This is a genomic window from Streptomyces sp. NPDC096105, assembly GCF_044763335.1.
In the GTDB taxonomy this organism is placed as follows: Bacteria; Actinomycetota; Actinomycetes; order Streptomycetales; family Streptomycetaceae; genus Streptomyces.
On sequence record NZ_JBIWGC010000008.1, the window covers coordinates 56,703 to 114,373 of the forward strand.

Sequence of the window (57,671 nt, forward strand, 5' to 3'; positions counted from 1 at the left end):
CCCGTGCCAGTTCCGCCGGAGCCCCTCGGCGAGGCCGATCGCGCACACGTCCGCCCACGCGCGTATAGCCCTTGCCTGTACACCCGGAGCGCGTGGCCACCGTGGACGGTGACGTCACCTCCCGTGAGAAGGCGGTCCTCGCGGAGCTTCGGGAACGGTGCCGCCGGGGGTGATCCCGCCGTGCGGCAGCGCTTTCGCGCCACTCCCCCCTCCTCCCCCGCCCCGATCCGGCGGCCGTGCACAGCGCGCGGCCGTACAGGCGTCGCTCCTGATGACACGCCCGGCCCGGCCGCCACGCCGGCCGCATGCACACACCGCTTTCCCCTCCGCCGGCCCCACGGGGGCCAGTGAGTTCGCGATGTCGTTCGCCTCGACCCCACGGGGCGGCCGGCTGGCGCGGCTGTTCGTCGCGCACTGCCTGAGCGCCTGGGGCCACCCCTACGACAGCGAGGTCAACGAGACGCTGACGCTGATCACCGCCGAGCCAGCGCGAACGCCGTGCGGCACGGACGTGTCCCCGGCCGGGACCTCCACGTCCGGCCGACCACCGAGGCGGACGGCGAACGGCTGCGCGTGGAGGTCTCGGGCACCCGCGCCGAACGCCGGCCCGCCGTCACCGCGCCCCCGGACCCCGACGCCGAGTCCGGCCGCGGCCTCCTCCTCGCCGCCGCACGTCGCGGCCGACCGGACCGGCCCGGACGGACCGGCCGGTCGGCCGCCGTCAGCGGTTACCTGACGTGGAAACCGTAGACGTGGTAGGTGTCGGCACCGGTGAAGGGGGCCGGCGTGTGGGGCGGGAGCACCGCGACGTCCCACCCGTAGTCCGTCCTCCAGAAGACGACCACCTCGTGGGCGCCCGAGGAGAAGGACGTGACACCGCCCTGTCCGAGCGGGACGTCACCGGGGCCGGTCCAGCACCGGCTGTGCTCCGTGCCGTTCTCCAGGTACGTCACCCGCACGGCGTCCGTGCCGGCGGCGCAGTCGATCTCCTCGGTGGCTGAAGCGGGGGTCGCCGGGAGCGCGAGACTCACCGCGACGGCCGCCACGGCGCCCAGCGCCAGTCTCTTGGATCGGCTCTTCATGGTCGTGGTTCCTTCCGGTCAGTGCTCTGTCGGAATGGAGTTTCAGGTGAACCATCAACCATCAACCGGCTTTATTTCAACGGTGCAGTGGGACGTCCTCGCGAGTTGTCCGGATGCGGTGTCCGCGGACGCCCCTTCCCCGAGCACCGTGGCGAACCCGGGGGTGGCCGCCCGGGCGCGCCAGGGATGTCTCCATGTCGCTGCCCCCTCTGGTGCTCACGGACTCACGCGGAACGGCAGCACGAAGTCACCCGTACTGGTCCCCACCCACGGTCCCGGCGAGGACACGATCACTGACGCCCGCGCACGGACCTCGGGCTCACCGCCTCCATGGTGAGGGGCCCATGGCGGGTCGTCAGCGGTCCGGGATTTCTACCGGCGGCGCATGTGATCGGCAAGGGGAGCGCCCTCGCGGCGACGCGTCCCCGCGCGCACCACAGCTCGCGTCCAGCGGGTGGAACCGGATCATCCGCCGTCAGGGACGCGCCGGAGGAGTTCGGCGAACTGCACGCCCGGTCCCGGACGGCCTGGCCGTACGCGGCGCTTCCCGCGGCGGATCGTGGAGGCGGGGCCGTCCGTGAGGGCCGTACGTCACATCAGGCTGCCACCGGGTGCCCGGGACCGGGAGAGACGGCCGGCCACTTCCGACACCGCGGGACGACGACAGGCGGCTCACGCCGGAGCGGCTCCCGGTTCGACACCACTTCCTCCTCCCCTCCGCCCCGGCGCCGGGCAGAGCTGTGCGCCAACGCCGTGCGGCACGGACGCGTCCCCGGCCGGGACCTCCACGCCCGGTCGGCCGCCGAGGCGGACGGCGGGCGGGGGCGCGGTGAGGCGCCGGGTCACCGTCTCGGCGGGCCCCCTGCCGCGGAAGGGAGGGTGGCCGGTGAGCATGTGGTGCGGCAGGCGGCCCACCGCGTACAGGTCGCTGCGACCGTCCAGCGGTTCCTCCCAGGCGAGGAGTTCGGGCGAGGCGATAGCTGCCCCGCACGCGAAACCGCAGCTCAGCACGTTTTGTCAGTGCCGCTCCCTAAGGTGAAGCCATCATCTGGACGGACCAGCATCCATCCCGGCGTTCGCGCCTCGGGTGGACACGTCTGCCTGCGGAGAAGGACGTCGGGGAGCTTCCCCGACGGCTGAGGGGGAAGGGGATGGACGCGATGAGCGCCACGGTGAGGGACCGGCTCAAGAAGCACTTCGTGAACCACGTCGCTCTCGTCATCGACAAGTCCGGCTCGATGCGAGGCCACTCGGAGCAACTCGTGCGCGTGGTCGACGAGTTCGTGAAAGGACTGGCGGAGGAGTCCGACCGGCTCGGGCACGAGACCCGGATCAGCCTCTACGCCTTCGACCACCTCGTCGAGAACCTGGTGTGGGACATGGACGTCAAGCACCTGCCGTCCATGCGGGGGCTGTACACCGTCGAGAACGGCGCGACGGCGCTGATCCAGGCCTCGGTGAAGGCGCTCGACGACCTCGGTCACATATGGGAGGAGTACGGCGAGCACAGCTTCCTCCAGGTCGTCGTCACCGACGGCGAGGAGAACGCCTCCGGCGCCGACACGACCGGCTCGCGACACGACCTCATGCCCGACGGCCGCGCCGTCCTGGACGAGTGGCGCGGCAGGATCGCCGGCAAGCTGAGCAGCCTGCCGGACCACTGGACCTCGGCCATCATGGTGCCGAACTCCCTGGCCAAGCGCACCGCCCAGCAGTACGGCTTCCCGACGGGCAACATCTCGATCTGGGACGCCGACTCGGACCAGGGCGTCGAGGAGGCGATCGGTGCCGTCAAGACGGCCGCCACGAAGTTCCTGCGCGACCGCGAGCAGGGCGTACGCGGCACCAGGAACCTCTTCGCGATGGGCCAGGACCTGAGCGCGGCGGACGTGAAGTCGAACCTCCGGGCCCTGGACGCCGGCAAGTACGTGCTGATCCCGGTGGACCAGCGGACGTCGATCCGCGACTTCGTCACCAGCGCCGGGCATCCGTACAGGACGGGCTGCGCCTTCTACGAACTGTCCAAGCGCGAGAAGATCCAGGCCGGCAAGCAGATCGCCGTGGCGGAGAAGGACCCGGCCACCGGCCGGACGACCGGGAAGGTGTTCACCGGTCCCGCCGCCCGTCAGCTCCTGGGCCTGCCGGCGACGGAGGTCACGGTGACGCCGGGGAGCAACGAGGCCTACACCGTGTTCGTCCAGTCGACCTCCGTCAACAGGAAGCTGGTCCCCGGGACCAAGCTGCTCGTCCTGCTCTGACCGTGACCGTCGATCACACCTTCGGAGAGATCTTCCCTTGTCCTCGCTCCATGACTTCGCCACCTGGCGGCCCCTGCTGCGCCTCGTCCACGCCGAGCACGCGGACACACTCGCCGCGCCCGGCGGGCACGTGGCCGGGCGGATCAGTCCCGGCGGCTGGAGTGTTCCGCTGTCGCGCCGGCCTCGGCAGCGGGGGCGTGCCTCACTCGTCTCCGACAACCAGGAGCAGTACGACGCCGTGGGCCTGATCGTCGAAGCGCTCCGGGAGGAAGGGGGCAGCGGCGTCTCCTTCGTCGTCGAGGCGTCCTCCGCCGCCGGTGGTGTGCGGCTGCACCTCATCGGAACGGGCTCCTCGACGGAGCCGGGTATCGCCACTGCGCATCCGGGGACGCTCCTCCTCGCGGACGGAGCCCTGCCCGAGCCGGTACGCCGCCTGCCCGATCCCGTGCCGGACGCGGCGCCGGCCCCGTCCGCGGACGTGACACTGCTGCGCCGCACCCTCCGCGAACGGCTCCCGGACGCGGTGGGCGCCTCGGAGGAGGAGATCGCGGCGGCCGAGGCGCGTCTGGGCCTGCCGCTGCCGCCCGAGCTGAGGGCCTTGTACCAGGTCGTGCGGGGACGGTACGAGGACTGGGCCGACCACCAGGAGCCGTACGACGCCATCGGCTGCGAGCTGCTTCCCCTCGGCGAGGTGTACGTCGCCGACGCGGCGTCCCGGCAGGTGCCGTGGCGGTACGCCGCCACGAAGGCCGTCGGGACGTGGCCGGAGGACGCCGTGCAGGGGCTGGTCGGCTCGCCGGGCTGGATCGTCTTCGGCGACAACGGCGGCGGGGACCGCATCGCCGTCGACCTCACCCCGGGCCCGGACGGGCACCTCGGGCAGGTGATCATCATCAGCCACGAGGAGACCGTCGGCGCCGAGCTGGTCGCCGACTCCCTCACCGACATGGTCGTCCACCGTCACCTCGACGGCCGGCCGGTCCGAAGGACCGAACGGCCACCCCTCGTCGCCCACGTCAACCGCTCCTCCCTCCCCGGCATCGAGGCCGCCGCCCATCCCGGCCTGGAGGTGCTCAACCTCGGGGTGTGGGAGAAGGAGCCCCTCGGTCTCGCCCCTGTCTTCGGTCTGCCGCGCCTGAGGAGCCTCACCGCCTGTCCCGGCACTCTCGCCGACCCCCGTGAGATCGCCCGGCTCACCCACCTCGAGTACCTGGAGCTCCCGCCCGCGGAGTGGCGGGCACTCCTCGATGCCGGGGCCGTGCCCGCCGGGCTCCTCGCCGCGGACATCGCGTCCCACCGGCAGCGGGACAACCCGTTGCGGACCGTCGCCCTCGCCAACGAGATCCTCGCCCGGTACGGCCGGCCGCGGATCACCGACATCACGGTGCTGGAGGGCACGGCCTCGTGAGCCGCCTCGCCGGCCGGGGCCCGGGACGTCACGAGGGCCCCGACCGTGTGGTCGAGGCCCTCGATGGAACGAAGTGTCCGAGGGGGGACTTGAACCCCCACGCCCGATAAAGGGCACTAGCACCTCAAGCTAGCGCGTCTGCCATTCCGCCACCCGGACAAGGTGTCTGTCGCGTGCGGGGGTGTTCCCCCGCGGCGACATGGACAACCATACCAAGGTTTCGGAGCGCCTTTCACCTGCGTTTCCGTCGTCCCGGAGCGGTCGGGGGCACGTCCCGCGCGACGGGGCCGCGACCGGCTGGGGGGCGTCGGCCGGTCGTCCGGGAACCCTCCCGGCGGCCGCTCAGCCGCCGGGTCCCGGGCACCGCGCGGACCAGGAGCCCGCCCGCCGACGACGACGGGTTCCGCGTCAGGGCGCGCCGAAGCCCCCGGGCAGTTCCTCCCGGTCGCCGCGCGCGTGCGGCGACCGGGACGATCGCGCCGGCCGGGCCGGACGGCTCCGCGCGGTGCGGCGGTGACGAGCGGGGCGGGGCGCGGCGGCCTCCTCGCGGCGGTGCAAGGGGACACGCCCGGCCGCGACCGCCCCGTCCGTCGTCACGCGGTCAGCGGCGGCGCCTGCGCAGGGCCGCCATGTTGTCGTAGCTGATCTTGGCCTCGCGCAGTGACTGCGCGGGGTCGGTCCCGCTCGGGGCGTTGTCGTCCTCCACCATCGGGTTGCGGTAGTCGCTCAGCCCGACGCGGGAGAAGAACGTCGTGTAGTCGATGTCGCCGGTGCCGAACGGCACCATGTCCCAGCCCATGCCGTTGCCGGTGTCGACGACGCCGTCCTTGGCGTGGAACAGCGGGTAGCGCTTGTTGTACCGGACGACCAGGCCCGCCGGGTCGAAGACGCTCCTGCGGGTGGAGCCGTCGGGGGCGGTGTAGGTGTGGAACTTGTACTGGGCGACGTGCGCCCAGAAGATGTCCATCTCCAGCCAGACCAGCTTCGGGTCGGTGACCTTCAGGAAGTACTCCAGCTTCCGGACGCCCGAGCTGCGGGTCGGCCGGCCCTGGTCGTCCAGCGGGCCCCGGTCGAGCAGGAAGCCGTACGCGCTGTCGTGGTTGTGGGTGTAGAGCTTGATGCCCTCGCGGCGGGCGATCTCGCCGAGCGCGTTCCACTTGTCGGCGGCCACGTCCCAGTCGGCGCGGTAGGAGCTGCCGGTGGGGTCGCCGCCGGTGCCCATGTGGTCCATGCCGAGGATGTTGGCGATCTCCAGGTGCTTCTTGAAGGTGTCCTTGTCGGCGGCGGTCAGCGGCCAGGACGACGGTATGAAGCCGTGGTTGCCCTGGGCGCGCAGTCCGTAGTCGTCGAGCCAGCGGCGCAGGAGCTTCGCGCCCTGCACCGTTTCGAGGTTGTCGCCGCCGGGCGCGTTCGGGTGCTGGCGGTAGCCGGCGAACTCGACCTGGCGGTAGCCGTGCCGGGCGAGCTGCTTGAACACCTCGCGGAAGCCCGAGGGCAGGTCACTGGCGAGCGGGTCGCGGGCGGTCGCGTCACGGACGGTGTAGAGGATGATGCCGCGCTTGTGCGGCGGGACGAGCACCCGGCCACGGCCGTGGTCGTGGTCGTGCCCATGACCGTGGCCGTGGCCGTGGCCGTGGTCTCCGCCGTGGGCCAGGGCCGGGGCGGCGCCGAGGACGGGGGCGGCGACGGCGCCGGCCGCCACGGCGGTGCAGGTGCTCAGGAAGCGGCGCCGGGCCACGCCGAGGCTGCGGCGCAGCGCCTCGTCCGGGGTGTCGGTGAGCGGGGCGGCGTCGGTGCCGGAGGGGCGGGAGGGGTCGGAGTACGAGGTCACGGGTGCCTGCCTTCTCGGTCGTGGCCGGTCCCGGCGGCTGCGGGACCGGCCGTTGTCAGTGCCGTGTGTTTCACTCTCGGTAGTCGGAAGTCGGCGGCCGTGCGTGGTGCGGTGTCAGCCGAGTCCGGCGAGCCGGAGCAGGAGGTGCTTGACGTCGGTGGCCGCCACGCGGTCGCCGACAGCGCGGGGGGTGGAGCAGATGAGGAGCGGACCGTCGTCGTCGCTCGCGGGGAGGCGGCCGTGGCTGCCGCGAACAGGTGAGCCGTCGAGGGGCACGACCGCCATGCGGTAGCGCATGCCGAGTTTCTTGCGGGCCAGCGCGGCGGCCGCCTTGACCTTGACGTAGGGGTCGTGGGGGTCCATGAACAGCTCGACGGGGTCGTAGCCGGGTTTGCGGTGGATCTCGACGAGCTGCGCGAAGTCGGGCGCGCGGTCGTCGTCGAGCCAGTAGTAGTACGTGAACCAGGCGTCGGGTTCGGCGACGGCGACGAGTTCGCCGGCCCGCGGGTGGTCGAGGTGGTGGGCCTTCTTGCCCTCGTCGTCGAGGAGCTGCTCGATGCCGGGCAGGCCGTCGAGGGCCTCCCGGGCGGCGTCGAGGTCCTCGGGGCGGCGCACGTAGACATGGGCGATCTGGTGGTCGGCGACCGCGAAGGCGCGGGAGGCCATCGGGTCGAGGTACTCCATGCCGTCCTGGGTGTGGACCTCGAGCAGGCCCGCGCGGCGCAGGGCGCGGTTGACGTCCACCGGCCGGTTCACGCGGGTGATGCCGTACTCGGACAGGGCGACGACGGTGCGTCCCTCGGCGCGGGCGTCGTCCAGCAGCGGGGCGAGGGCCGCGTCGAGGTCGGCGGCGGCCTTCAGGGAGCGCGGGTCGTCGGGGCCGAAGCGCTGCAGGTCGTAGTCGAGGTGAGGGAGGTAGCAGAGGGTCAGGTCGGGGCGCCGGGTGCGCAGGACGTGGCGGGTGGCGTCGATGATCCACTGGCTGGAGACCAGGTCGGCGCCGGGTCCCCAGAAGTGGAAGAGGGGGAAGGTGCCGAACTTCTCGGTGAGTTCGTCGTGCAGCGCGGGCGGCCGGGTGTAGCAGTCGGGTTCCTTGCGGCCGTCGGCGTAGTAGACGGGGCGGGGGGTGACGGTGATGTCGGTGTCCGCGCCCATGGCGTACCACCAGCAGATGTTGGCGACGGTGTAGCCGGGATGGACGCGTCGGGCGGCGTCCCAGAGCTTGTCGCCGGAGACGAGGCCGTTGTGCTGCCGCCACAGCAGGACGTCGCCGAGTTCCCGGAAGTACCAGCCGTTGCCGACGATGCCGTGTTCGGAGGGCATGACGCCGGTGAGGAAGGTGGACTGGGCGGCGCAGGTGACGGCGGGCAGCACGGTGCCGAGCGGGGCGCGGGACCCGGTCTGTCCGAGGGTCTTGAGGTGGGGCATGTGGTCGAGCAGACGGGGGGTGAGGCCCACGACGTCGAGGACGAGCAGGGGGGTGGGGCCGGTCATGGGAGTTCCTTCAGGCCGAGGTCCGTCAGCAGGTCGCGGGCCAGGGTGAGTTCGGCGGCGATGCCGTCGGCGAGCTGGGCGCGGCCGCGGGGGCGCAGCTCGGGCGGGAGCGCCTGCCAGGTGTAGGTCTCCACCTCGAGGTGGCGGGTGAGCGGGTGCGGGCCGCCGACGAGCCGGGTCAGCACGGAGGTGAGGACGGGGAGCGTGGAGGTGAGGGGCGCGGCGGGGGCCGCGTGCAGCGGGACGTGGAAGTGGGAGCGCCAGGGGCCGGTGTCGGGCAGGGCGTCGCCGGTCAGGGCCTCGTCGAGGTCGTCGGCGCCGCGCAGTCCCGCGCTCGTGGGGGTGCGGGTCTGGTGCAGGAAGCGGGGTTCGGCGAAGGCGGACAGGGCCTCGCGGACCTCGGGGAGGTGCGGCTGTTCGGCGTGCAGGGCGGCGGACAGCTGGGCCTTGACGACGGGGACGCCGGCCCCGGCGAGGTCGTCCAGGGCGGTGTCGGGATCCTCGAAGGAGGTGGCGAGGTGGCAGGTGTCGACGCAGATGCCGACGCGGTCGTGGCCGACGGCGGTGAGGGGCGCGATGGCGTCGCGGGTGGTCTCGACGACGCAGCCCGGTTCGGGTTCGAGGGCGACGCGGACGGAGCGTCCGGTGAGGTCCTCCAGCGCGTCGAGGCGTTCGGCGAGGGTGCGCAGGGCGGTGCGGGCGGTGGCCGCGCGTTCGTCGTCGTAGGCGGTGCGCCAGGCGAGCGGGAGGGTGGAGATGCTGCCCTCGGTGACGTCGTCGGGGAGCAGTGCGGCCAGCACGCGGGCGAGGGCGGCGGTGTGCTCCAGGCGTTCGGGGTCGGCCCAGTCCGGCTTGTAGACGCGGTACTTGACCTCCTCGGCGCCGAAGCCCTCGTAGGGGAAGCCGTTGAGGGTGACGACCTCCAGGCCGCGCCGTTCGAGTGCGCAGCGCAGGCCGCGCAGGGCGGCGGGGTCGGTCACCAGGGCGCGGGCGGCGTCCTTGGCCAGCCACAGGCCGATGCCGAGCCGGTCCCGGCCGAGGCGCCGGCGGACGGGTTCGCAGTGGTCGCGGAGCTGGGCGAGGACGCCGTCGAGGGTCTCGGCGGGGTGGACGTTGGTGCAGTAGGCGAGGTGGACGGTGGAGCCGTCGGGGTGGCGGAAGCGCATGGCTCACGCCCCCGTGGCGTCGGCGGTGTCCGGCCGCGGCTCGTCCCTGGGCGCCCCGCGCAGGATGGAGTTGCCCTCGTGGGTGGCCTCGGTGGCGGTGACGTCCAGGTCGAGGCGGCCGCTGAGGCCGTAGAAGGCGACCGGGTTGCGCCACAGCACGCGGTCGACGTCGTCCTCGGTGAAGCCCTCGGCGAGCATCCGGTCCGCGACCTTGCGGGTCTTGAGCGGATCGCTTCTCCCCCAGTCGGCGGCGGAGTTCACCAGCACCTGCTCCGGGCCGTAGGCGCGCAGAACGGCGACCATCCGCTCCTCGTCCATCTTGGTGTCGGGATAGACGGAGAAGCCGAGCCAGGCGCCGCTGTCCTTGGCCTCCTTGACCGTGGTCTCGTTGAGGTGGTCGATCAGCACCCGCTCCACCGGCAGCGCGGACTCGCGGACCACGTCGAGCGTGCGGCGCAGTCCGGCGAGCTTGTCGCGGTGCGGGGTGTGCACCAGCGCGGGCAGCCCGTGGTCGGCGGCCATCTGGAGCTGGGCGGCGAGGGCGGTGTCCTCGGCGGGCGTCATGGAGTCGTAGCCGATCTCGCCGACGGCGACGACGTTGTCCTTGACCAGATAGCGGGGCAGCGCGTCGAGGACGGGGGTGCAGCGCGGGTCGCCCGCCTCCTTGGGGTTGAGGGCGAGGGTGCAGTGGTGGGCGATGCCGTACTGGGCGGCGCGGAAGGGTTCCCAGCCGAGGAGGGAGTCGAAGTAGTCGAAGAAGGAGGCCGGGGAGGTGCGGGGCTGGCCGAGCCAGAAGGAGGGTTCGACGACGGCGCGGACGCCCGCGGCGTACATGGCCTCGTAGTCGTCGGTGGTGCGCGACGTCATGTGGATGTGGGGGTCGAAGATGCGCATCAGGACTCCTTGCCGTGGGGGGTGTCCGGGCCGTCCGTGCCGTGCGTCGGGGCGGCGGACCCGGTCAGGGCCAGGACGCGGTGCAGGTCCTCCGGGACGGTGCGGCCCGCGGCGGTGCGTTCGGCGGCGTAGTCGCCGAGCATGCGGGCGAGTTCGGCGTCGCCGCGGGCGCGCCGGGCGAGGTCCGCGACCAGGTCGACGGCGACGCCGGTGAACAGGCACTTCAGTACGGCGTGCCGCCAGGCGTGGGCGTCGAGGTGGCGGGCGCCGTAAGGGCCGAGGGCGGCGGCGACCAGCCGGGTGTCGTTGGTGCGCAGGGCGTCCTCGACGAGCGGGAGCGCCTCGGGTCCGGGCACCAGGTGGGGCAGGGCGTGCAGGACGGCGCGTCGTTCGTCGGCGGTGCCCTGGTGGTAGACGCGGGTCAGGGCGTCGGCGTCGGCGCGGGCCGCGTGCAGGATGAGGACGCGGACGGCGTCGGCGTGTTCGGGTCCGCAGCGGCGGCCCGCCTCGGCGAGGCGCAGCTCCCACACCGAGATCGGTCCGTGGGCGCCGGGGTGGGCGGTGGCCTCGTCCAGGGCCTGGTCGAACCAGGCGCGGGCGGCGCCGCCGAGCCGGGCCGCGAGCCGGCGGCGCAGGTCGGCGGGCGGGGTGACGGCGGGGGTGGTGCCGTCGCCGGGGGCGGCCGGTCTGCCGGTGGTGTCGGCGTCCGGGCCGGCCGGTGCTGCGTGCGGGCGGTTCATGGGGTGCTGCTCCCTTCGGGGGTGGCGGAGGGATCGCCGTGAGAGGGGACGGTGGACGGACCGGTGGTGCGCTCCGCCGCGAGCCGGGCGGCGCGGCGCAGGTAGGGCAGCGAGTGGGCGGCGTAGCGGGGGCCGGCATGGGAGTGCCGGGGCAGTTCGACGACGGTCAGGCCCCGGTATCCGGTGGCGGCGAGCGCCGCGAGGACGGGCGGGAAGTCGATCTCCCCCTCGCCCAGCGGCAGGTGCTCGTGGACCGCGCGGCGCATGTCCTCGATCTGCACGTGGCGCAGCCAGGGCGCGGCCTCGCGGACGCAGTCGGCGGGCGAGAGGGGTTCCAGGCACTGGCAGTGGCCGATGTCCAGGGTGAGGCCGAGCGGCTCGGGGTCGCCGAGGGCGCGGCGCAGGTGGTGGAAGTCGGCGAGGGTGGCGAGGAGGTGACCGGGTTCCGGTTCGACGGCGAGCGGGACGCCGGCGGCGGACGCCGCGTCCAGCACCGGGGTGAGGGCCTCGGTGAGGCGCTTCCACGCGGTGTCCTCGTCGGTGCCGTCGGGGAGGGTGCCGCTGAAGCAGTGCACGGCGTGCGCCCCGAGGTCGGCCGCGACCCGCACGGCCCGCACCAGCAGGTCCGCACGGCGCGCGCGGTCGTCGGGGTCGGCATCGAGCAGGGACGGGCCGTGCTTGCGCCGGGGGTCCAGCACGTAGCGGGCGCCGGTCTCCACGGTGACGCCGAGCCCCAGTGCGTCCAGGCGGCGCGCGACGTGCCGGGTGCGGGCCGCGAGGTCGGGGGCGAGCGGGTCGAGGTGCATGTGGTCGAGGGTCAGACCCACGCCGTCGTAGCCGAGGTCGGCCAGCAGGCCGAGGGCGTCGTCGAGGCGGAGGTCGGCGAGGCCGTTGGTGCCGTAGCCGAAGCGCAGCGGCAGCGTGGCGGGTGCGTGCGCGGTCATGTGATGCTCACTCCCCTCATGGCGCGCCGGCGGGCGAACAACCGGCCGGCCGGGGCCAGGGCCGCGATCAGCAGGGACGTGGCGGTCGCCCCGGACCGGGCGGTGAGCGCCGCCTGCAGGGGGACCGTGGCGCGGATGCCGCCGCCGACCGCGCGCTGGGTGAGCGGGGGTGAGGGGTTGAGCGCGGCGTGGAAGTACGGCCGCGCGGCCGTGGCGGCGTAGGCGGCGGCCAGCGCGGCGGTGACGGCGCCGGCGGGCGTGGGCCGGATGCCGCCCGGGGCGGGACCCGGCAGGCCGGGGGCGGCTGCTGCCCGTCGGCCTGCCGGGAGTCGGATGCGGCGGTGGGTGACCAGCCGGGTCAGCGCGCCCGTCGCCGCGAGGGCGGCGAGCGGGGCCGTCGCCGAGCCGCCGGTGGTCTCGCGCCGGGAGACGGCGGTGACGGCGAGGGTGTGGCAGCCGAGGAGGGCGGCGGAGGGCGCCGCCGCCCGGGCGGAGCCGGCGGCGGCGCCGCCCATCAGCAGGTCCAGCCCACGGGCGGCGGCCATCGCGGCGGGACCCGCGGGCGTGTGCTTCAGCGCCAGGTCGTACACCCAGACGGTCGCCGCCAGCGGGGTGGCCACCGCGAGGGCGGGGCGTCCGGCGCGGGCGGCGAGCAGCAGTCCGGCGCCGGTGAGGCCGCAGGCGGCGGTGAACGCGGCGGCGGGGCGGACCCGTCCGGACGGGAGGGGACGGTGGGGGCGTTCCACGGCGTCCTCGGCGCGGTCGGCCCAGTCGTTCAGCACCATGCCGGCCGCGTACAGGCACAGGGAGGAGCCGATGGGGAGCAGGGCGCGGGGTCCGGGCCGCCGGCCGGCCGCGGCGACACCGGCGAGGGTGTCGCCGGGGACGGTGAACAGGGCGGGCAGCCGCACCAGTTCCGCCCAGGCGGCGGCGCGGCCGGGACGCGGGGCGCCGGAGGGCGGGGGGTCCCCGGCGGCAGGGGTCGCGGGGGCGGTGCCCCGGTCCACGGGGGTGAGGCGCGGGGTCGCGGTGTGGGTCATCGCTCCGCCCCGCTGTCCCCCGCGTCGTCGCACAGGCGTGCGGCGAAGCGTTTCAGCTCCGTGTACTGCTCCCCCAGGGAGGACGGGCCGTCACCGACCGGGTCCTTGAAGTAGAAGCCGAGTTCGCCCAGCGGGCCGGTGAGGCCCTTCTGCCGGGCGCGGAGCAGCAGCCGGGCCAGGTCGAGCACGAGCGGCGCGGCGAGGGCGGAGTCGCAGCCCTGCCAGATGGTCTGGAGGATCATGCGGGACCCGAGGAAGCCGTCGAAGGCGATGTGGTCCCAGGCCGTCTTCCAGTCGCCCAGCGCGGGCACGTCGTCGATGTGCACCTCGCCCTCCGGCGCCGCGCCGAGGGTGTCGGCGAGGACGCGTTCCTTGCCGGCGTTCTTCGCGGCGGCCGCGGCGGGGTCGGCGAGGGCGGCGCCGTCGCCGCCGCCCAGGAGGTTGGTGCCGGACCAGGCACGCACGGCGAGGGCGCGCTGCTGGAACATCGGCCCCAGCACGGAGCGCAGCAGGGTCTGCCCGGTCTTGCCGTCACGGCCCGCGTACGGCACGCCCGCCTCGGCGGCGAGCTCGGCCAGCGCGGGGTGGTGGAGGCCGGTGGAGGGGGTGAAGTTGACGTAGCCGCAGCCGGCGCGGAGGGCTGCGGCCGCGTAGAGGGAGCTGGGCGGGAGCGCGCCGTCCGCGGGGGCGGGCTCGGTGGAGGCGACGTTCACGACGACGGTGCCGGCGAGGTCGTTGCGGTCGGTGAAGTCGCGGATGTCGGCGGCGAAGACGTCGATCCAGTCGTCGTCGGTGCGGGCGGGAACGGTGTCCGCGTCACCGGGGGTGGGGCCACCGGGCCTGATCTCCCGGTCGGCGGTGACGAGTTCGGCGTGCACGGCGGCGGGGAGGCCGTGCGGGAGGACGCCGCCGTCGGCGAGGTGCTCGGCGCGTTTGGGCAGCGGGCAGTCGACGGTGTCGTGCCCGCCGAAGACGAGGGACGACAGCGGGGGCAGGCCGCTCGCGGCGAAGTCGGTGGTCTCGGTGACCATGCCGGTCGGCGGATGGAGCCCGGCGGCGACGGCCGCGCACCCCACGACGGCGGTGGTCGCGACGGACCCACGGGCCCCGACGAGCCAGACGCCGAAGCGGGGAGCGGAGGAGGAGGTGGGGACGGAGGACGGTTCGGCGGACATGGGCAGCCTCCTTGTCGAACGCGAACCGGGTGTGGCGGTGCGCCGGCCCGGCGGCCCGGCCCACCGCCGGCGCTACGACCGGCGGTGTGGCGAACCCCGGGCGGGGTGGTGTGTCCGGTCCGGGGACCGGGCGGTGTGCTCGGCCCTCGGGCCGCGGCGTTGCCGGACGCAGGAGCCGTGCGTGGCACCGGGTACGGACCCGGCGCGGTGCCCGGTCCGTGGACCAGGCGCGTGCCGGTCCCGGGACCGGGCCGTGGCCCGTACCCGGGAGCCGGGTGGTGCGTCGTGCACGTGTGCGGGCGCGGTGCCGCACGGCAGCCGGGCCACCGGACCTGCCACCGGCGCCGGCCCGGGGACGGGTCCCGTATCGGGCTCGGGGCCTGGTACGGGTCCCTGCCCCGGGCCGGTGCCCGGACCCACGGGCCGGTCAGGTCACCGGCCCGGAGGGACCGGCCGGAGCCCGGCGTAGGCCGAGGCCGGGAGCGGGACACCGTGCGGGCCGCGGGCCCGGCGCGGTGTCGGCTCAGGTCCGCAGGCCACGCTCGGTCCTGCGGACCGGACGGTGGGCCGGCCCTCGAGCCGGGCGCTGCGCCCGGCTCACGGGCCGACCGGTGTGCCGGTCCGTGGGCCGGACGGGGCGCCCGCCCCGCGGACCGGCCGGAGGACCAGGCTCCGGGCGGGCCCGAGGGGGCGAGCCGGGCGCCGGCCCCGTGGCCCGGGTGAGGTGCCGGGACCAGGGCCAGCGTGTGCCGGGCCCGGCGGCCCGGGGCGAGGCGGCGGGCGGAGGTCCGGCGTCCGTCCGCCCGCCGCCGTTCCCGGTGCCCTAGGAGGGCAGTTCCTTCAGCTGGATGTTGCGGAAGGACACATGGTCGTCGGCCCCGTGGTTCTGCAGGCCGATGTAGCCGTCGGTCAGGCTCCGCTCCGGGTCCTTGTTGGTGAAGTCGTTGATCTTGACTCCGTTGAGGAACACCTGCAGCCGCTCGCCCTTGACCCTGATCTCGTAGGAGTTCCACTGCCCGGGCGGGCGCAGCACCTGGTCACGGGCCTTGATGTCGGCCGACTTGAAGGAGTAGACCGCGCCGGTGGTGCGGTCCGCCGCGTCCGTGGCGTCGATCTGGATCTCGTAGCCCTTGTCGACCGCCGACCACGGGTCGTCGGAGGCCGGGAAGCCCACGAAGACACCGGAGTTGTCGTCGCCGCGCATCTTCCAGTCGAGCTTCAGCGAGTACGACTCCAGTTCCTTGGCCTGGTACCAGAGGAGGCCCATGCCGCCCTCGGACTCCATGACCCCGCCGTCCTTGACGACGAACCTGCCGGGGCCGGCCTGCTTCCAGCCGTCCAGGGTCTGGCCGTTGAAGATCTTCCGGTAGCCCTTGTCCGGCTTGCAGTCCGCCTTCACCTGGCCGGTGGCGTACTGCAGGCCGCCGAGCAGGTGGGCGCGGAAGGCCTCGTCGGCGTACGACTCCTTGGTGTGGCCGCCGCCGGTGTAGAAGGAGCGGCCGCCGCCGTAGGTCTGGCACCAGGCGATCGGGTGGTCGCCCTTCATGTTCCCGCCCTGGTAGGTGGTCTCGTCCAGGGTGGCGAGGACCTTGGCCTGCTCACGCGGGTTGGCGCGGTAGTTGTACCACTCGTCGGTGCGCTCCCAGGTGTCCCCCAGGTGCGCGGTGGCCGGGTGGTCGTGGTCCTCGACGCGCACGGTGGCCTTCTGGACGGCCGGGTGCGAGTCGAAGTACGCGCCGACGAGGCCGCCGTAGAACTCCCAGTCGTACTCGGTGTCGGCGGCGGCGTGGATGCCCATGTAGCCGCCGCCGTTCTTGACGTAGTTCTCGAACGCCTTCTGCTGGTCGGCGTCGAGCACGTCACCGGTGGTGGACAGGAAGGCGACCGCGTCGTACTTGGCGAGGTTGGCGGTGGTGAACTGTCCGGCCTCCTCGGTCGCGGTGACCGAGATGCCGGCCGGGCCGCCGAGGTCCTTCAGGGCCTTGACGCCGTCCTCGATGGAGTCGTGCCGGAAGCCGGCCGTCTTCGAGAAGACGAGGACCTTCTTGCCCTGCTTGAACGGCTGCGTGGAGAACTCGAAGTCGTCCACGTCGTACAGCGCGCCCTCGCCGCCCCTGAAGACCAGGTAGATCTCGGTGGTCTTCTTCGGCAGCGCCCGCAGCGGGACGTCGACGTCCTGGAACGTCTCCCAGCCGCCGGTCGGCGGGATGTACGCCGAGCCGTGCAGCGGGCCCTCGGGCGAGCCGGTGCGCAGCTCGATGTAACCGCCGGAGCCGCCGGAGGAGGCCCGTACGGTCAGCTTCTTCTGCCCGTCGAAGCGGTAGGGGCTGAAGGAGATCCAGTCGCCGTCGTGGATGTCGCCGACCGTCTTGCCGCCGTTGGCCTGCGTCTTGTCGATGACGCTGACGCCGGACTGCTCGGTGAAGTGCTCGGCCTGGCGGTGCAGCGGCTGGAGCACGGTGCGCGCGGTGCCGGTCAGGGCCTCCTGGCCGTTGGCGCCGCCGTCGGTGTAACTGGCGCCGACGACACCGTAGATGTTGGCGTTGGGGTCGTGACCGCCGTCGCCGGGCGGCGGGTTGAGGGTGCCCTCACAGCCCGTCTCGCTGGTGAGCTCGTGGGCGTGGTTGTCGTGGCCGAGGCTGTAGGTGACCTTGACCTTGGAGCAGTCGACCTGCTCCTCGGGGTCGGTGACGGTCACCTTGAACGGCACGGGCTCGCCGAAGGCGGCCAGGCTGCCGTTGCCCGGGATCTCGATCTTCACGGTGGGCTCGGTGTTGCCGACGACGATGCGGACGCTGGCGTTGCCGGTGTTGCCCTCGGGGTCGGTGGCGGTGAAGGTCGCGGTGTAGGTGCCGACCTTCTTGTACTTGTGGGTGGGGTTCAGTCCCTCGCCCTTGGTGCCGTCACCGAAGTCCCAGGCGTAGGTGAGGTCCGGGGAGTCGGCGTCCTCCGCGGTGGCGGTGAACCTGACCTTCAGGCCGGCCGCGCCGGACGTGCGGTCGGCGCTCACCCCGACGATCGGGGAGAAGCCGTCCTCGGCGTTCTCGATCCGGTACAGCGCGGAGTGCTCGTCGCCCTGGAACCAGGACAGGCCGTAGTCGAGGACGTAGAGCGCGCCGTCCGGGCCGAAGTCCATGTCCATGATCTGCGTGCCGGTCCACGGGAAGTCGTTGATCTTCGCGACCGAGCCGCCGGGGCCGTCCTCGGTCTGCTCGATGCGCTTGATCCAGCGGCGCCCGAACTCGCCGGCGAAGAAGTCGCCGTCGAACTCCTCCGGGAACTTCACCGAGGACTCGAGGTCCGGGTCGTAGCGGTAGACCGGGCCCGCCATCGGGGACTCGGAGCCGCTGCCGAACTCGGGGACGGAGCCGCCGTCGTAGGGGATCCAGGCGGGCTGGGCGGGCGGCAGGTCGACCAGGCCGGTGTTGTGCCGGGAGGTGTTCTTCGGCGCGGAGCAGTCGAACTTCTCACCGGAGGCGCCGGTGGCGAAGTCGTAGTCGACATAGGCGTCGTTGTCGCCGGTGCAGAACGGCCAGCCGAAGTTGGCGGCCTTCGTCACCTTGGCGAACTCGACCTGCCCGGCCGGGCCGCGGGTGGGGCTGGCCGCGCCGGCGTCGGGGCCGTAGTCGCCGACGTAGACGATGCCGGTCTTCTCGTCGACGCTCATCCGGAACGGGTTGCGGAAGCCCATCGCGTAGATCTCGGGACGGGTCTTCTCGGTGCCCGGCGGGAAGAGGTTGCCCTCCGGGATGCTGTACGAGCCGTCCTCGGCGACCTTGATCCGCAGGATCTTGCCGCGCAGGTCGTTGGTGTTGCCGGAGCTGCGGCGCGCGTCGAAGGCGGGGTTGCGGCCGGGGCGCTCGTCGATCGGCGTGTAGCCGTCGGAGGCGAAGGGGTTGGTGTCGTCGCCGGTGGACAGGTAGAGGTTGCCCTCGGCGTCGAAGTCGATGTCGCCGCCGACGTGGCAGCAGGTGCCGCGGGAGGCGGCGACGTCCAGAATCTTCTTCTCGCTGGACAGGTTCAGGGTGCCGTTGGCGTTCAGGGTGAACCGGGAGAGGCGGTTGACGCCGTCGAACTTGGCGAAGTCCTCGGCGGTGCCGTTCTCCGGGGCGTCCCCGGCGGGGGTGTCGAGCGGCGGGGCGTAGTAGAGGTAGATCGCCCGGTTGTTCTCGAAGTCGGGGTCCACCCCGACGCCCTGGAGGCCCTCCTCGTCGTGGCTGTAGACGTCGAGGCGGCCGGCCACCTTGGTGGTGCCGCCGGCGTCGGTGAGGCGCAGGGTGCCGTCCCGGGAGGTGTGCAGGACGCTGCGGTCCGGGAGGACGGCGAGCGACATGGGCTCGCCCATCTCGGGTTCACCCTTGGCGAGCGGTACCTGCTGGAACTGCCCCTCGGCCGCCGCCGGTGCGTCGTGCTCCGGGTGGCCGGGGTGGGCGCCGGCGACGGTGGCCGGGGTGCCCACGGCCAGCAGCAGGCCGGTGAACAGGGCGAGCGTGGTGCGGAAGGCGGGGCGTCGGGCGGTGCGGGTCGATGTGAGTCTTCTTCTGTGCACGAAGTCCCTCCGGGAACGGGATGGGGCCGTACGGAACAGGTGCTGATCGTGCGGTGCGTGCGTGGGCCGGGGTGCGCCGTCACCCCGGAGGCGTGGGCGCCCTGAACACTCCAGGGACGGTAACCGCCTTCTTCCGGGGACAACACCCCTTGGACCGCGCCTGGTTGAACTTTTGTCCAGGAGAGGACAAAGCGGATTCCGGGCAGGCCGGACCGGGGACCGGCGGACGCGCGGCCCCCGTCCCCGGCCCGGCGCCGGGACCGGCCCTCAGCTGCTGAACGCCGCGTCGAAGGACGCGCTGGGCGGGTCGTAGTCGAAGGTCCTGAGCCGCTTCAGCGCCTCCGGGGCGCCCTGGAGGCGGTCCATGCCGGCGTCCTCCCACTCCACGGAGACCGGTCCCCGGTAGTCGATGGAGCGCAGCATGCGGAAGACGTCCTCCCAGGGCACGTCGCCGTGGCCCGCGGAGACGAAGTCCCAGCCGCGCCGGGGGTCGCCCCACGGCAGGTGGGAGCCGAGGCGGCCGTTGCGGCCGTCGAGGCGCTTGCGGGCCTCCTTGCAGTCGACGTGGTAGATCCGGTCGCGGAAGTCCCACAGGAAGCCGACCGGGTCGAGGTCCTGCCAGACGAAGTGGGACGGGTCGAAGTTCAGCCCGAACGCCGGACGGCGGTCCACCGCGTCGAGGGCGCGCACGGTGGTCCAGTAGTCGTAGGCGATCTCGCTGGGGTGGACCTCGTGGGCGAAGCGCACGCCCTCGGCGTCGAAGACGTCGAGGATCGGGTTCCAGCGCTCGGCGAAGTCCTCGTACCCGCGCTCGATCATCGACTCGGGGGCGGGCGGAAACATGGCCACCAGGTGCCAGATGGCGGAGCCGGTGAACCCGATGACGGTGTCGACGCCGAGGAGGGCCGCCGCGCGCGCGGTGTCCTTGATCTCGGCGGCGGCCCGCTGCCGTACGCCTTCGGGATCGCCGTCGCCCCAGATGCGGGCGGGCAGGATGCCCTGGTGGCGTTCGTCGATGATGGCGTCGCAGACGGCCTGGCCGACCAGGTGGTTGGAGACCGCCCAGCACTTCAGGCCGTACTTCTCCAGGAGCTGGTGGCGGCCGGCCACGTAGGAGGGGTCGGCGAGGGCCTTGTCCACCTCGAAGTGATCGCCCCAGCAGGCGAGTTCGAGGCCGTCGTAACCGAAGTCACGGGCGAGACGGCAGACCTCCTCCAGCGGAAGGTCGGCCCACTGGCCGGTGAACAGGGTGAAGTTGCGCGGCATCCGTATCCGTCCTCCTCAGGCAGCGATCGGGGTGTAGACGGCGTTCTTCTCGGCGCTCTCCTCCACCGCCGCGAGGACGCGCTGCACCTGGAGTCCGTCCGCGAAGGACGGTTCCGGGACGCGGCCCTCGGCGATGGCGTGCACCAGGTCGCGGGCCTGGTGGGCGAAGGTGTGCTCGTAGCCGAGTCCGTGGCCGGGCGGCCACCAGGCGTCCAGGTAGGGGTGGTCGGGCTCGGTGACGAGGATGCGGCGGAAGCCGCCGTGCGTGGCGTTTCCGGTGCCGTCGTGGTACTCGAGCTCGTTGAGCCGTTCCAGGTCGAAGGCGAGCGAGCCGCGTTCGCCGTTGAGTTCGATGCGCAGGGCGTTCTTGCGTCCCGTGGCGTACCGGGTGGCTTCGAAGGACGCGAGGGCGCCGGAGGCGAACCGGCCGGTGAACACGGCGGCGTCGTCGACGGTGACCGGCCCGGTGCCGGCCGCGGAGACTGTGGCCAGGCCGCTGCTCGACGCGGTGGGCAGCGGCCGCTCGCGGACGAACGTCTCGGTGAGCGCGGAGACGCCCGCGAGCCGCTCGCCGGCCAGGTACTGGGCGAGGTCGACGATGTGCGCGCCGAGGTCGCCGAGCGAGCCGGATCCCGCCTGCTCGCGGCGGAGCCGCCAGGTGAGCGGGAACTGCGGGTCCACCAGCCAGTCCTGGAGGTACGCCACCCGCACGTGCCGCAGGGTGCCGACGCGGCCCTCCTCCACCATCCGCCGGGCCAGCGCGGTGGCGGGCACCCGGCGGTAGTTGAAGCCGACCATGGCCGCCTGGCCGCGGGCCCGCGCCTCCTGGGCCGCGCGGGCCATCGCCTCGGCCTCCGCGACGGTGTTGGCGAGGGGCTTCTCGCACAGCACGTGCTTGCCCGCGGCCAGCGCGGCCAGCGCGATCTCGGCGTGGCTGTCGCCGGGGGTGCAGATGTCGACGAGGTCGACGTCGTCGCGCTCCACCAGGGCCCGCCAGTCGGTCTCGGCCTCCGCCCAGCCGTGCCGGTCGGCCGCCGCCCGCACGGCGTCGGCGTCCCGGCCGCAGATCACGGCCATCTCGGGGCGGAGCGGCAGGTCGAAGACGCGTCCCACGGTGCGCCAGCCCTGGGAGTGGGCGGCGCCCATGAAGGCGTAGCCGACCATGCCGACACGCAGCGGCGGCTTCCCCGTTCCCGCCCCTTCGGACGCTTGCGGCTGTGCCATTCGGATGTCCTCCTCGTCGTCGTGGCGGGCGGGGCGGTCCCCGCCCGGTGGGCTGGTCAGGCCCGTGGGGCGGGGCTGCTCACCTGAACCCGGTGGGCATGTACTGGTCGACGTTGTCCTTGTCGACGACGGCCGAGTAGCAGGTCACCGACGAGGGGATCTCGAACTCGGCCAGGCCGCCGATGCCCTTGCCCTGGCCGAGGGCGCGGGCGAGGTCGATCGCGGAGGCGGCCATCGTCGGCGGGTACAGGACCGTGGCCTTCAGGACACCGTTGTCGGCCTTGATGGCCTCGAACGCGGAGAGCGCGCCGGCGCCGCCGACCATCAGGAAGTCGTCGCGGCCGGCCTGCTCGATGGCGCGCAGCGCGCCCACGCCCTGGTCGTCGTCGTGGTTCCACAGCGCGTCGAACCGCGACTGCGCCTGCAGCAGCTGCGCCATCTTGGCCTGGCCGGACTCGACGGTGAACTCGGCGGCCTGGCGGGCCACCTTGCGGATGTTCGGGTAGTTCTTCAGCGCGTCGTCGAAGCCCTGGGTGCGCTGCTTGGTCAGCTCCAGGTTGTCCAGGCCGGCCAGCTCGATCACCTTGGCGTCGGGCTTGTCCTTGAGCTTCTCGCCGATGTAGTGGCCGGCGTTGAGGCCCATGCCGTAGTTGTCGCCGCCGACCCAGCAGCGGTACGCCTGCGGGGTGTTGAAGATGCGGTCGAGGTTGACGACGGGGATGCCGGCGCGCATCGCCTTCAGCCCGACCTGGGTGAGCGCCTTGCCGTCGGCGGGCAGGATCACCAGGACGTCGACCTTCTTGTTGATGAGGGTCTCGATCTGGCCGATCTGCTGGGCGGTGTCGTTGGAGCCCTCGGTGCTCTCCAGGGTGACGTCGGAGTACTTCTCGGCACGCTGCTTGGCGTTGTCGTTGATGGCGTTGAGCCAGCCGTGGTCGGCCTGCGGTCCGGCGAAGCCGATGGTGACCTGCTTGCCGGGCTTGTCGTCGGCGGCCGGCTGGTTGTTCGCGGCGGACTCGTCGCCGCCGCTGGGCTCGTTGCTGGTGCAGCCGGTGACGAGGGCGCCGGCGGAGACGGCGGCGGCTCCGAAGAGGAGTCCTCTGCGGCTGGTGAACGTCGGCTCTGGCATGGCGGTGAACCCTTCCCTCAGGTCGTGCTCGCGGTACGCCGCTGGACCAGCACGGCGGCGACGATGATCGCGCCCTTGGCGATCTGCTGAACGTCGGTCTGCAGGTTGTTCAGGGCGAAGATGTTGGTGATGGTGGTGAAGATCAGGACGCCGAGGACGGAGCCGACGATGGTGCCGCGGCCCCCGGTGAGCAGGGTGCCGCCGATGATCGCGGCGGCGATGGCGTCGAGTTCGTAGAGGTTGCCGTTGGTGTTCTGGCCCGAGCCGGACAGAACGATCAGCAGGAAGGCGGCGATGCCGCAGCACAGCCCGGAGAGCAGGTACAGGTAGAGCCGCTGGCGGCGCACGTCGATGCCGGCCAGCCGGGCGGCCTCCGCGTTGCCGCCGACGGCGACGGAGCGGCGGCCGAAGGTGGTGCGGTTGAGCACCAGCCAGCCGACGACGGTGACCGCGGCGAACACCAGCACCAGCGGGGGGACGCCCAGCACGTAGGAGTCGCGCTCGCCGAGGTCGAGGACGCTGTCGACGGTGACGATCTGCGTCCGCCCGTCGGTGATCTGCAGGGCGAGGCCGCGGGCGGAGGCGAGCATGGCGAGGGTGGCGATGAACGGCACCATCCCGCCGTACGCGATGAGCACCCCGTTGACGAGGCCGCAGCCGAGGCCGACCAGGACGGCGGTGAAGAGGATGCCGGCGAAGCCGTACTCCTGGGTGGCGACGGTGGTGGCCCACACCGAGGCGAGGGCGACGATCGCGCCGACCGACAGGTCGATGCCGCCGGAGATGATCACGAAGGTCATGCCGACGGTGACGACGCCGATGACGGAGGCCTGGGTGAGGACCAGCTGGAGGTTGCGGGTGTCCAGGAACTCGTCCGGCTTGGTGATGCCGCCGATCAGGATCAGCACGGCGAGCACGCCGAGCAGGGACAGGGTGCGCACGTCGGCGCGGAACAACACGGCCCGCCAGGCGGGCCGTTCGCCGGCCGGCGCTGCCTTGGAGGTGCTGTCCCGCGGCGGGGAGACGTTCTGCGTCATGACGCCGGGCTTCCTTCCATGACCAGGTCGAGTACACGGTGTTCGTCGAGTTCGCGGGCGGGCGCCGTGTGGACGACGGAGCCCTCGCGCAGCACCAGGACGCGGTCGGCGAGGCCGAGGACCTCGGGCACCTCGCTGGAGACCAGCAGCACGGCGAGCCCTTCGTCCGCCAGCCGCCGTACGACCGCGTACAGTTCGGCGCGGGCGCCGACGTCGACGCCGCGGGTGGGTTCGTCGAGCAGCAGCACCCGGCAGCCGCGCAGCAGCCAGCGGGCGAGCACGGCCTTCTGCTGGTTGCCGCCGGACAGGGTGCGCACGGGCACGTCGGGGTTGTCGGGCCGCAGGGACAGCTCCCGGACCGCCGCGCGCGCCGCCCCCAGTTCGGCACCGCGGTCGATCCAGCCGGCCCGCGCGAAGCGGGACATGGAGGAGACGGACACGTTGCGGGTGACCGACTCCAGCATCAGCAGGGCCTGCGCCTTGCGTTCCTCGGGGGCGAGGCCCAGTCCGGCGCGGACGGCCGCGCGGACGCTGCCGGGGCGGAGCGGCTTTCCGCCGACGAGGACGCGGCCGGTGTCGGGCTTGCGGGCGCCGTAGATCGTCTCGAGGATCTCCGACCGTCCGGACCCGACGAGTCCGGCGAGGCCGACGATCTCGCCGGGACGGACGTGGAGGTCGAGCGGGGCGAACTCCCCGCGCCTGGAGAGGTTTTCGACGGTGAGGACCGGATCGCCCGCGGCCGGCGGGGCGGCGGGGCGGGGCGGGAAGACGTACTCGACGGTGCGGCCCGTCATCAGCGACACCACCTCGCTGGTCGGCGTCGACCTGGCGGGCAGCCCGCGGGCCACGGCCCGGCCGTCCTTCAGCACGGTCACGCGGTCGCCGATGCGGCGGATCTCCTCCAGGCGGTGGGAGATGTAGACCACGGCGACGCCGGCGGCGGTCAGGTCGCCGACGATGCGGAAGAGGTTGTCGACCTCGTCCGGGTCGAGGGCGGCGGACGGCTCGTCCATCACGATGAGCCGTACGTCGTGGGAGAGGGCGCGTGCCATGGACACGATCTGCTGGTGCGCGGCGGACAGGTCGCCGACCAGGCGGCCGGGGTCGATCTCCGGGTGCCCGAGGCGCTTCAGCAGTTCGGCGGTGGACGCCTTGGCGGCCCGGCCGCGGACGACGAATCCGGCGGTGGTGGGTTCGTGGCCGAGGTGGACGTTCTCCGCGACCGACAGGTGCTCCACCAGGTCGAGTTCCTGGTAGATGGTGGCGATGCCGAGGCGCATGGCGGCGATCGGCGAGCGCAGGGTGACGTCGTCACCGCGCCAGCGGATCGTGCCCGTGTCGGGCTGGTGGGCGCCGGCCAGCACCTTGATCAAGGTGGACTTCCCGGCGCCGTTCTGGCCGAGCAGACAGTGCACCTCGCCGGCCTGGACGTCGAGGTCCACGCCGTCCAGCGCCCGGACTCCCGGGAACAACTTGGTGATGCCGGACATGCTGAGCAGGGGTGGTTCTGGTGCCATGCGGATTCCCCTCGGCGGGCGTGGGCCGGCGGCCCCTCACGGGACCGGCTCTCGGGCCCCTCGCGGGACAAGCGGTGTCTGGCCCCCTCCGGGGCCGGCTTTCCTGGCCCCCTCCGGGGCGCGCGTTTTCGGGCAGGGCGGAGCAGAGCGGCGGCGGTTGTGCGGTGTCGGGGCGGGTGGTGCGGCTCGCACCGGAGCGGACGGCTTCCGTCTCGGCGGGGCGTGCTGTTCTCGGCGGGTCGTACTGTTCGCGCCGGTGCGGCTGGCGGTCGCACCGGCGCGGTGGTGCCTTGCACGCCGGTACGGGGCTGGGACCCGTGCCGGCGGGTGGTGCGGTTCGGGTCGGTGCGGGCGGGCCCGCGCCGAGTGGTGCTGGCGCCGGGGCGGGCGAACCCTCCCCGGATGGTGCTGGACACCGGAGCGGGCGAACCCTCCCCGGGTGGTGCTGGGCGCCGGTGCGGCGGGCCGCCGTGCCGGCGTCGGCTCAGGCGGGTGAGAACAGATGGTCGCTGATGAGGCGGGCCGCGCCGATGACTCCGGCGGTGGGGCCCAGCTCCCCCAGGACGATGGGCAGGTTGCCCGTCGCCAGGGGCAGCGACCCGCGGTAGACCTGGGTACGGATCGCGGCGAGCAGGGTGTGGCCGAGACCGGTCACACCGCCGCCGATCACCACCAGGCCCGGGTTGAAGAAGCTGACCAGGCCGGCGATGACCTGGCCGGTGCGGTTCCCGCCCTCGCGGATCAGGTCGAGGGCGGTGGCGTCACCGGCGGCGGCCGCGGCGGCGACGTCGACGGCGCTGAGCGTGCCGTTCGCCTCCAGCCGGGCGGCGAGTTCGGACGAGAGCCGCTGCTCGGCGGCCTCCGTCGCGTCCCGTGCGAGGGCCGCGCCGGAGAAGTGCGCCTCCAGGCAGCCCCGGTTGCCGCAGGCGCACGGGCGTCCGTCGGGCACGGCCTGGATGTGCCCGATGTCGCCCGCGCTGCCCGTCGTACCGCGGTAGACCTCACCGCCGACGACGATGCCGCAGCCGATGCCGGTGCCGATCTTGACGCAGAGGAAGTCGGCGACGGTGCGGGCGACGCCCGCGTGCTGCTCCCCCAGCGCCATGAGGTTCACGTCGTTGTCGACCATGACCGGGCAGCCGAGTTCCTGGCTGAGCGCCTCCCGCACCGGGAAGCCGTCCCAGCCGGGCATGATCGGCGGCGCGACCGGGATGCCCTCGGGGAAGCGGACCGGCCCGGGGACGCCGATGCCGGCGCCGTCGAACCCTTCCGCGAGCCCGGTGGCCTTCAGCTTGGCGGCCATGACCAGCACCTGCTCGAAGACCGCGACCGGTCCCTCGCGCACGTCCATCGGCTGGTTGATGTGCCCGAGGATCTCCAGCTCGGCGTTGGTGACGGCGACGTCGACCGAGGTCGCGCCGATGTCGACGCCGAGGAAGCGCAGGTGCGGGTTGAGGCGGATGTTGTGGGAGCGGCGGCCGCCGCGCGAGGCGGCGAGTCCGTCGGCCACGACGAGTTCCGTCTCCAGCAGCCGGTCCACCTCCACGGCCAGCTTCGACCGGGACAGGTCGACCTGGTCGCCCAGCTGGGCACGGGAGTTGGGTCCGCCGTCGCGCAGCAGCCTGAGCAGTCGTGCCTGATGGGCGTTCGCGGGTCGCGCTGTCATGCGTCTCACGAGCCCCTCCCCGCCTCATCGGCTGTGCGCGCCGGATTCCGGCCACGTGTGTGGCGTGCTTTCGGAGGGGAAAGTAGCAGCGCCTGCCGGAGGTGGGAAGAAGTCGCGCAGGAATTGACCCCTACTTTTTCCACTCTCAGGACAAAGAGGGGACGCGGGGTGCGGGACAGTCCCGCCCAGAGCGGGACGAAGTCTCTCAGGAGTCCTCCCGCGCGTGGTAGGACCGCCGGGTGTGTTCGGCGTGTTCCCGCATCAGGCGGGCGGCCGGCTGCTCGTCCCGCGCGGCGATGGCGGCGATCAGCTCACGGTGCTCGGTCCAGGACCGCTCGCCGCGCTGCCGGGCGACCGGCGTGCAGTAACCAGCGCACCCGCCGGTCCACCTGGGCGGCCGGCCCGGCGAGCACCGCGTTGCCCGCCGGCTCCCTCACCGTGGCGTGGAAACGGGCGTTGAGCGCCACCGCGGCGTCCGCGTCGTCCGACCTCACCGCCTCGAGGCCCTCGGCGAGGATCGCCTCCAGCGCCTGGACGCCCTCGCTGCCGGCGTTGCTCGCGGCCGGCCGGGGCGCCTCCGCCTCCGGCAGGGTGCGGACGGTGAGCAGCCGGCCGGCCTCCTCCTCCGTGGGCTCGTGCACGAACGCGCCCTGCGCGGGCCGCGGACCGGCCCACCCCTCGGCCTGGAGGTGCTGGAGCGCCTCGCGCACCGGCCGGCGGGAGACACCGAGGTGGCCGGCGAGTTCGCTCTCGACGAGGTGCCGCGGCCCGGCCGGAGGGCGCGCGTGGTGATGAGTTCGAGCAGCGCCTCGTGGACGCGGTCGCGCAGCGGGCCCGGCCGTTCGAGCCGGGGCGCCGCCCCCGGGGGCAGTCCTGCCGGCGCCATCGGTCCCTCCTCGGCGGCGCCGCGCGTCCGTCGTGAACACCGCTGACACCGCGGACGCCCTGGGTGGTGATCGCCTGTCGCCCACAGGCTGCGGCGCTGCGCCGGCCCCCCGGCGGGGATCGCCCTCGTCACACCACGACGGGCCCGCTCAGGGGCACCGCACGACCTGCCCCGCGTATGACAGGTTCCCGCCGAAGCCGAACAGCAGCACCGGGTCCCCGCTGGACACCGCGCCCTGTTCGACGAGTTTGGAGAAGGCGAGCGGGATGCTCGCGGCCGACGTGTTGCCGGAGTCGACGACGTCCCGCGCGACGACCGCGTTGACGGCGCCGATCCGGCGCGCGAGGGGTTCCACGATCCGCAGGTTGGCCTGGTGCAGCACGACCGCGGCGAGGTCCTCGGGCGTCAGTCCCGCCTTCTCGCAGGCCCGCCGGGCGAATTCCGGGAGCCGGGTGGTCGCCCACCGGTAGACGCTCTGCCCCTCCTGCGCGAACCTCGGCGGGGTCCCCTCGATCCGCACCGCGTTGCCCATCTCGGGCACCGAGCCCCACAGCACGGGGCCGATGCCGTTCTCCGCGCCCGGCCCGGCCGCCTCCACGACGGCCGCGCCCGCCCCGTCGCCGACCAGGACGCAGGTGGTGCGGTCGGTCCAGTCGGTCACCTCGGACATCTTGTCGGCGCCGATGACCAGCACCCGGTGCGCCCCGCCGGCCCGTACCGCGTGGTCGGCGGTGGCGAGGGCGTGGGTGAAGCCGGCGCACACCACGTTGACGTCCATGACGGCGGGGCCGGGCATGCCGAGACGGGCGGCGACGCGGGCCGCCATGTTGGGCGAGCGGTCGATCGCGGTGGAGGTGGCGACCAGGACCAGGTCGATCTCGGCGGGGGCCCGGCCGGCCGCCGCGAGCGCCTTGGCGGCGGCGTGCGCGGCCAGTTCGTCGACGGGCTCGTCGGGTCCGGCGATGTGACGGGTGCGGATGCCGACCCGGCTCGTGATCCACGCGTCGCTGGTGTCGACCCTGCCCGCCAGGTCCTCGTTGGTCAGGACCCGGGCGGGCTGGTAGTGGCCGACGGCGGTGATGCGCGAGCCGCTCATGGTGGTCCCCTCGGTGATCCGGTTGCGGGATGCACCAGTCTGATCAGTGACTCACGGGTACGAGTGCAGGTGAAGCGACAGGAAACGGGCGCGAGGCTTGTCACCTTCCGTCAGCCCCCGGGAGTCTCCGTCCGGCGTCCCCGCGCCCGTGCGCCGTCCGGAGGGGTGACGGGCGCGGCCTGCGCGAACGCCGCGGGGTGCGCACGGCGGACCGGGCGGAGACCCGCGGTCCGGCGGTGACGGCGGGCGCGCCGACCGCGGGCCGGGCGGTGGGCGGCGCCCGCGCCGGCAGCACGCCGAGCCCGCACGGGCCGTCGGCCGCGTGGTGTGCGCGGTGGCGGAACACCGCCGCGATCCCCGTCACGGGCGCGGCTTCGACGCCCGCATCGGCGTCTCTTCCACGGGAACGCTGTCGTTCGGATCGGAGTTCGACCTGCGGACGGCGGGTACGCGGGACGGGTCGCGGCGGACGCGCACGACGACCGTGTGCGCCTCCCGCGGCGTGGGCCGCAGCCTGACGCCCCATGTGCAGGACAATGAGATCGTGAAGGTCACGTCGTCGCGCGACGCCCCCGTGACCCACGGCACCCTGTGCGTCAAGGGCCGGTTCGGCTGCCGGCACGTGCGGACCGGGACGGAACGGAACGGGTAGGGACATGGGACGAGTCACGGAACGACGCAAGGTGATCCGCATCCGGGACGGGGCGGTCTCCACCCGCCCGGACACGCTCGTCGCCGAGGAACCCCTGGAGATCCGGCTGAACGGCAAGCCCCTGGCGATCACCATGCGCACCCCGGGGGACGACTTCGCGCTGGCGGCCGGCTTCCTGGTCAGCGAGGGGGTGCTGGCGACCGCGTCGGACCTGCGGAACATCGTCTACTGCGCCGGGGCGACGCGTGGGGGCGCCTCCCGCTCGGACGGAGCCGGGAGCGAGGGAGGGTCGAACACGTACAACGTGGTCGACGTGTCGACCGCTCCCGGGGTGGCGGTCCCCGACATCACGCTGGAGCGCAACGTCTACACCACCTCGTCCTGCGGTCTGTGCGGCAAGGCCAGCCTGGACGCGGTGCGCACCACGACCCGTCACCCGGTCGCGGACGCCCCGCGGCTGCGGGTGACGCCGGAGCTGCTGGCGGAGCTGCCGGACCGGCTGCGGGCGGCCCAGCGGGTCTTCGACCGCACCGGCGGACTGCACGCGGCGGCCCTGTTCGACGAGCACGGCGAGCTGCTGGACGTACGGGAGGACGTGGGCCGGCACAACGCGGTCGACAAGCTGGTCGGCCGCGCCCTGCAGAACGGGAGCCTGCCGCTGTCCCGGACCGTCCTCATGGTGTCCGGACGGGCCTCGTTCGAGCTGGCGCAGAAGGCGGTCATGGCCGGCATCCCGGTGCTGGCGGCGGTCTCGGCGCCGTCCTCGCTGGCCGTGGACCTGGCGGTGGAGACCGGCATGACCCTGGTCGGCTTCCTGCGGGGCAGCTCCATGAACGTGTACGCGGGTGAGGAGCGGATCGCCCTGCGGGCCGCGGCCGTCCGGGCCTGACCTCCCCTCGCCGCACGGCGGCGGGGAGCGGCACGCCGCACCGGTGGCCAGGGGCGTGCCCGGGCCGGGCACCGCCGCCCGCACCCCGCAGGCGCACCCCGGAACGAGCCGGGGGGCTCCGCCGTGAACCGGCTGGAGACGTCCGCGGCGACGGTGACGCTCAGCCGGAACGTGTCCCGGTACCGGCCTCGGTTCGTGACCGTGCGGCTCGGTCCCCGGAAGCGGCCTGCGGGACCGGGTCCTTCGAGCGGCGCTTGGCGATCACCGCGCACACCATGAGCTGCATCTGGTGGAACAGCATCAGCGGCAGCACGGCCAGCGAGGCGTGCGCCCCGAACAGCACGCTCGCCATGGGCAGTCCGGCGGCCAGCGACTTCTTCGACCCGGCGAACTGGATGGCGATCCGGTCCTCCCGCCCGAAGCCGAGGCCCTTGGCCCCGTACCAGGTGAGCGCCAGCATCACCGCGAGCAGCACCGATTCGACGGCGAGCAGTCCGCCGAGCCGGGTGGGGCTCACCTGGCCCCAGACGCCCTGCACCATGCCCTCGCTGAACGCGGTGTAGACGACGAGCAGGATGGAGCCGCGGTCCACCAGTCCGAGCACCTTGCGGTGGCGGGCGACGAAGCCGCCGATCCAGCGGCGCGTGACCTGCCCGGCGAGGAACGGCACCAGCAGCTGGAGCACGATCGTCACCACCGAGTCGGCGGAGAAGCCGCCCGCGCCGCCGCCGAGCAGCGCCGCCGCGAGCAGCGGGGTGACGACGATGCCGGCCAGCGAGGAGAACGAGCCGGCGCAGATCGCGGCGGGCACGTTGCCGCGGGCGATCGAGGTGAACGCGATCGACGACTGGATGGTGGAGGGGACCAGGGTGCAGAACAGCAGCCCCTGGTGGAGCGGGTCGGTGAGGAGCACCGGGACGAGCCCGCGGGTGGCCAGGCCCAGCAGGGGGAAGATCACGAAGGTACAGGCCAGGACGGTGACGTGGAGCCGCCAGTGGGTGAGGCCGTCCAGCGCCTCGCGGGTGGACAGGCGGGCGCCGTAGAGGAAGAAGAGGAACGCGATCGCGGCGGTGGAGGCGCCGGAGGCGACGTCCGCGCCGGTGCCGCGGGCGGGCAGCAGCGCGGCCAGTCCCACCGTGCCGAGCAGGAGCGTGATGTACGGGTCGACCGGCATCCAGCGCGGCCAGTGCGGGCGTTTCACGGTGCTCCACGTGCTCGGGTGGGTGTGCGGCGGTGCGGTGCGGGGACGAGTGCCCCCGGCACCGGGGACAAGCCGTCCCCGCCCCATCCTGCTCCTCCGCCCCGCGATCGGGAACGCCGTACACCGCTCTCACTGTCATCACGACACGCGATCGCCGGGGTAGGCTGCCGGGCGTGTACGAGCCGACCCACCTGCGGACCTTCCTGTCGGTGGCCCAGACGCTGAGCTTCACGCAGGCGGCCCGGCGGCTGGGGGTGCGCCAGTCGACGGTGAGCCAGCACGTGCGGCGGCTGGAGGAGGCCACCGGGCGGCAGCTGTTCTCGCGGGACACCCACTCCGTGGCGCTGACCGAGGACGGCGAGGCGATGCTCGGTTTCGCGCGCCGCATCCTGGACGTGCACGAGCAGGCGGCGCAGTTCTTCACCGGCACCCGGCTGCGCGGGCGGCTGCGCTTCGGGGCGTCCGAGGACTTCGTGCTGACCCGGCTGCCGGAGATCCTCGAACGGTTCCGGCACGAGCACCCGGAGGTCGATCTGGAGCTGACGGTCGAGCTGTCGGGCATCCTGCACGAGCAGCTCGCCGCGGGCCGGCTGGACCTGGTGCTGGCCAAGCGGCGGCCGGAGGACCCGCGCCCGGACCCGCACCGGCTGGTCTGGCAGGACGAGCTGGTGTGGATCGGCGCGCCGGGCCTGCGGCTCGACCCGTGCCGCCCGGTGCCGCTGATCGTCTACCCGCCGCCGGGCATCACCCGGGACCTGGCGCTGCGGGCACTGGAGCGGGAGGGCCGCCAGTGGCGCATCGTGTGCAGCAGCGGGAGCCTCAACGGGCTGCTCGCGGCGGCCCGGGCGGGGCTCGGGGTGATGGTGCACGCGCGCGGGCTGGTCCCGCCGGGACTGGTGCGGATGCCGGAGCGGGCCGGGCTGCCGGAGCCGGGCCCGGTGGACTTCGTGGTGGTGCGCGGCCGGCGCCGGCCCTCGGCGCAGGGCGCGGCGGAGGCGCTGGCGGCGGCGATCCTGGCGGGCGGCGACCGGCTGCACCGCGGCGGGCGGGGGTGACGGTCCGGTGCGCCGGTCCGGGTGAGGGCCGTCGCGCCGCCCGCGGGCCGGTCAGAGGGACGTACAGATTCCGTGGAGATTGCCGCACCGGACCTTACTCGTCCGTCAGGAATGTGTCCGGACCCTCCCCGCTTGCGGGATTTCTCCTTCACCGGCCGGCGGTGACGCGCCCTTTTCGCGGTTTTCGGTCCCTCCCGCCCCTGGATCCCGTGGGGTAGCTTTCACCGCGCTGTGCGGGACGACGGTGGTGCCGCACCGGTCCGGGCGCCAGGAAGCGGGGAGCGGGATTGCGCGAGTTCACCAGCCCTCCGTTGTCACGGGCGCCCGCGGCGGGCGGTCTGGCCGACGTGGTCTTCCGGTACGCCGAGGAGGAGCCGCGGCGCGTGGCGCTCGGCCGCAAGGGCGACGACGGCCAGTGGCGCGACGTGACCTGCGCCGAGTTCCGTGACGAGGTGCTCGCCCTGGCGAAGGGCCTGCTGGCGAGCGGGATCCGGTTCGGCGACCGGGTCGCGATCATGTCCCGTACCCGCTACGAGTGGACCCTGTTCGACTTCGCGCTGTGGTCGGTCGGCGCGCAGGTCGTCCCCGTCTACCCGACGTCGTCGGCCGAGCAGTGCTCGTGGATGCTGCACGACGCGGAGGTGACGGCGGCGATCGTGGAGCACGAGGACCACGCGATGACCCTCGCCACGGTCATCGGCCGGCTGCCGCGGATGCGCCGGCTGTGGCAGCTCGACGCGGGCGCGGTGCGGGAGCTGTACGACGCGGGCGCCCACCTCGAGGACGACGTGGTGCACCGGCACCGCCGGGCGGTCACCCCCGACTCGGTGGCGACGGTCATCTACACGTCGGGCACCACCGGCCGCCCCAAGGGCTGTGTCCTGACGCACGGCAACTTCATGTACGAGGCGGACACCGTCGTCGAGCGCTGGGAGCCGGTGTTCCGCTCCACGCGGGGCGAGGAGGCGTCGACGCTGCTGTTCCTGCCGCTGGCGCACGTCTTCGGGCGGATGGTGGAGGTCGCGGCGATCCGCGGCAGGGTGAAGTTCGGCCACCAGCCGCAGCTCGACGCGGCCGCGCTGATGCCGGATCTGGCCGCGTTCCGGCCGACGTTCGTCCTGGCCGTGCCGTACGTCTTCGAGAAGGTGTTCCACGCGGCGCGGCGCAAGGCCGAGCGGGAGGGGCGCGGAGGGCCGTTCGAGAAGGCCGTCGACGTGGCCGTCCGGTACGCCGACGCGGTGGAGGCGAAGGCCTGGGGCGCCGGTCCAGGCCCGTCGGCGTCGCTGCGGATGCGGCACCAGTTCTTCGAGAAGCTCGTGTACTCCAGGATCCGGTCCGCGATGGGCGGCAGGATCCGGCACGCCATGTCGGGCGGTTCGGCGATGGACCGGCGGCTGGGCCTGTTCTTCGCGGGCGCCGGCGTGCACGTCCACGAGGGGTACGGCCTGACCGAGTCGACCGCGGCGGCGACGGCCAACCCGCCCGGGCGCACCCGCTACGGGACGGTCGGCCGGCCGATCCCCGGGGTGAGCGTGCGCATCGCCGACGACGGCGAGATCCTGCTGCACGGCGAGAACGTCTTCCAGGGCTATCTCAACGACCCCGAGGCCACCCACGGGACGCTGCGCGACGGCTGGCTGGCCACCGGCGACCTGGGTTTCCTCGACGAGGACGGTTATCTGACCGTCACCGGGAGGAAGAAGGAGATCCTGGTGACGTCCGGCGGCCAGAGCGTCTCGCCGGGCGTGCTGGAGGAGCGGGTGCGCGGCCATCCGCTGGTCAGCCAGTGCATCGTGGTCGGCGACGACCGGCCGTACGTGGCCGCGCTGGTCACCCTCGACCAGGAGGCGGTCGAGCACTGGCTGGTGATGCGGGGGGAGCCGCGGCTCCCCCCGGCCGGCCTGGTGCGCGACGCGGACCTGGAGGCAGAGGTGCGGCGCGCGGTGGTCACGGCCAACACGCTGGTCTCGCAGGCCGAGTCGATCCGCACCTTCCGTATCCTCGCGCAGCCGTTCACCGAGGAGCACGGGCTGCTGACGCCGTCGCTGAAGCTGAAGCGCAAGGCCATCGAGAAGGCGTACGCCCGAGAGGTCGAGGCGTTGTACCGGGCATGAATTCCGCGGTCAGGAATGCGGCGCGGACCGTGATCGTTGACGATGGAGGTATCACCTGACCACAACCTAAGGATCGAGAGCTCGTGAGCAAGGTCCCCCCGATCACCCTGAACAACGGCGTCGAGATGCCCCAGTTGGGGTTCGGCGTCTGGCAGGTACCGGACGCGGAGGCCGAGACGGCCGTGGCGGCGGCGCTGGAGGCCGGCTACCGCAGCATCGACACGGCGGCGGCCTACGGCAACGAGGAGGGCACCGGCAAGGCCATCGCGCGGTCGGGCGTCCCCCGTGAGGACATCTTCGTCACCACCAAGCTGTGGAACAGCGACCAAGGGTACGACTCCACCCTCAAGGCCTTCGACACGTCGCTGGCGAAGCTCGGCCTCGACTACGTCGACCTGTACCTCATCCACTGGCCGACCCCGGCCCGGGACCTGTACGTCGACACGTACAAGGCGTTCGAGAAGCTGCTGTCGGACGGACGGGTGCGCGCGATCGGCGTGTCCAACTTCCTGCCGGAGCACCTGGAGCGGCTGACCGGGGAGACGTCGGTCGTCCCGGCGGTCAACCAGATCGAGCTGCACCCGCATCTGCAGCAGGCCGCCGCGCGGGAGTGGCACGCGGAGCGGGGCATCGCCACCGAGGCCTACTCCCCGCTCGGCTCCGGCAAGGGCGTCCTGGAGATCCCGGCGATCGTGGCCATCGCCCAGAAGCACCACCGCACCCCCGCCCAGGTGGTGCTGCGCTGGCACCTGCAGCTGGGCAACGTCGTCATCCCCAAGTCGGTGACGCCGTCCCGCATCAAGGAGAACATCGACGTCTTCGGGTTCACCCTGGACGCCGAGGACCTGGCGGCGATCAGCGCGCTGAACGAGGACCGTCGGGTGGGTCTGAACCCCGCGGAGTTCAACAGCGCCTGACGGCGCACCACGCCGGTGGCCGGCCCCCGTTCCGACGGGTGGCCGGCCACCGGCGTGTCCGGGCGGGCCGGCCGGGCCGCCCCGCCGGCCGGACGACGGCGGTCACGTCGAGGTGTCACACCGGCCGTACCCCCGTGTGGACCGTGTGGGCCGCCAGGACGAAGACGTCGGGGCGGTGGTGGACGCTCGCCGGGTCACCGGGGTCGACGAGACGGTCGAGGGTGGCGCGGTCGTCGGCGTCCAGGTGCTCGCCGACCATGTCGCGGGTGCGGGTGAGGGAGTCGACCACGTGGGCGCGGGCGCGGTCCGGCAGCGGGGCCGGGAGGTCGAGGAGGAAGGTGCGCGAGCGGGTGTGGTGCAGGCCGGCCGCGGTGAGCAGGGCGGGCCAGTCCTCCACCTGGGCCACCGAGCCGGGCAGTTCCTCGCGCATGCGCGTGAACCGCTCCTCCTCCACGGCGTCGACGCGTGCCTGGAGGCCGGGGCGGCCGAAGCCGATGTCGCGGGGCAGGAAGCGGGCGGGCAGTCCGCCCTCCAGTACGGCCAGCGTGCCGCCGGGCGCGAGCCGCTCGGCGCAGGCCGCGAGCGCCGCGCCCTGGTCGCCGAGGTGGTGGATGCTGCGGCTGGCCCACAGCAGGTCGGCCGGGTAGTCCAGCTCGGCCAGCACCCCGGGCAGGTCGCCGGTCAAGGTGTCGAAGCGGTCGCCGGCGCCGAGGCGTCCGACGCGGGCGCGGGCCCGCTCCAGCAGCGCTTCGGAGCCGTCGACGGCCACGATGCGGGCGCCCGGGAAGGTCTCGGCGAACAGGCCGGAGATCACGCCGGGGCCGCTGCCGGCGTCCACGATCAGGCCCGGTTCGGTGACCTCCTCGGCCAGCCAGGCCAGGGCCCGCTCGTACAGCGGGGTGAACACTTCCGCCTCGCTCTCCAGCAGGGGCGCCAGCTCGGCCCAGTCCAGGTGTTCGTGATCGTGGCCGTGGTGTCCGTGCCCGTTCTCGTGACGGTGCTCGCCGTCGTGACCGGGTGCGTGGTGGTGGTGCGCCATGGTGGTCAGCCTCTCCGCTCGGATGCGGTCAGCGTGCGACGACCCACCGGGACGGGGCAAACCATGTTGCCGGTACAGCAAAACGACGGAGCGGTCCGCCGGACCCGGGGCCCCTGAGGGGTCCGGGCCCGGCGGACGCGGGTCAGCCCGTCACGACAGCGGCGGGTAGGCGTTCTTCATCAGCTCCTGGAACTGGGCGGAGAACCAGTGCCCGGAGATCGGGGCGTTCGGAAGGGCGCCCGACATGTTGTTGTCGTTCCGCGGGTTGCCCCCGTAGGTCGGGTCGCACATCCGGTCGAAGCCCTTGCCCTCGTCGTTGTCGATCACCTTGCTCGCACCGTCGGACTCCCCCGGGGGCTTGATCCACACGTAGGCGTCGATCCCGGGCTCCGGGGACGCCTGGGGCCGCTCGCCCAGGCCGGCTCCGGCCTGGTTGCACCAGTTGCCCGTGTTGTACCGGCGGTCGTAACGGCCGCCGTCGACGTAGGTGTCCACGTCGGTCGTGGCGCCGGGTCCGGTGGGCCGGTTCGCACCGCCCCAGCCGTTGCGGGAGGTGTCGATCAGCATGCCGATCTTCGAGTCGAAGCCGAGCGAGACCAGTTCCTGACGCAGGGCCTGGGCGTACGACAGCTCGTCGACGTAGCGGTTCCAGCTGACCCACTTCGACTCGCGCACGGACTTGCCGCCCACGTTGTCGGTGATCTTGAAGTGGTCCTCCTTCAGCGCGCTGTAGTTGGCCGTGTTGGCGATGAAGCCGTGCACGTCGGCCACGGTCGCGCCCTCGGCGGTCGAGGCCTGCTTGAACAGCTGCGCGGAGGCGCCGAAGTTGTCGTCCCAGCCCAGCCAGCCGTGGTGGCCCGCGTCCACGTAGTTGTAGACGTTGGGCGCGTCGCCCAGCTTGTTCAGGGCGTAGCCGACGCCCTTCACGTAGTTGCCGTTGGCCTTCATCGTGTCGCAGTTCGGCGTGGCGGTCGCCCGCGGCGACACGTTGGTGACCAGGTTGGGCAGCGAGTCGATCTCGACCACCGTGACGATGCGCAGCGCGGCGTACTTGGGGTCGGAGAGGATCTGTGCGATCGGGTCGATGTACTCGCTCTTGTAGCGGTCGATCTCCGTCGGGCCGAGCTCGCCGTTGGAGGCGAGGGCGGCGCAGTCGCGGCCCGGCAGGTTGTAGATGACCACCTGGAAGACGAGCTCGCCCGAGCCCTTCTGGCGCAGGGCCTCGTTGAGGTGGTCGCGCAGGCCCATCTTGCCGTTCGGTCCCGCGATGGCGGCGATGCGGTCCATCCAGACACCGGTCGGCTGGTTCGCGATGCGGCTGCCGCCCGGCTCGGCGGCGGCGTTCGCGGACCACTCCGGGTTCACGTACACCTTGGCGCCGTCGTACGGGTTGTCGACGCGGTCACCGGGGGGCGGGTCGGTCGGGTCCGGCGGGTCGGTCGGGCCGCCGGAGTCGACGTTGCAGGTCACGCCGTCGAGGGTGAAGGTGGCGGGGACGGCGTTGGTGCCGCTGTAGGTGCCCTGGAAGCCGAAGGTGGCGGAGCCTCCGCCGGCGAGCGTGCCGTTGTACGACTCGTTGGCCGCCGTGACGTTCGCGCCGGACTGGGTGATCCTGGCGTTCCAGCCGCTGGTCACCTTCTGGTTCCCGGCGTAGCTCCACTTCACCGCCCACGACGACTTCGCGGCACCGTGGTTGGTGACCGTCACGGACGCGGTGAAGCCGGTGTTCCACTGGTTCTGCACCGTGTAGTCCACGGTGCAGGGGACGGCGGCCGCGCCGGCGTCGCCCGGGACGGCGGCGATCGCCGACCCGGTGGCGCCGGCGACCAGCGCCATGGCGGCGAGGAGCGCGGTTCTGGTGCGACTCATGGTGCGGGTTTCCTATCCGTAGGGGGCTTTCCTTCGGGGCGCGCGCGGACGTTCGCGCGGCCTGGTGCCTTACGGGGTGGGGGATGCCGTCCCGGCTCCGCACGGGCGGGCCCGTGAGGCCGGCCGGATGTCTCCGGACAGCACGGACGGCACAGAAATCCCACGGTGACGAGCGCCCCGCGTCAGGTGCTCCACACGTGCACGGGGGTGGCTCGAAGTACTGAACGCGGGGGGTGGTTCATCGAGCGACTCCTTGCAGCTCGGACGCGTCGGGACCGACGCGTCGACTGATGGAACCGCTCCCACTGGTGCCCATGAAGCTAGCGCCAAGTGACGGTGAAGAACAGAGGGTGTGCGGACATTGGCACGTCTCACCGTGTCGAATGTTTTCGATTCGCACCAAGGGTTGACCGGTCCACCCCCCGTCCCCACTATGGGAGCGCTCCCACTGGTTCAAGCCTTGACATGTACGAGTCGCAGGAAGGACCAGCACCATGCATCCCCCACCCCGCAGACGCGGTGGCGTGCGACGTCTCTTAGCGGTCGCCGTGACCGCCCTCGCGCTGCCGCTGACGATGCTGTCGACGGGTACCACCCCCGCCCGGGCGGCGGCCGTCCAGTGCAGCGTGGACTACAGGACGAACGACTGGGGGTCGGGCTTCACCGCCGACCTGACCGTCACCAACCGCGGCGCCGACGTCATCGACGGCTGGACCCTGACGTACGACTACACGGGCAACCAGCGCCTGGTGAACGGCTGGAACGGCAGCTGGTCCCAGTCCGGCTCCACCGTCACCGTGAAGAACGCCGGGTACAACGGCCGGATCGCCGCCGGCGCCGCCGTCACCACCGGCGCCCAGTTCTCCTACAGCGGCGCCAACGCCGCGCCCACCTCCTTCTCGGTCAACGGCGCCGCCTGTGCGGGCGCCCACCAGCCGCCGATCGCCGTGCTGACCAGCCCGGAGGCCGGCTCGGTCTACACCCGGGGCGAGACGGTGCCGCTCGCGGCCACCGCCGCCGCGGCCGACCGGGCCACCATCACCAAGGTCGAGTTCTACGACGACACCGAACTGCTCGGGACGGACACCTCCGCGCCGTTCACGCTGTCGGTCGGCGGACTGGCCGTCGGCGCCCACTCCCTGGTGGCGAAGGCGTACGACAGCATGGGCGCCTCCGCCTCCTCCGCCCCGGTCGGCATCACGGTCGCCTCGGGTCCCGCCGTGGTCGCCAGCCCTTCCCAACTGGGCGTGCGCCAGGGTGAGTCGGGCACCTTCGAGGTGAAGCTCTCCAAGCAGCCGAGCGGGAACGTGACCGTCACCACGGCGCGGGCGAGCGGCACCACGGGGCTGTCGGTGTCCTCCGGCGCGAGCCTCACCTTCACCCCGTCGAACTGGAGCACCGCGCAGAGGGTGACCGTCGCCGCCGACTCCTCCGGCACCGGCCAGGCGGTCTTCGAGTCCACCGCGCCCGGCCACGCCAAGGCGGCGGTGACCGTGACCCAGCTGGGCGCGACCAAGTCGTACGAGGCGCGGTTCCTGGAGCTGTACGACAAGATCACCGACCCGGCGAACGGCTACTTCTCCCCCGAGGGCATCCCGTACCACTCGGTCGAGACGCTGATCGTCGAGGCGCCCGACCACGGTCACGAGACCACCTCGGAGGCGTACAGCTACCTGCTGTGGCTGCAGGCGATGTACGGCAGGATCACCGGGGACTGGACGCGGTTCAACGACGCCTGGGAGACGATGGAGCGGTACGCCATCCCGACCGGCGCCGACCAGCCGACCAACTCCTTCTACGACCCCTCGAAGCCGGCCACGTACGCGCCCGAGCACGACACCCCGAACGAGTACCCGTCGCAGCTCGACCCCGGTGTCTCCGTGGGCCGTGACCCGATCGCGGCGGAGCTGAGGTCCGCGTACGGCACCGACCAGGTGTACGGCATGCACTGGATCCAGGACGTGGACAACGTCTACGGCTACGGCAACTCGCCCGGCAAGTGCGAGGCCGGACCGTCGGACACCGGCCCGTCCTACATCAACACCTTCCAGCGCGGCCCGCAGGAGTCGGTGTGGGAGACGGTCACCCAGCCCACCTGTGACGCCTTCAAGTACGGCGGCCCCAACGGCTACCTGGACCTGTTCACCAAGGACGCGTCCTACGCCAAGCAGTGGAAGTTCACCAACGCCCCCGACGCCGACGCGCGTGCGGTGCAGGCGGCGTACTGGGCCGACCTGTGGGCGAAGGAGCAGGGCAAGGGCGGCGAGATCGCCGGGACCGTCGCCAAGGCCGCCAAGATGGGCGACTACCTGCGCTACGCCATGTACGACAAGTACTTCAAGAAGATCGGCAACTGCACCAGCCCGTCCTGCCCGGCCGGCACCGGCAAGGACGCCTCGCACTACCTGCTCTCCTGGTACTACGCCTGGGGCGGCGCCACCGACACCTCGGCCGGCTGGGCCTGGCGCATCGGCTCCAGCCACGCGCACGGCGGATACCAGAACCCGCTCGCCGCGTACGCGCTGGCCAACCACGCGCCCCTGAAGCCGAAGTCGGCGACGGGCGCGGAGGACTGGGGCAAGTCGTTCCAGCGCCAGCTCGAGTTCTACCGCTGGCTGCAGTCCGACGAGGGCGGCATCGCGGGCGGCGCGACCAACAGCTGGGCGGGCCGCTACACCACTCCGCCGGCCGGTACGCCGACCTTCTACGGCATGTACTACGACGAGAAGCCGGTGTACCACGACCCGCCGTCGAACCAGTGGTTCGGCTTCCAGGCGTGGTCGATGGAGCGGGTGGCCGAGGTGTACCACCAGACGGGCAACGCGCTCGCCGAGTCGGTCCTCGAGAAGTGGGTGGACTGGGCGCTGTCCGAGACCACGGTCAACCCGGACGGGACGTTCCGCTTCCCGTCCACGCTGAAGTGGTCCGGCAAGCCCGACACCTGGAACCCGTCGTCGCCGGGCGCCAACAGCGGGCTGCACGTCGAGGTCGTCGACTACACCAACGACGTCGGTGTGGCCGGCGCCTACGCCAAGATCCTGACGTACTACGCCGCCCGCTCCGGTGACACCGAGGCGGCGGACACGGCGAAGGCGCTGCTGGACGGCATGTGGGAGAACCACCAGGACGACCTGGGCATCGCCGTCCCGGAGACCCGCGCCGACTACGAGCGCTTCGACGACCCGGTCCACATCCCGTCCGGCTGGACCGGCACCATGCCGAACGGCGACCGGATCGACTCGTCGTCGACGTTCGTCTCGATCCGCTCCTTCTACAAGGACGACCCGGCCTGGTCGAAGATCGAGAGCTATCTGGAGGGCGGCGCCGCGCCGACCTTCACGTACCACCGGTTCTGGGCCCAGGCGGACATCGCCACGGCCATGGGCGCGTACGCGGAGCTCCTCGAATAGTCCCCGCCGACGCTCCGTGTACCGGCCCCGGCACCTGACGCCGGGGCCACCGGGCCGGGCGGTCCCCTCGCGCACGGGGGGCCGCCCGGCCTCGCACGCTCCGACGCCCCTCCCCCACGAGAGAGGAAACCCCCACCGTGCGAAGAACCCGTGTCCTCACGGCCGTGCTCGCCCTGGCGGCCGGCCTGCTCGCCGGCGGCCCGCCCGCCCTGGCCGCCGACGCCCCGGCCGCCGCTCCCGCCGCCGTCTCCGGGGCCGCCGCCGACACCTACACCTGGCGCAACGCGCGCATCGACGGCGGCGGCTTCGTGCCCGGCATCGTCTTCAACCGCAGCGAACCGGACCTGGCGTACGCCCGCACCGACATCGGCGGCGCCTACCGCTGGCAGGAGTCGACGAAGAGCTGGATCCCCCTGCTGGACTCGGTCGGCTGGGACGACTGGGGCCACACCGGCGTGGTCAGCATCGCCTCGGACGCCGCCGACCCCGACCGGGTGTACGCGGCGGTCGGCACGTACACCAACGACTGGGACCCGGGCAACGGGGCGGTGATGCGCTCCACGGACCGGGGCGCGAGCTGGCGGAAGGCCGCGCTGCCGTTCAAGCTGGGCGGCAACATGCCGGGACGGGGCATGGGGGAACGGCTGGCGGTCGACCCGCACGACAACGACGTGCTGTACCTGGGCGCGCCCAGCGGCCACGGCCTGTGGCGGTCCACCGACGCGGGCGTGACCTGGTCGGAGGTGACGTCCTTCCCCAACCCCGGGAACTACGCGGAGGATCCGGACGACGAGAGCGGGTACGCCTCGGACAACCAGGGCGTCGTCTGGGTGACGTTCGACGAGTCGACGGGGACCGCGGGCACGCCGACGCGGACCGTGTACGTCGGGGTCGCCGACAAGGGGAACGCCGTCTACCGCTCGACGGACGCGGGCGCGACCTGGGAGCGGCTGGCCGGCCAGCCCACCGGCTACCTCGCGCACAAGGGCGTCCTCGACGCGGAGAACGGCCACCTGTATCTCGCGTACAGCGACACGGGCGGCCCCTACGACGGGGGCAAGGGGCGGCTGTACCGGTACGCCACGGCGACCGGCGCCTGGACCGACATCAGCCCGGTCGCGGAGGAGGACACCTACTTCGGCTTCAGCGGGCTGACCGTGGACCGGCAGAACCCGGGCACGGTGATGGCGACGGCGTACAGCTCCTGGTGGCCGGACACGCAGATCTTCCGCTCCACGGACAGCGGCGCCACCTGGACCCAGGCGTGGCGCTACACCGCGTACCCGGAGCGCGAGAACCGCTACGTCATGGACGTCTCCTCGTCGCCGTGGCTGACCTGGGGCGCGAACCCGTCGCCGCCCGAACAGACGCCGAAGCTGGGGTGGATGACGGAGGCGCTGGAGATCGACCCGTTCGACCCGGACCGGATGATGTACGGCACGGGTGCGACCGTCTACGGCACGGAGGAGCTGACGAACTGGGACGACGACACCCCGTTCACCATCCGGCCGATGGTGCGGGGGCTGGAGGAGACCGCGGTCCTCGACCTGGCCTCTCCCCCGTCGGGCGCCCCGCTGCTCAGCGCGCTCGGCGACATCGGCGGCTTCCGGCACACGGACCTGACGAAGGTGCCGTCGATGATGTTCACCCGGCCGAACTTCACCTCGACGACGAGTCTGGACTTCGCCGAGTCGGCCCCGGACGTCGTGGTCCGCGCCGGGCACGTGGACTCCGGCCCGCACATCGCCTTCTCGACCGACAACGGGGCCAGCTGGTTCGCGGGCACCGACCCTTCGGGCGTGAGCGGCGGCGGGACGGTCGCCGCGTCGGCGGACGGCGGCCGCTTCGTGTGGAGCCCGGAGGGCGCGGGCGTGCACCACACCACCGGGTTCGGCACGTCGTGGTCGGCGTCGGAGGGCATCCCGGCCGGGGCGGTCGTGGAGTCGGACCGGGAGGACCCGCGGACCTTCTACGGCTTCAAGTCCGGGCGCTTCTACGTCAGCAGGGACGGCGGGGCGACCTTCGAGGCGTCGCCGGCGACCGGTCTGCCGGCCGGTGACAGCGTGCGGTTCAAGGCGCTGCCCGGCACGGCGGGCGAGGTCTGGCTGGCGGGCGGGGCGAGCGACGGGCCGTACGGGCTGTGGCACTCCACCGACTTCGGGCAGACGTTCGCCAAGCTGCCGGGCGTCGAGGAGGCGGACACCGTCGGCTTCGGCAAGGCGGCGCCGGGCGCGTCGTACCAGACGCTGTTCACCAGCGCGCGGATCGACGGGGTGCGCGGCATCTACCGCTCCACGGACGCGGGGGCGAGCTGGGTACGGGTCAACGACGACGCGCACCAGTGGGGCTGGACCGGTGCGGCCATCACCGGCGACCCGCGGGTGTTCGGCCGGGTCTACGTGGCGACGAACGGCCGCGGTGTCGTGTACGGCGACCTCGCGGACACGGGCGGCGGCACCGGCCCGGAGCCGTCCGGCGCCTGCGAGGTGGCGTACCGGGTCACCAACGCGTGGGGCGACGGCTTCCAGGCGGAGGTCCGGCTGACCAACACCGGCACAGCACCCTGGGACGGCTGGTCGCTGGCCTGGTCCTTCCCGGACAGGCAGCGGATCGCCCAGCTCTGGAACGGCTCGCACACCCAGTCCGGGGCCGCGGTGACGGTCCGCAACGCCGACTGGAACCGCACGGTGGCACCCGGCTCCTCGGTCGCCTTCGGCTTCACCGCGAGCGGACCGGCGGCGAACGCGAGCCCGACGGCGTTCGCGCTGGGCGGGAAGGAATGCGGGGTGCGCTGAAGATCGCCGGCGGGGGAAGATGACCCGGCCCCCGCCGGCGACCCCGAAGGAACCCCGATGCACGGACGGATCATCTTCCTCAACGGCACGTCCAGTTCGGGCAAGTCCAGCATCGCGCGGGAGCTGCTGCGGGTGCTGGACGAACCGTACTTCCACATGCCCGTGGACGCCTTCCACCGCATGCGGACGAGCCGGGAGATCGACGCCGGCCGGCTCCCCGAGGTGCTGCACCGCACCTGGCGGGGGTATCACCGGGCGGTCGCGGGCATGGCAGCGGCGGGGAACAACGTGGTGGTCGATCACGTGCTGAGCGAGGAGTGGCGCCTGGCCGACTGCCTCGGGCTGTTCGACCCGCGGGAGGTGGTCCTGGTCGGCGTGCGCTGCTCCCTGGAGGAGACCGAGCGGCGCGAACGGGAGCGGGGCGACCGCCCGCCGGGTCTCGCCGCCCGGCAGTACGAGCGGGTGCACGCGCACGGCGTCTACGACCTCGAATGCGACACGACCACGACGAGCCCGGCGGACTGCGCCCGCGCGATCGCCGCCTTCCTGCCCCACCGCCCCTCCCCCACCGCCTTCGAACGGCTCCGCGAGCCGGCGGGCCCCGCGCCCGGTGAAGGCGTCACTCCGGCTTGCGGAACGCGTGGAGGGTGAACACCGGGTCCGGGCGGGGGCGGTGCTGGTCGGGGAGGGCGGTGAGGCGGGCGGCGAAGCGGTCCGCGAGGGGGTGGCCGGGCGGGAGGGTGACGAACCAGCCGCGTCGCAGGTCGTCCAGCGTGCGGCGGGGGCTGCGGCCCTGGCCGTGGCCGCGGAAGCGGGCCTCCCCCGCGGGGACCAGTCCGTGCCCGGCCGCGCAGGCCGCGACCGTCGCGGGAGCGTCGGGCACGGGGCTCGGCGGGCGGTCGGCGAGCACGGCGTCGATGTCGCTGCCCACGTTGTGCGAGAGCCCCTTGTGCACGGTGGTGACGTAGACCCCGCCGGGTCTCAGTACGCGCGCGCACTCGGCGACGACGGCGCGCACGTCGGCGGGGTCGGTCAGCAGGTGCAGCAGCCACACGCTGACCACCGCGTCGAACCGCGCGTCCCGGAAGGGCAGCCGGCGGCTGTCGGCCCGCACCACGGCTCCCGGCAGGCGGGCGGCGGCCCGCACGGTCATCGACGTCGACAGGTCCACTCCGGCGACCCGCAGTCCGGGGCGGGACGCGGGGAGCAGCCGGGTCACGATGCCGGTCCCGCAGGCCACGTCCAGCAGGCTCCGCGCCTGCCGCGGGACGAGACTCAGCACGGCCTCGGCGGCGGCCGCCGCGCGGGGTTCGCCGCCGCGCAGGGCGTCGTAGCGCTCCGCTTCCTCGTCGTAGTCCAGCACGCGCCTCAGTGTGCCCCGTGGGCGGGCGCCAGGTCCTCCACCCTGCGGGCGAGCTCGAGGTCCTTCTCGGTGACGACGCCGCCCGCGCTGTGCGTGTGCACGGACAGGGACACGGTGTGGTAGCCGAGGGTGAGGTCGGAGTGGTGGTCCAGCTCGTCCTGCACCCGGGCGACATGGACGACCATGGCCGCCGCCGCGATGTGCGAGTCCAGCCGGTAGGCGCGGGTGAGGCGGTCCCCGTCGAGGGTCCAGCCCGGCAGCTCGGCGAGCCGGGTCTCGATCTCCGTCCGGGACAGCGGTCCGACGGTCATGGGCTGCTCCTTCGCCGGGTCGGCTCTCGTGGCGCGTCCAGGCTGCCACAGAAGGTCCTGCCGTGCCCCGGCCGGACGGCGGGCGGCTCCCCGTACGGCCGTTGTTCGACTACCGTCCTCACATGACCACCGCACCCCCCGACACCGCCTCCCGCACCGAGGGCGTGGGTCCGCTGCTGCGTGCCTGGCGGCAGCGGCGGCGGGTCAGCCAGCTGGAGCTGGCGCTGCGCGCCGATTCCTCCGCCCGGCACATCAGCTTCGTCGAGACCGGCCGCTCCCGGCCCAGCGAGGAGATGGTGCTGCGGCTGGCCGAGCACCTGGACGTGCCCGTGCGGGACCGCAACGCGCTGCTCCTGGCGGCCGGTTACGCGCCCCGCTACCCGGAGACCCCGCTGGACGACCCGGCGCTGGAGGTGGTGCGCACCGGCGTCGAGCGGCTGATCGGCGGGTTCGAGCCGTATCCGGCGCTGGTGGTGGACGCGGCGTACGACGTGGTGGCGGCCAACCGGGGGGTCATGGCGCTGTTCGACGGCGTTCCGGAGTCGCTGCTGACGCCGCCGCTGAACGCGGTGCGGCTCACCCTGCACCCGCAGGGTCTCGCACCCCGGATCCGGAACCTGCGGGAGTGGCGCGGACACCTGCTGGAGCAGATGCGGCGGAACATCGCCCTGCGCCGCTCGGAGCGGCTGCGGGCGCTGTACGACGAGGTGGCGGCGTTCCCGGTGCCGGACACCGCCGGACGGGCGGAGGAACCGGCCGAGCCGGTGGCGTACTTCGCGCTGCCGATGGTGATCGAGCACCGGGGCCGGACGCTGTCGTTCGTGTCGTCCATCTCCACCTTCAACACCCCGATGGACGTGACCGTCGCCGAGCTGGCCGTGGAGACGCTGCTCCCGGCGGACCCGGCGACGGCCGCGTACCTTCAGACCTGGCTGCGCTGAAGCGCCCTCAGCGCCCTGTGCTGCAGCAGGGTGAGGCCCGCCACGGCGAGCGCCTGCAGGACCGTCCACACCGCGCCCGCGGCGGTCGGCGTGAGCCACAGCGCGAGGGCCAGGAAACTCGCCGCCACCCAGGCGAGGTTGGCCTCGACGACGATCCGCGCCCCTGGCGTCGGCGGGTGCGGGCGGACGGCCAGCAGGCCCACGCCGGCCGCGTAGGCGGCGAGGAACGCGCCGACGCCGAGCAGCAGGCCGGAACCGGTCCCGAGGAAGCGGCCGAGCGGTCCGGAGAGGGCGAGGTAGGCGAGGGCGTTGACGCCGGTCACCACGGCGTCGAGGGCCAGCAGGCGGCGCAGCGTCCGCCGCGGTTCCACAGTCCGGGCGGTCACGGTGAGCGGGGTCGCGGACACGGGGCATCATCCTCCGTCGGAAGCGGTGCGGGACTCGGTGCGTCCACGATCCCGTGCGGGCGGGGCCGGGTCGATTACGTGCGGGGTCATGCGGCGGACGCGCGGAAACAGGGCGGTCGCCTGAGGCTCGTGAGAGTCTCGGAGGGACATGACAGGATGAGCGCATGCCCGAGCACGTTGGGGAGGCGTGGCGTTGAGTGAGCGGCGGGCCGCACCCACCGTGGGCCAGGTGGTCCTGGGACGGCGGCTGTACGAGTTGCGGGAGGCCGCGGGCCTCTCGCGGGAGGAGGCCGCCCGGATCCTGCGGGTGGCGCCGGCGACGGTCCGCCGGATGGAGACCGCCGAGGTCGCCCTGAAGATCCCGTACGTGCAGATGCTGCTGGCCGCCTACGGGGTGCCCGACATGGAGGCCGACGCGTTCGTCCAGCTCGCGGAGGAGGCGAACCGTCCGGGCTGGTGGCAGCGGTACGGCGACGTGCTCCCCGAGTGGTTCAGCCTCTACGTGAGCCTGGAGGGCGCCGCGCGGATCATCCGCTCGTACGAGCCGCACTTCGTGCCGGGACTGCTCCAGACGGAGGACTACGCGCGGGCGGTGCTGGAGGCCGGGACCATCGGCACGGCGGGCCCGGAGGCGGTCGAGCGGCACGTGGCGCTGCGCATGGAGCGGCAGCGGCTGCTGGAGCGCCCGGACCCGCCGCACCTGTGGGTGCTCATGGAGGAGACCGTGCTGCGGCGCCCGGTGAGCGGGGACGGCCGGGTGATGCGCGAGCAGCTCGACAAGCTGCTGGAGTACTCCGCCCGGGACCGGGTCACGCTGCAGATCGCCGAGTTCGCGGACGGGCCGCACCCGGGGACCTACGCGCCGTTCTCCCTGTTCCGGTTCGCCGAGCCGGAGCTGCCGGACATGGTGTTCACCGAGTACCTGACCGGCGCGCTGTACCTGGACTCCCGCAAGGAGGTCTCGGTGCACCTGGAGGTGCTGGACCACATGACGGCCTGTGCGTCCTCGGCCCAGCGCACCGAGAAGCTGCTGCGGGAGTGCCGCGAGCACCTGTGAGGCGCCCGCGGGCTCAGGCCGCGCCGTCCCGCCGGCCGCCGGTGTCCTTGTCGTCGTCGACGATCTCGGCGTCGACGACGTCGTCGTCCCCCTGGGACGCGGTGCCGGTGTCCGCGGCGCCGGGACCGGCGGTCCCGCCCTCGGCGGCGCCGGTCCGCGCGTACAGCGCCTGGCCCATCCGCTGGCTGACCGAGGCGACCTTCTCCACGGCGGTGCGCAGCTCGGCGGTGTCGGGCGACTCCTGCTCCAGCAGCCGCTTGACGTCGGCGACGGCCGACTCCACCTCGGACCTGGTGTCGCCGGGGACCTTGTCGCCGTTCTCGTCGAGGAACCTCTCGGTCTGGTAGACGATCTGCTCGGCCTGGTTGCGGGTCTCGGAGGCCTCCCGGCGCCGGCGGTCCTCCTCGGCGTACTGCTCGGCCTCGCGCATCATGCGGTCGATGTCCTCCTTGGGCAGGGCCGAGCCGCCGGTGACGGTCATCTTCTGTTCCTTGCCGGTGCCGAGGTCCTTCGCGGAGACGTGCATGATGCCGTTGGCGTCGATGTCGAACGCCACCTCGATCTGCGGCACCCCGCGCGGCGCCGGGGGCAGGCCGGTCAGGTCGAAGGTGCCGAGCTTCTTGTTGTACGCGGCGATCTCGCGTTCGCCCTGGTAGACCTGGATGCCGACGGAGGGCTGGTTGTCGGCGGCGGTGGTGAAGATCTCCGACCGGCGGGTGGGGATCGTGGTGTTGCGCTCGATCAGCTTGGTCATGATGCCGCCCTTGGTCTCGATGCCGAGGGACAGCGGGGTGACGTCGAGCAGCAGCACGTCCTTCACGTCGCCGCGGATGACACCCGCCTGGAGGGCGGCGCCGAGGGCCACCACCTCGTCGGGGTTGACGCCCTTGTGCGGTTCCTTGCCGGTGAGTTCGCGGACCAGGTCGGTCACGGCGGGCATCCGGGTGGAGCCGCCGACGAGGATGACGTGGTCGACGTCGGCCAGCCGCACCCCGGCGTCCTCCACCGCCTGGTGGAAGGGCTTCTTGCAGCGGTCCAGCAGGTCCGCGGTGAGCTCCTGGAACTGGGCCCGGGTGAGCTTCTCGTCGAGGTGCAGCGGGCCCTCGGCGGAGGCGGTGATGTACGGCAGGTTGACGGTCGTCTCGCTCGACGACGACAGCTCGATCTTCGCCTTCTCGGCGGCTTCCCGCAGCCGCTGCACCGCCATCCTGTCCTGCGCCAGGTCGATGCCGTACTGGTCCTTGAAACGCTTGGCGAGCCAGTCCACGATCCGCTGGTCCCAGTCGTCGCCGCCGAGGTGGGTGTCGCCGTTGGTGGCCTTCACCTCGATGACGCCCTCGCCCATCTCCAGCAGCGACACGTCGAAGGTGCCGCCACCGAGGTCGAATACCAGGACGGTCTGGTCGTTCTCCTTGTCCAGTCCGTACGCGAGCGCCGCGGCCGTGGGCTCGTTGATGATGCGCAGCACGTTGAGCCCGGCGATCTCACCGGCCTCCTTCGTGGCCTGCCGCTGGGTGTCGTCGAAGTAGGCCGGCACGGTGATGACCGCGTCGGTGACGTCCTCGCCGAGGTAGGACTCGGCGTCCCTGCGGAGCTTCTGCAGCACGCGGGAGGACAGTTCCTGCGCCCGGTAGCGGGTGCCGTCGACGGAGCCCTGCTCGGGGAACCGCCACCGGGCGTCGCCCATGTGCCGCTTGACCGAACGGGCGGTGCGGTCGACGTTGGTGACGGCCTGCCGCTTGGCGACCTCCCCGACGAGCACCTCGCCGTTCTTGGCGAAGGCCACGACCGAGGGGGTGGTGCGGGCGCCCTCCGCGTTGGCGATGACGGTGGGCTCACCGCCTTCGAGCACGGCGACCACCGAGTTCGTGGTTCCCAGGTCGATTCCGACGGCACGTCCCATCGCTGTAACCCCTTCCGCCAGGCTCCACTCCGGTCTTCCAACACTTCCAGCACAAAACTTGAGCGGCCCGTTGTCAAGTGTGCGGAGGGGGTTTCACGTCAGCGGGGGCGTGACCCGTCCGGGTGGTCCCGCAGCGTCACCGCGCGGCGGGGGCGGTCGGTGACCAGGACGTCCACGCGCGGGTCGTCGAGGAAGGCGCGCATCGCCGTGTCGTCGTTGACCGTCCACACCATCGTGAACAGTCCGCCGCGGGCGGCCTCGCGCAGCACGGTGGCGCGGGCCAGCCGCTGGTGCACGGCGACCCCGTGGGCGCCGCAGGCGCGGACGCGGCGCAGCGGCAGCAGTTCGCCCATCCGGGTGCGCACCAGCCGGCGCCGGGTCAGGCCGCGGCCGTCGCGGCCGAGGGAGAGCAGGGTGCGCACGCGCGGGCGGGCGGCGGTGAGGGCGGCGACGGAGCGGTCCTCCAGGGTGGTGGCGACGACCCCGTCCTCCCCCAGCAGGGCGACCGCCCGGTCCAGCACCTCGCGCTCGTAGCCGGTCTCCTTCAGGTCCAGGTGCGCGACGAGCTTCCCCGCGATCAGCGCCATCACGTCCTCCACGGCGGGCACCGGGTACCCGGCGCGGGCGTCCAGTGCGGCGCGGGTGAGCGTGGACAGCAAGGGGCCGGTGCCGCCCACCCGGGCGTCGTGGTGGACGACGAGGACGCCGTCCGCGGTGCGCCGCACGTCGAACTCGACGTACTCGGCGCCCGAGGCGAGCGCGTCCTGGTACGCCTCCCAGGTGGCCGGGGCGGCGCGTTCGGTCCCTCCGCGGTGGGCGGAGACGGCGGGGCGTGACGTCATGGGGCGGCTTTCGGCGGCGGACGCGGAGCAGGCCGCCCCGGCGGGGGCGGCCTGCGGTGGCCCTGCGGGGGGACGGGTCAGGCGAGCTTCGCCGTCAGGGTGATCTCCGTGCCCTTGAGCGCCTGGCTGACCGGGCAGTTCACCTTGGCGTCCTCGGCGGCGGCGACGAAGCCGGCCTCGTCCAGGCCGGGGACGGTGCCCTCGACGGTGAGGTGGATGCCGGTGATGCCCGTGCCCGGCACGAAGGTGACCTCGGCGTGGGTGGTCAGCCGGGTGGGCGGCGTGCCCGCCTTGTCGAGGCCGTTGGACAGGGCCATCGAGAAGCAGCTGGAGTGCGCGGCGGCGATCAGCTCCTCGGGGCTGGTCTTCCCGTTCGCGTCCTCGGCGCGCGAGGCCCAGGTGACCGGCTGCTCGGAGACGGCGCCCGAGGAGTCGAAGGCGACGACCCCGCTGCCCTTGAAGAGGCTGCCTTCCCAAACGGTATGCGCGGAGCGCGTGGTTGCCATGCCGCATCCTTTCGAAACGATTCCGGCCGTGAGGCCGGCGGTGCTCGGTCCGGACGCCCGGATCACCGGGCGTCCCTGGTCCATCCGATCACATCACGGCTCAACTCACCCGGAAGACGGGCCCCCTCGGGGTGAAGGGCAGGGTCGCGCCCCGCGGGATCAGGTAGGCGTGCTCGCGCCGCACCCGTACCACGTCGCACCAGCCGTCGGTGACGACCAGCACGGGCGCGCCGGGCGGGAAGTCGTCGGCGCGCTCCAGCAGGTCGACACCCGGCTGGAGGACGGTGCCGCCCCGGCCGCGGACCCGCACCCTCCCGGCGATCTCGGTGACCGGCAGGTACCCCGCGTCGTGCGGCGCCGCGTCGCAGAACACCACGCGCGCGGCGGGCACGTCACGGGACTCCGCGTAGGAGGCGATGGCGCCGAGCGCCTTGCCGAGCAGGGTCCGGTTCATGGAGCCGGAGGTGTCGAGGACCACGCCGAAGGTGCAGCGGGCGACCTCCTCGGGCGGGTACCAGCGGCCCGCGCGCGGGATGTCCGGGGTGGACGCCTGGCGCCGGGAGGGCCGCGCGAACGACCGCAGGGGCTCGGGACGGGGCACGAACTCGTCGAACCAGCGGGCGAGCCGGGCGTCCCAGGGCAGCGGCGGATGGCTGAGGGCGCGGATCTCCTCGACCAGGCCCGCCGGGAGCAGACCGCGCTCCTGGCAGTCGTGCAGGTCCAGGCCCTGGGCGAGGCCGCGGCGGTAGAAGCCGTCGAGGTCGGCGCAGTCGCGGGGCGGTCCGAGCGGGTTGCCGAGGACGTCGCCGAGTCCCTTGCCGCGCGGGGTGGGCAGGCGGCGGGCGCGGCGGTCGCCCGCGATGCGGTCGTAGACCTCCTCGGCGGACAGGCCGGTGAGGTCCTTGTCGTACAGCAGGCCTTCGGGGAGCGTGCCGATCCGCATCTCCACCAGCCAGCCGTTGATGACGAAGTCGCAGGCGACGTTGAAGAGGAACGGGTCGCGGGGGCCGCAGCGGTCGCCGTGGCGCAGGGCGGCGTGCAGCATCTCGTGCGCCAGCACGAACCGCCATTCCTCGTCCTCCAGGACGCGCAGCGGGTTGACGTAGATCTCGCCCGCCTCGGCGTTGACGGCGGCGACGGAGATCTGGTGGGCGCGGGCCAGCTCGGCGTCGGCGACCAGGGTCATGCCGGAGGCGATGCCGCCGAGCAGCGGGTAGGAGGAGACGAACCAGCTCAGCGCCTTCTGCCAGGGGCGGCGCGGGGCCGGGGCGCCGTCCAGGCTGTCGCGGCGGCCGCCCGCGACGTCCATCGCGGCGGCGACGGTGCGGGTGAGGGCGGAGGCGAACGCGAGCTGGTGGTCCGGCGGCCGCCCGTACCAGCTGTCCCAGGCGGTCAGGTGCAGGTCGGCCTCGGCGCCCGCGGTGCCGCAGCGCCGGTAGACCTCCGGGACGCCGGTGCGCCGCCAGACCGTGGCGAGGCGCTCCTCGTCGCCGTCGGGGTAGGCGGCGGGCAGTTCCTCGGGCGCCCGGCCGACGGGCGAGCCGAGCAGGAAGCGGTTGACGACGACGCAGCGGGCGGCCAGCTCGCAGGCGTCCGGCTGGGTGCGGTCGCCCGCGGCGGCCGGGACGTGGCCGAAACCGAGGTGCAGGACGGCGTGCGCCAGCGCCCACGCCCAGGTCTCCGGGTCGGCCGTCCGGTCGGGGTGGACGTGCAGCACGGCGTCCGAGTCGACCCGCACCAGGCCCTCGCGGGGCGACAGCTCGCAGTCCTCGCGGCGGCAGACGTCGGCCTCCACGGCGGCCAGCGCCGGGTTGGCCCGCATGATCCGCAGTCCCGCGGTGAACGCCTCCGCCGCGAGGTCGCGCTTGCGCTGCTGCTTGCCGCCCTTGGCCTGCGGGCCCTTGCCGCGGGCACGGTTCACCGGCGCGCCTCCACGAGACGGGGCATGTCACGGGCCGCCTCGACGAGGAACCACGACGGCAGCACCGGGTTGCCGTCCGCGTCGGGGGCGATGACGGTCTGGGCGACCTCGACGGAGATCTCGGCGAGCTGCACCAGCAGCGCCTTGGCGCGGTACGCGGTCTGCCGGCCGGCCGCCGGCATGTGCTCCTTGGACGCGGGCAGTTCCTTCAGCAGCCGGCCGCGGAAGGACTCGGCGAGGTAGTAGAGCAGGTCACGGTCCTCCGGGCGGTGCGGCCAGCGGGCGTCGCCCTTGAGCACGGCGTCGATGCCGAACCGGCTGCGCACGATCTTGACGTAGCCGCAGAAGGCGGTGGCGTGCGCGGGGGTGAGCGTGCCGTGGGCGAGGACCTTCAGGGTGTCCTCGTCGAGGTCGCGGCCGAAGGAGTGCAGCGCGTCGGAGAGCATGTGCCAGGAGCGGGGCGTGGAGAACGGCTCCTCGGTCTTGGGCGGCTTGGACCACAGGTGGTCGGGACGGTCGGTGAGGTGGTCGGTGATCCACGGGTGGATGCCGTTGTTCGCCGCCCACACCAGCCAGTCCTTCGAGGACGCCTCCAGGTGGACGTGGGTGAGGCGGTTGACCAGTGCGGAGGCGAGGGGGCGGGCGAGCGCGTTGTCCGTGGAGCGGTTGCCGGCGCCGATGACGACGGAGCCCTCGGGCAGCTCGTAGTCGCCGATGCGGCGGTCCAGGATCAGCGAGTAGAACGCCTTCTGCACGTCCGGGGTGGCCGCGTTCAGCTCGTCCAGGAACAGGCAGTACGGCTCGTCGCGGGCGATCGACTCGGGCGGGCAGAACACCGAGCGGCCGTCGCGGATCTGCGGCACGCCGATCAGGTCCTCGGGGGCGAGCTGGGTGCCCAGCAGGCTCACGCACTCCAGCCCGAGGCTCTCGGCGAACTCCCTCACCAGGGAGGACTTGCCGATGCCGGGCGCGCCCCAGAGGAACACCGGCCGCACGGTGGCCAGACCGAGCAGCAGCTCCGGGACACGGGCGGGGGTGACGGTGACGGCTGCCTGCACGCAGGTGCTCCCTTTCGCGCGCCTCGACGGGCGCGGTGACGCGGACGGTGGACGACTCGCCGCCGAGGGTGTCAGCCGGAAGGCGCGCCCGTCACGCGAATATCCGCCCCGGACGTCCCCGTCGCGGCCGTCAGGCCGCGCGTTCGCGGCGCTCCGGCAGGGGGCGGGTGCCGGCCTCGGCGGATTCGGTGAGCCAGCGGCGCAGGATGTGGTGGATCTGTTCGGCGCCGGCCGGCTCGGCGCCCTCGGGGACCGGGGCGGACAGGACCAGCGGGGACAGCAGGAAGGGGCGGGACTGGGCGCCGCCGAGGCCGCCGTGGGAGCCGATCTGCTCCTCGAACGCGAGCACCTCGCCGTCCGCCGGGTCGTAGAAGGAGTTGACCATGATGTCGGCGGTGTGCGGGAACGTGTGGGTGCGGCGCACGACGTCGGCGGCGCCGGGCCCGAACGGGGCGAGCGGTCCCGGGTTCTCGTCGAGCTCGTCCAGCGGGATCTCCGCGCCGTACGCGCCGAGCACGACCCCGCCGTGGCGTTCGCTGCGGACCAGCAGGAAGCCGATGCCGGGGTGGTTGGCGAGGGTCGGCAGCAGCGCGGGGTGCCGGGCGTCGATCTCCTCCTTGGTCATCCGGTGCGGCACGTCCGGGAAGGACACCAGGCCCAGGTTGCCGGAGGCGAGCACGACCGGCTCCGAGCCGCGGGAGGGGCGGTAGTGCTCGGCGCCCTCCTCGACGGGCCGGCGCAGCGCGGCGCGGACCGCCGCGCGGGCCTCGGCGCCGCTGTGGGTGCGCCGGGCGCGGCGCGGCACGGGCAGCCCGCAGCCGGCCCGCACCAGGTCGCCGAGGGTCAGGCCGTACCGGGAGCGGAACGTCTCGCCGGGGCTCTGCCCGTGGTCGGACAGCACGACGATCCGGTACGGGCGGGGGGCGTGCTCGGCGACGTTCTCGATCAGCGCGAGGGCGCGGTCGAGGCGCCGCAGCACCTGTTCGGCGTCCCGGCTCGTCGGCCCGGAGTGGTGGGCGACCTCGTCGTAGGCGACCAGGTCGGCGTAGACGGCGTTGCGGCCGGCCAGCAGGTCGCCCGTCACGGCGGCCACCACGACGTCCCGCTCGACGACGGTGGCGAAGGCGCGCACCAGGGGGTACAGCCCGCCGCGGGAGACGCGCGGGCGCTGTCCGCGCGTCCGCGACCGCACGGACTGGCCGATCTCCCGGCCCACCTCGGCGACGAAGGACAGGGCGGTGCGCACGGCGTTGGCGGGGTCGGAGAAGTAGGCGAAGTAGCCCGCGCGGGAGCGGGCGGCCGGGCCCCTGCGGCGGCCCGCGATGGACAGCACCAGCGCCTGCTCGTCGGCGCCGCCGCTGAACAGGTTGCCCCGGCTGGCGCCGCCGTGGGCGAGCAGTCCCGCGTGCCCGGAGTGCTCGATCGCGCGGGCCTGCAGTTCGGCGGCGCTGGTGGGGCGGTTGCAGACCATCACCTCGCGGCGGGCCTTCTCGTACCAGCGGAAGGCGGGGACGTCGAAGTTGCTGCCGTGCAGGATGCCGAGCTGGCTGGCGCCGGTCTGGCTGGACCAGTCGGTGCGCCAGCGGGTGAGGCGGTGGGTGGGCCGGCCGCCGGCGCCCAGCCAGCGGGCGACGGTGGGCATCAGGCCCTTGTCGACGGCGGACAGCAGGACGTCGTGGCCCACGCCGTCGAGCTGGAGGAAGACGGTGCCCGGGGTGGTCGGGCAGGGCGGGTCGGAGCGCCGTCTCCGGTCCGCGAGGCGGTACAGCCGCCGTCGGTAGGCGTCGTCGTCACGGACGGCGAGGGCGCCTCCGGTGGCGGAGGCGACGGCGGACATCACGGCGGCGACCACCACCGCCGTCTCGGGGGCCGCCGAGCCGCGCTCGACCGGGTTGACGCGCAGCGCCACCCACAGCAGGGCGCCGTTGAGGAAGAACACCAGCAGGCCGAGGACGAGCGCGGGCACGAGCAGCAGCAGCCGCACCAGCAGCGGCCAGACCAGCGCGGACAGCAGGCCGAAGGCGCCCGCGCCGAGCGCGGCGGTGACCGCGATGTCGGTGGCGCTGCCGCCGTCGGCCGACCGCAGCCGGAAGTCCGGCAGGATGCCCGCGAGCGCCAGCATGGTGAGCGTGGAGACCGCCCACACGGTGACACTCCGCCCGATCTGACTGGCGACCCGTCGCCCACGCCCGCCGCCCACGCCGCGCACACCTCACGTTCCCGTCTCTGACCCGCCCCCACCCTGTCACAACGTCCTGATGAGGTGTTCCGTCCCCGCTCCGGCGCCTGCCGCGCCTCCCGGCCCGCCGCCGGGCCCCGGTCGTGGCCTCCTTCAGCGGCCGTCGTAGCCGGCGGTCGGCAGGGAGAGCCTGCGGTGCACCCGGGCCTTCGTCGCCGCGTCGTACGACGGCTCCGCGCGGTCCACCGTCTCCACCCGCACCCCGCGCCGCGCGCACTCCGCGGTGAACCCGGCCACGGAGGACAGCGCCCGCTCCAGCACCCGCAGGCTGGGCGCCACGAACAGGTCGGCGCCGGGCCGCACCCCGTCCCAGAGCAGCGCGTGGTCGGGGCGCAGGCCGCGCACCAGCAGTTCGCGGGCCACCGCGTGCCCGTGCTCGGCGGCCCAGCGCGCGCACATCGCGTGCTGGCCGCGGGAGTCCACCAGGAACGGCTCGGCGTCCAGCTCCTCCAGCGGCGTCAGGCTCGCGATGGCCGTCACCCGCACCGGCGCCATGGCGTCCCCCTCATCTCGGGCCCACCCCGGGTTTTCGCCGACGACCCTACTCCTGCGCGTAGGCTTCGGGGAGTCACGCGAAGGAGGCGAAGAGGTGCCGGTGGAGGTCACGTGGTGGGGGCACGCCACCTGCACGCTGGAGGACTCGCACACGCGCGTCCTCACCGACCCCCTGTTCGCACGCCGGCTGGCGCATCTGCGGCGCAGGCGCGGCGCGGTGCCGCCGCCGGAGGCGCGGCGCGCGGACGTGGTGCTGGTGTCCCATCTGCACCACGACCACCTGCA

At 73.3% G+C, this 57,671-nt stretch carries 43 protein-coding genes, 1 tRNA gene and 2 pseudogenes (1 of these 46 only partly in view); 14 read left to right on the top strand and 32 right to left on the bottom strand.

Annotation, left to right across the window (positions count from 1 at the left end; all coding sequences use genetic code 11):
• Nucleotides 1-498 precede the first annotated feature (498 nt).
• Nucleotides 499-750 carry a hypothetical protein gene (locus ACIQ8B_RS15345; protein WP_403547189.1) on the top strand — a complete coding sequence of 84 codons (252 nt, stop codon included), beginning with the start codon at nt 499-501 and terminating at the stop codon, nt 748-750.
• Here the strand turns inward: ACIQ8B_RS15345 and ACIQ8B_RS15350 are convergent.
• Nucleotides 729-1,082: a hypothetical protein gene (locus ACIQ8B_RS15350; protein ID WP_366252668.1), complete on the bottom strand. Its 354-nt coding sequence runs from the start codon at nt 1,080-1,082 to the stop codon at nt 729-731. The two genes, ACIQ8B_RS15345 and ACIQ8B_RS15350, sit on opposite strands and share 22 nt — an antisense overlap.
• Nucleotides 1,083-2,233: 1,151 nt before the next feature.
• On the opposite strand from ACIQ8B_RS15350, the gene ACIQ8B_RS15355 reads away from it, so the two are divergent.
• Together ACIQ8B_RS15355 and ACIQ8B_RS15360 are read left to right on the top strand one after the other, a co-directional pair.
• Nucleotides 2,234-3,340, top strand: coding sequence for a VWA domain-containing protein (locus ACIQ8B_RS15355; RefSeq protein ID WP_403547191.1), 1,107 nt, complete (start codon nt 2,234-2,236; stop codon nt 3,338-3,340).
• A gap of 37 nt (nt 3,341-3,377) precedes the next feature.
• Complete coding sequence (locus tag ACIQ8B_RS15360; protein WP_403547193.1) at nt 3,378-4,748, top strand: SMI1/KNR4 family protein; 1,371 nt, start codon at nt 3,378-3,380, stop codon at nt 4,746-4,748.
• 74 nt (nt 4,749-4,822) lie between these two features.
• Here the strand turns inward: ACIQ8B_RS15360 and ACIQ8B_RS15365 are convergent.
• The 18 genes and pseudogenes from ACIQ8B_RS15365 to ACIQ8B_RS15450 form a co-directional block, all read right to left on the bottom strand.
• Nucleotides 4,823-4,907 (bottom strand) — tRNA-Leu (locus tag ACIQ8B_RS15365).
• Nucleotides 4,908-5,349: 442 nt separating this feature from the next.
• Nucleotides 5,350-6,579 carry a sugar phosphate isomerase/epimerase family protein gene (locus tag ACIQ8B_RS15370; RefSeq protein ID WP_403547195.1) on the bottom strand — a complete coding sequence of 410 codons (1,230 nt, stop codon included), beginning with the start codon at nt 6,577-6,579 and terminating at the stop codon, nt 5,350-5,352.
• A gap of 114 nt (nt 6,580-6,693) precedes the next feature.
• Nucleotides 6,694-8,073 (bottom strand): nucleotide pyrophosphatase/phosphodiesterase family protein, encoded by a 1,380-nt coding sequence (locus ACIQ8B_RS15375; RefSeq protein WP_403547197.1) that lies wholly within the window; start codon nt 8,071-8,073, stop codon nt 6,694-6,696.
• Complete coding sequence (gene eboE, locus ACIQ8B_RS15380; protein WP_403547199.1) at nt 8,070-9,239, bottom strand: metabolite traffic protein EboE; 1,170 nt, start codon at nt 9,237-9,239, stop codon at nt 8,070-8,072. Before eboE ends, ACIQ8B_RS15375 begins: the two co-directional genes overlap by 4 nt.
• Nucleotides 9,240-9,242: 3 nt before the next feature.
• Complete coding sequence (locus ACIQ8B_RS15385; RefSeq protein WP_290011268.1) at nt 9,243-10,133, bottom strand: TatD family hydrolase; 891 nt, start codon at nt 10,131-10,133, stop codon at nt 9,243-9,245.
• Nucleotides 10,133-10,873 carry an EboA domain-containing protein gene (locus tag ACIQ8B_RS15390; RefSeq protein WP_403547201.1) on the bottom strand — a complete coding sequence of 247 codons (741 nt, stop codon included), beginning with the start codon at nt 10,871-10,873 and terminating at the stop codon, nt 10,133-10,135. The genes ACIQ8B_RS15385 and ACIQ8B_RS15390 overlap by 1 nt, the downstream gene beginning before the upstream one ends.
• Nucleotides 10,870-11,817 (bottom strand): sugar phosphate isomerase/epimerase family protein, encoded by a 948-nt coding sequence (locus ACIQ8B_RS15395; RefSeq protein ID WP_403547203.1) that lies wholly within the window; start codon nt 11,815-11,817, stop codon nt 10,870-10,872. Before ACIQ8B_RS15395 ends, ACIQ8B_RS15390 begins: the two co-directional genes overlap by 4 nt.
• Nucleotides 11,814-12,857 (bottom strand): SCO3242 family prenyltransferase, encoded by a 1,044-nt coding sequence (locus ACIQ8B_RS15400; protein ID WP_403547205.1) that lies wholly within the window; start codon nt 12,855-12,857, stop codon nt 11,814-11,816. The genes ACIQ8B_RS15395 and ACIQ8B_RS15400 overlap by 4 nt, the downstream gene beginning before the upstream one ends.
• Nucleotides 12,854-14,032: an inositol-3-phosphate synthase gene (locus tag ACIQ8B_RS15405; RefSeq protein WP_403547207.1), complete on the bottom strand. Its 1,179-nt coding sequence runs from the start codon at nt 14,030-14,032 to the stop codon at nt 12,854-12,856. The genes ACIQ8B_RS15400 and ACIQ8B_RS15405 overlap by 4 nt, the downstream gene beginning before the upstream one ends.
• 823 nt (nt 14,033-14,855) lie before the next feature.
• Entirely contained in the window at nt 14,856-18,581 is a 3,726-nt protein-coding gene (locus ACIQ8B_RS15410; protein WP_403547209.1) for a ThuA domain-containing protein, read from the bottom strand.
• A 267-nt stretch (nt 18,582-18,848) separates the two neighbouring features.
• A complete protein-coding gene (locus ACIQ8B_RS15415; protein WP_403547211.1) occupies nt 18,849-19,847 on the bottom strand; it encodes a sugar phosphate isomerase/epimerase family protein in 999 nt (332 codons plus the stop codon).
• Between the two features lie 15 nt (nt 19,848-19,862).
• On the bottom strand, nt 19,863-21,071 hold the full coding sequence (locus ACIQ8B_RS15420; protein WP_198602400.1) for a Gfo/Idh/MocA family protein: 1,209 nt from the start codon (nt 21,069-21,071) through the stop codon (nt 19,863-19,865).
• A 79-nt stretch (nt 21,072-21,150) separates the two neighbouring features.
• Nucleotides 21,151-22,200, bottom strand: a complete 1,050-nt coding sequence (locus ACIQ8B_RS15425; protein ID WP_290011276.1) for a substrate-binding domain-containing protein — start codon at nt 22,198-22,200, stop codon at nt 21,151-21,153.
• A 17-nt stretch (nt 22,201-22,217) separates the two neighbouring features.
• Nucleotides 22,218-23,237: an ABC transporter permease gene (locus ACIQ8B_RS15430; RefSeq protein ID WP_290011277.1), complete on the bottom strand. Its 1,020-nt coding sequence runs from the start codon at nt 23,235-23,237 to the stop codon at nt 22,218-22,220.
• Nucleotides 23,234-24,754, bottom strand: coding sequence for a sugar ABC transporter ATP-binding protein (locus ACIQ8B_RS15435; RefSeq protein WP_403547213.1), 1,521 nt, complete (start codon nt 24,752-24,754; stop codon nt 23,234-23,236). The genes ACIQ8B_RS15430 and ACIQ8B_RS15435 overlap by 4 nt, the downstream gene beginning before the upstream one ends.
• 484 nt (nt 24,755-25,238) lie before the next feature.
• Nucleotides 25,239-26,420: an ROK family protein gene (locus ACIQ8B_RS15440; RefSeq protein WP_290011279.1), complete on the bottom strand. Its 1,182-nt coding sequence runs from the start codon at nt 26,418-26,420 to the stop codon at nt 25,239-25,241.
• A gap of 205 nt (nt 26,421-26,625) precedes the next feature.
• Nucleotides 26,626-27,306 (bottom strand): annotated as a pseudogene (locus tag ACIQ8B_RS15445) (GntR family transcriptional regulator).
• A gap of 148 nt (nt 27,307-27,454) precedes the next feature.
• Nucleotides 27,455-28,402, bottom strand: a complete 948-nt coding sequence (locus ACIQ8B_RS15450) for a beta-ketoacyl-ACP synthase III (protein ID WP_403547215.1) — start codon at nt 28,400-28,402, stop codon at nt 27,455-27,457.
• Between the two features lie 400 nt (nt 28,403-28,802).
• Between ACIQ8B_RS15450 and ACIQ8B_RS15455 the strand changes: the two are divergent.
• Together ACIQ8B_RS15455 and fdhD are read left to right on the top strand one after the other, a co-directional pair.
• Nucleotides 28,803-29,054: pseudogene (locus ACIQ8B_RS15455) on the top strand (Fe-S-binding domain-containing protein); the annotation flags it as partial.
• Nucleotides 29,055-29,058: 4 nt separating this feature from the next.
• Nucleotides 29,059-29,943 carry a formate dehydrogenase accessory sulfurtransferase FdhD gene (gene fdhD / locus ACIQ8B_RS15460; RefSeq protein WP_403547217.1) on the top strand — a complete coding sequence of 295 codons (885 nt, stop codon included), beginning with the start codon at nt 29,059-29,061 and terminating at the stop codon, nt 29,941-29,943.
• 160 nt (nt 29,944-30,103) lie between these two features.
• Here the strand turns inward: fdhD and ACIQ8B_RS15465 are convergent, their stop codons facing one another.
• Entirely contained in the window at nt 30,104-31,117 is a 1,014-nt protein-coding gene (locus tag ACIQ8B_RS15465; RefSeq protein WP_403547458.1) for a bile acid:sodium symporter family protein, read from the bottom strand.
• A gap of 200 nt (nt 31,118-31,317) precedes the next feature.
• Between ACIQ8B_RS15465 and ACIQ8B_RS15470 the strand changes: the two genes are divergently transcribed.
• The 3 genes from ACIQ8B_RS15470 to ACIQ8B_RS15480 all read left to right on the top strand — a co-directional run bounded on the left by ACIQ8B_RS15470 (nt 31,318) and on the right by ACIQ8B_RS15480 (nt 35,230).
• Nucleotides 31,318-32,199 carry a LysR family transcriptional regulator gene (locus ACIQ8B_RS15470; RefSeq protein WP_403547219.1) on the top strand — a complete coding sequence of 294 codons (882 nt, stop codon included), beginning with the start codon at nt 31,318-31,320 and terminating at the stop codon, nt 32,197-32,199.
• Nucleotides 32,200-32,486: 287 nt separating this feature from the next.
• Nucleotides 32,487-34,313 carry an AMP-dependent synthetase/ligase gene (locus tag ACIQ8B_RS15475; protein WP_403547221.1) on the top strand — a complete coding sequence of 609 codons (1,827 nt, stop codon included), beginning with the start codon at nt 32,487-32,489 and terminating at the stop codon, nt 34,311-34,313.
• A 125-nt stretch (nt 34,314-34,438) separates the two neighbouring features.
• Complete coding sequence (locus tag ACIQ8B_RS15480) at nt 34,439-35,230, top strand: aldo/keto reductase (RefSeq protein ID WP_403547460.1); 792 nt, start codon at nt 34,439-34,441, stop codon at nt 35,228-35,230.
• Between the two features lie 115 nt (nt 35,231-35,345).
• Here the strand turns inward: ACIQ8B_RS15480 and ACIQ8B_RS15485 are convergent, their stop codons facing one another.
• Entirely contained in the window at nt 35,346-36,269 is a 924-nt protein-coding gene (locus tag ACIQ8B_RS15485; RefSeq protein WP_403547223.1) for a class I SAM-dependent methyltransferase, read from the bottom strand.
• A 150-nt stretch (nt 36,270-36,419) separates the two neighbouring features.
• Nucleotides 36,420-38,138, bottom strand: coding sequence for a glycoside hydrolase family 6 protein (locus ACIQ8B_RS15490; protein WP_403547225.1), 1,719 nt, complete (start codon nt 38,136-38,138; stop codon nt 36,420-36,422).
• Between the two features lie 494 nt (nt 38,139-38,632).
• Here ACIQ8B_RS15490 and ACIQ8B_RS15495 point away from each other — a divergent pair, with 494 nt between their 5' ends.
• The 3 genes from ACIQ8B_RS15495 (at nt 38,633) to ACIQ8B_RS15505 (ending at nt 44,994) form a co-directional block, all read left to right on the top strand.
• Nucleotides 38,633-41,548: a glycoside hydrolase family 48 protein gene (locus tag ACIQ8B_RS15495; protein WP_403547227.1), complete on the top strand. Its 2,916-nt coding sequence runs from the start codon at nt 38,633-38,635 to the stop codon at nt 41,546-41,548.
• A gap of 137 nt (nt 41,549-41,685) precedes the next feature.
• On the top strand, nt 41,686-44,343 hold the full coding sequence (locus ACIQ8B_RS15500) for a cellulose binding domain-containing protein (RefSeq protein WP_403547229.1): 2,658 nt from the start codon (nt 41,686-41,688) through the stop codon (nt 44,341-44,343).
• Between the two features lie 57 nt (nt 44,344-44,400).
• Nucleotides 44,401-44,994, top strand: coding sequence for a chloramphenicol phosphotransferase CPT family protein (locus ACIQ8B_RS15505; RefSeq protein ID WP_403547231.1), 594 nt, complete (start codon nt 44,401-44,403; stop codon nt 44,992-44,994).
• On the opposite strand, the gene ACIQ8B_RS15510 is transcribed toward ACIQ8B_RS15505, so the two are convergent.
• Nucleotides 44,963-45,706 carry a class I SAM-dependent methyltransferase gene (locus ACIQ8B_RS15510; protein WP_403547233.1) on the bottom strand — a complete coding sequence of 248 codons (744 nt, stop codon included), beginning with the start codon at nt 45,704-45,706 and terminating at the stop codon, nt 44,963-44,965. The two genes, ACIQ8B_RS15505 and ACIQ8B_RS15510, sit on opposite strands and share 32 nt — an antisense overlap.
• Before the next feature lie 5 nt (nt 45,707-45,711).
• Complete coding sequence (locus ACIQ8B_RS15515) at nt 45,712-46,017, bottom strand: 4a-hydroxytetrahydrobiopterin dehydratase (RefSeq protein ID WP_403547235.1); 306 nt, start codon at nt 46,015-46,017, stop codon at nt 45,712-45,714.
• A 122-nt stretch (nt 46,018-46,139) separates the two neighbouring features.
• On the opposite strand from ACIQ8B_RS15515, the gene ACIQ8B_RS15520 reads away from it, so the two are divergent.
• Entirely contained in the window at nt 46,140-46,958 is an 819-nt protein-coding gene (locus tag ACIQ8B_RS15520) for a helix-turn-helix domain-containing protein (protein WP_403547237.1), read from the top strand.
• Here the strand turns inward: ACIQ8B_RS15520 and ACIQ8B_RS15525 are convergent.
• The gene (locus ACIQ8B_RS15525; RefSeq protein ID WP_403547239.1) at nt 46,940-47,365 is read right to left on the bottom strand and encodes a hypothetical protein; all 426 of its coding nucleotides are present in this window, start codon (nt 47,363-47,365) and stop codon (nt 46,940-46,942) included. The two genes, ACIQ8B_RS15520 and ACIQ8B_RS15525, sit on opposite strands and share 19 nt — an antisense overlap.
• Before the next feature lie 193 nt (nt 47,366-47,558).
• Between ACIQ8B_RS15525 and ACIQ8B_RS15530 the strand changes: the two genes are divergently transcribed.
• Entirely contained in the window at nt 47,559-48,422 is an 864-nt protein-coding gene (locus tag ACIQ8B_RS15530; RefSeq protein ID WP_403547241.1) for a helix-turn-helix domain-containing protein, read from the top strand.
• A gap of 13 nt (nt 48,423-48,435) precedes the next feature.
• On the opposite strand, the gene dnaK is transcribed toward ACIQ8B_RS15530, so the two are convergent.
• The 7 genes from dnaK to ACIQ8B_RS15565 form a co-directional block, all read right to left on the bottom strand.
• Nucleotides 48,436-50,325: a molecular chaperone DnaK gene (dnaK, locus tag ACIQ8B_RS15535; protein ID WP_403547243.1), complete on the bottom strand. Its 1,890-nt coding sequence runs from the start codon at nt 50,323-50,325 to the stop codon at nt 48,436-48,438.
• A gap of 98 nt (nt 50,326-50,423) precedes the next feature.
• A complete protein-coding gene (locus ACIQ8B_RS15540) occupies nt 50,424-51,167 on the bottom strand; it encodes a glycerophosphodiester phosphodiesterase family protein (RefSeq protein WP_290006233.1) in 744 nt (247 codons plus the stop codon).
• 77 nt (nt 51,168-51,244) lie between these two features.
• Nucleotides 51,245-51,673, bottom strand: a complete 429-nt coding sequence (locus tag ACIQ8B_RS15545; RefSeq protein WP_403547245.1) for an OsmC family protein — start codon at nt 51,671-51,673, stop codon at nt 51,245-51,247.
• A 100-nt stretch (nt 51,674-51,773) separates the two neighbouring features.
• A complete protein-coding gene (locus tag ACIQ8B_RS15550) occupies nt 51,774-53,594 on the bottom strand; it encodes a hypothetical protein (protein WP_403547247.1) in 1,821 nt (606 codons plus the stop codon).
• The gene (locus ACIQ8B_RS15555; protein ID WP_290006245.1) at nt 53,591-54,652 is read right to left on the bottom strand and encodes an ATP-binding protein; all 1,062 of its coding nucleotides are present in this window, start codon (nt 54,650-54,652) and stop codon (nt 53,591-53,593) included. The genes ACIQ8B_RS15550 and ACIQ8B_RS15555 overlap by 4 nt, the downstream gene beginning before the upstream one ends.
• Nucleotides 54,653-54,782: 130 nt before the next feature.
• Nucleotides 54,783-56,861: a phage holin family protein gene (locus tag ACIQ8B_RS15560; protein ID WP_403547249.1), complete on the bottom strand. Its 2,079-nt coding sequence runs from the start codon at nt 56,859-56,861 to the stop codon at nt 54,783-54,785.
• Nucleotides 56,862-56,984: 123 nt separating this feature from the next.
• Nucleotides 56,985-57,386 (bottom strand): hypothetical protein, encoded by a 402-nt coding sequence (locus ACIQ8B_RS15565; RefSeq protein WP_403547251.1) that lies wholly within the window; start codon nt 57,384-57,386, stop codon nt 56,985-56,987.
• A 94-nt stretch (nt 57,387-57,480) separates the two neighbouring features.
• Between ACIQ8B_RS15565 and ACIQ8B_RS15570 the strand changes: the two genes are divergently transcribed.
• Nucleotides 57,481-57,671: the 5' end (the start) of an MBL fold metallo-hydrolase gene (locus ACIQ8B_RS15570; RefSeq protein WP_403547253.1), read on the top strand. 583 nt of this gene lie beyond the right edge of the window; the window shows 191 of its 774 coding nt (coding positions 1-191); its start codon is at nt 57,481-57,483; the stop codon falls past the right edge of the window.

Coding starts and splice junctions, on each gene's coding strand:
- ACIQ8B_RS15435 (WP_403547213.1), bottom strand. CDS start 24,754: ATGGCACCAGAACCACCCCTGCTCAGCATGTCCGGCATCACCAAGTTG.
- ACIQ8B_RS15505 (WP_403547231.1), top strand. CDS start 44,401: ATGCACGGACGGATCATCTTCCTCAACGGCACGTCCAGTTCGGGCAAG.
- ACIQ8B_RS15420 (WP_198602400.1), bottom strand. CDS start 21,071: ATGGCACAGCCGCAAGCGTCCGAAGGGGCGGGAACGGGGAAGCCGCCG.
- ACIQ8B_RS15440 (WP_290011279.1), bottom strand. CDS start 26,420: ATGACAGCGCGACCCGCGAACGCCCATCAGGCACGACTGCTCAGGCTG.
- ACIQ8B_RS15515 (WP_403547235.1), bottom strand. CDS start 46,017: ATGACCGTCGGACCGCTGTCCCGGACGGAGATCGAGACCCGGCTCGCC.
- ACIQ8B_RS15540 (WP_290006233.1), bottom strand. CDS start 51,167: ATGACGTCACGCCCCGCCGTCTCCGCCCACCGCGGAGGGACCGAACGC.
- ACIQ8B_RS15485 (WP_403547223.1), bottom strand. CDS start 36,269: ATGGCGCACCACCACCACGCACCCGGTCACGACGGCGAGCACCGTCAC.
- ACIQ8B_RS15375 (WP_403547197.1), bottom strand. CDS start 8,073: ATGACCGGCCCCACCCCCCTGCTCGTCCTCGACGTCGTGGGCCTCACC.
- ACIQ8B_RS15520 (WP_403547237.1), top strand. CDS start 46,140: ATGACCACCGCACCCCCCGACACCGCCTCCCGCACCGAGGGCGTGGGT.
- eboE (WP_403547199.1), bottom strand. CDS start 9,239: ATGCGCTTCCGCCACCCCGACGGCTCCACCGTCCACCTCGCCTACTGC.
- ACIQ8B_RS15465 (WP_403547458.1), bottom strand. CDS start 31,117: ATGCCGGTCGACCCGTACATCACGCTCCTGCTCGGCACGGTGGGACTG.
- ACIQ8B_RS15430 (WP_290011277.1), bottom strand. CDS start 23,237: ATGACGCAGAACGTCTCCCCGCCGCGGGACAGCACCTCCAAGGCAGCG.
- ACIQ8B_RS15390 (WP_403547201.1), bottom strand. CDS start 10,873: ATGAACCGCCCGCACGCAGCACCGGCCGGCCCGGACGCCGACACCACC.
- ACIQ8B_RS15400 (WP_403547205.1), bottom strand. CDS start 12,857: ATGACCCACACCGCGACCCCGCGCCTCACCCCCGTGGACCGGGGCACC.
- ACIQ8B_RS15490 (WP_403547225.1), bottom strand. CDS start 38,138: ATGAGTCGCACCAGAACCGCGCTCCTCGCCGCCATGGCGCTGGTCGCC.
- ACIQ8B_RS15450 (WP_403547215.1), bottom strand. CDS start 28,402: ATGAGCGGCTCGCGCATCACCGCCGTCGGCCACTACCAGCCCGCCCGG.
- ACIQ8B_RS15480 (WP_403547460.1), top strand. CDS start 34,439: ATGCCCCAGTTGGGGTTCGGCGTCTGGCAGGTACCGGACGCGGAGGCC.
- ACIQ8B_RS15355 (WP_403547191.1), top strand. CDS start 2,234: ATGGACGCGATGAGCGCCACGGTGAGGGACCGGCTCAAGAAGCACTTC.
- fdhD (WP_403547217.1), top strand. CDS start 29,059: ATGGGACGAGTCACGGAACGACGCAAGGTGATCCGCATCCGGGACGGG.
- ACIQ8B_RS15565 (WP_403547251.1), bottom strand. CDS start 57,386: ATGGCGCCGGTGCGGGTGACGGCCATCGCGAGCCTGACGCCGCTGGAG.
- dnaK (WP_403547243.1), bottom strand. CDS start 50,325: ATGGGACGTGCCGTCGGAATCGACCTGGGAACCACGAACTCGGTGGTC.
- ACIQ8B_RS15350 (WP_366252668.1), bottom strand. CDS start 1,082: ATGAAGAGCCGATCCAAGAGACTGGCGCTGGGCGCCGTGGCGGCCGTC.
- ACIQ8B_RS15495 (WP_403547227.1), top strand. CDS start 38,633: ATGCATCCCCCACCCCGCAGACGCGGTGGCGTGCGACGTCTCTTAGCG.
- ACIQ8B_RS15385 (WP_290011268.1), bottom strand. CDS start 10,133: ATGCGCATCTTCGACCCCCACATCCACATGACGTCGCGCACCACCGAC.
- ACIQ8B_RS15405 (WP_403547207.1), bottom strand. CDS start 14,032: ATGTCCGCCGAACCGTCCTCCGTCCCCACCTCCTCCTCCGCTCCCCGC.
- ACIQ8B_RS15425 (WP_290011276.1), bottom strand. CDS start 22,200: ATGCCAGAGCCGACGTTCACCAGCCGCAGAGGACTCCTCTTCGGAGCC.
- ACIQ8B_RS15395 (WP_403547203.1), bottom strand. CDS start 11,817: ATGACCGCGCACGCACCCGCCACGCTGCCGCTGCGCTTCGGCTACGGC.
- ACIQ8B_RS15415 (WP_403547211.1), bottom strand. CDS start 19,847: ATGCCGCGCAACTTCACCCTGTTCACCGGCCAGTGGGCCGACCTTCCG.
- ACIQ8B_RS15545 (WP_403547245.1), bottom strand. CDS start 51,673: ATGGCAACCACGCGCTCCGCGCATACCGTTTGGGAAGGCAGCCTCTTC.